This window comes from Pseudomonas sp. WS 5532, from assembly GCF_012985445.1.
Classification (GTDB): Bacteria; Pseudomonadota; Gammaproteobacteria; order Pseudomonadales; family Pseudomonadaceae; genus Aquipseudomonas; species Aquipseudomonas edaphica.
In genome coordinates this window covers 171,928-229,598 of the sequence record NZ_JAAQWK010000004.1, presented here as the reverse complement: position 1 = coordinate 229,598, position 57,671 = coordinate 171,928, and the positions used below count along the sequence as shown (strand labels likewise).

47 protein-coding genes, 4 tRNA genes and 1 riboswitch (2 of these 52 only partly in view) are annotated in these 57,671 nt (G+C 59.6%); of the genes, 16 read left to right on the top strand and 35 right to left on the bottom strand.

Going from position 1 to position 57,671, the window contains the following annotated elements; translation table 11 throughout:
* The 9 genes from HBO23_RS09795 to leuC all read right to left on the bottom strand — a co-directional run.
* Window positions 1-442 carry the 5' portion of a phosphoribosylanthranilate isomerase gene (locus HBO23_RS09795; protein ID WP_017138743.1) on the bottom strand. 191 nt of this gene lie to the left of the window's left edge, so the window shows 442 of its 633 coding nt (coding positions 1-442); the start codon lies at window positions 440-442; the stop codon falls past the left edge of the window.
* Between the two features lie 64 nt (window positions 443-506).
* Window positions 507-1,331, bottom strand: coding sequence for a tRNA pseudouridine(38-40) synthase TruA (gene truA / locus HBO23_RS09790; RefSeq protein ID WP_026013815.1), 825 nt, complete (start codon window positions 1,329-1,331; stop codon window positions 507-509).
* A 225-nt stretch (window positions 1,332-1,556) separates the two neighbouring features.
* Window positions 1,557-4,124 carry a FimV family protein gene (locus tag HBO23_RS09785; protein WP_170037948.1) on the bottom strand — a complete coding sequence of 856 codons (2,568 nt, stop codon included), beginning with the start codon at window positions 4,122-4,124 and terminating at the stop codon, window positions 1,557-1,559.
* 161 nt (window positions 4,125-4,285) lie between these two features.
* Entirely contained in the window at window positions 4,286-5,296 is a 1,011-nt protein-coding gene (locus HBO23_RS09780) for an aspartate-semialdehyde dehydrogenase (protein WP_170037946.1), read from the bottom strand.
* A gap of 239 nt (window positions 5,297-5,535) precedes the next feature.
* Window positions 5,536-6,648, bottom strand: coding sequence for an aspartate-semialdehyde dehydrogenase (asd, locus tag HBO23_RS09775; protein WP_017138739.1), 1,113 nt, complete (start codon window positions 6,646-6,648; stop codon window positions 5,536-5,538).
* 64 nt (window positions 6,649-6,712) lie between these two features.
* Window positions 6,713-7,795, bottom strand: coding sequence for a 3-isopropylmalate dehydrogenase (gene leuB, locus HBO23_RS09770; protein ID WP_021491199.1), 1,083 nt, complete (start codon window positions 7,793-7,795; stop codon window positions 6,713-6,715).
* A 53-nt stretch (window positions 7,796-7,848) separates the two neighbouring features.
* Window positions 7,849-8,613 (bottom strand): class I SAM-dependent methyltransferase, encoded by a 765-nt coding sequence (locus HBO23_RS09765; protein WP_017138737.1) that lies wholly within the window; start codon window positions 8,611-8,613, stop codon window positions 7,849-7,851.
* A 128-nt stretch (window positions 8,614-8,741) separates the two neighbouring features.
* Window positions 8,742-9,386, bottom strand: a complete 645-nt coding sequence (gene leuD, locus HBO23_RS09760; protein WP_003234333.1) for a 3-isopropylmalate dehydratase small subunit — start codon at window positions 9,384-9,386, stop codon at window positions 8,742-8,744.
* Window positions 9,387-9,396: 10 nt separating this feature from the next.
* Window positions 9,397-10,815, bottom strand: coding sequence for a 3-isopropylmalate dehydratase large subunit (gene leuC, locus HBO23_RS09755; RefSeq protein ID WP_170037944.1), 1,419 nt, complete (start codon window positions 10,813-10,815; stop codon window positions 9,397-9,399).
* 140 nt (window positions 10,816-10,955) lie between these two features.
* Here leuC and HBO23_RS09750 point away from each other — a divergent pair, with 140 nt between their 5' ends.
* Together HBO23_RS09750 and HBO23_RS09745 are read left to right on the top strand one after the other, a co-directional pair.
* Window positions 10,956-11,846, top strand: coding sequence for a LysR family transcriptional regulator (locus HBO23_RS09750; protein WP_017138736.1), 891 nt, complete (start codon window positions 10,956-10,958; stop codon window positions 11,844-11,846).
* 67 nt (window positions 11,847-11,913) lie between these two features.
* Window positions 11,914-15,222, top strand: a complete 3,309-nt coding sequence (locus HBO23_RS09745; protein WP_170037942.1) for an EAL domain-containing protein — start codon at window positions 11,914-11,916, stop codon at window positions 15,220-15,222.
* On the opposite strand, the gene HBO23_RS09740 is transcribed toward HBO23_RS09745, so the two are convergent.
* From HBO23_RS09740 to uvrB, 13 genes are all read right to left on the bottom strand, one after another.
* A complete protein-coding gene (locus HBO23_RS09740; protein WP_262378176.1) occupies window positions 15,208-17,121 on the bottom strand; it encodes a hypothetical protein in 1,914 nt (637 codons plus the stop codon). The genes HBO23_RS09745 and HBO23_RS09740 overlap by 15 nt on opposite strands.
* Window positions 17,122-17,298: 177 nt before the next feature.
* A complete protein-coding gene (locus tag HBO23_RS09735; protein WP_346274609.1) occupies window positions 17,299-18,333 on the bottom strand; it encodes a hypothetical protein in 1,035 nt (344 codons plus the stop codon).
* Window positions 18,334-18,411: 78 nt separating this feature from the next.
* Complete coding sequence (locus HBO23_RS09730; RefSeq protein WP_170037938.1) at window positions 18,412-19,389, bottom strand: hypothetical protein; 978 nt, start codon at window positions 19,387-19,389, stop codon at window positions 18,412-18,414.
* 572 nt (window positions 19,390-19,961) lie between these two features.
* Window positions 19,962-20,921 (bottom strand): tRNA-dihydrouridine synthase, encoded by a 960-nt coding sequence (locus HBO23_RS09725; protein WP_099548320.1) that lies wholly within the window; start codon window positions 20,919-20,921, stop codon window positions 19,962-19,964.
* Between the two features lie 55 nt (window positions 20,922-20,976).
* Window positions 20,977-21,411: a thioesterase family protein gene (locus tag HBO23_RS09720; protein ID WP_017138730.1), complete on the bottom strand. Its 435-nt coding sequence runs from the start codon at window positions 21,409-21,411 to the stop codon at window positions 20,977-20,979.
* A 37-nt stretch (window positions 21,412-21,448) separates the two neighbouring features.
* Window positions 21,449-22,282, bottom strand: coding sequence for an alpha/beta fold hydrolase (locus tag HBO23_RS09715; protein ID WP_017138729.1), 834 nt, complete (start codon window positions 22,280-22,282; stop codon window positions 21,449-21,451).
* Between the two features lie 14 nt (window positions 22,283-22,296).
* A complete protein-coding gene (locus HBO23_RS09710; protein WP_017138728.1) occupies window positions 22,297-22,836 on the bottom strand; it encodes a TetR/AcrR family transcriptional regulator in 540 nt (179 codons plus the stop codon).
* Between the two features lie 183 nt (window positions 22,837-23,019).
* Window positions 23,020-23,095: transfer RNA gene (locus HBO23_RS09705), tRNA-Glu, on the bottom strand.
* A 79-nt stretch (window positions 23,096-23,174) separates the two neighbouring features.
* Window positions 23,175-23,250: transfer RNA gene (locus tag HBO23_RS09700), tRNA-Ala, on the bottom strand.
* A gap of 50 nt (window positions 23,251-23,300) precedes the next feature.
* A tRNA-Glu gene (locus tag HBO23_RS09695) sits at window positions 23,301-23,376 on the bottom strand.
* A 78-nt stretch (window positions 23,377-23,454) separates the two neighbouring features.
* Window positions 23,455-23,530: transfer RNA gene (locus HBO23_RS09690), tRNA-Ala, on the bottom strand.
* A gap of 147 nt (window positions 23,531-23,677) precedes the next feature.
* Entirely contained in the window at window positions 23,678-25,159 is a 1,482-nt protein-coding gene (gene gltX, locus HBO23_RS09685; RefSeq protein WP_017138727.1) for a glutamate--tRNA ligase, read from the bottom strand.
* 190 nt (window positions 25,160-25,349) lie between these two features.
* Window positions 25,350-27,365, bottom strand: coding sequence for an excinuclease ABC subunit UvrB (gene uvrB, locus HBO23_RS09680; RefSeq protein ID WP_099548995.1), 2,016 nt, complete (start codon window positions 27,363-27,365; stop codon window positions 25,350-25,352).
* 343 nt (window positions 27,366-27,708) lie between these two features.
* Here uvrB and HBO23_RS09675 point away from each other — a divergent pair, with 343 nt between their 5' ends.
* Window positions 27,709-28,905, top strand: a complete 1,197-nt coding sequence (locus HBO23_RS09675; protein WP_017138725.1) for an amino acid aminotransferase — start codon at window positions 27,709-27,711, stop codon at window positions 28,903-28,905.
* Window positions 28,906-29,006: 101 nt separating this feature from the next.
* Window positions 29,007-29,216, top strand: a complete 210-nt coding sequence (locus HBO23_RS09670; RefSeq protein ID WP_017138724.1) for a hypothetical protein — start codon at window positions 29,007-29,009, stop codon at window positions 29,214-29,216.
* Between the two features lie 46 nt (window positions 29,217-29,262).
* On the opposite strand, the gene HBO23_RS09665 is transcribed toward HBO23_RS09670, so the two are convergent.
* Window positions 29,263-30,135 (bottom strand): LysR family transcriptional regulator, encoded by an 873-nt coding sequence (locus tag HBO23_RS09665; protein WP_017138723.1) that lies wholly within the window; start codon window positions 30,133-30,135, stop codon window positions 29,263-29,265.
* Window positions 30,136-30,325: 190 nt separating this feature from the next.
* On the opposite strand from HBO23_RS09665, the gene HBO23_RS09660 reads away from it, so the two are divergent.
* From HBO23_RS09660 to HBO23_RS09645, 4 genes are all read left to right on the top strand, one after another.
* Window positions 30,326-31,717, top strand: coding sequence for an aldehyde dehydrogenase family protein (locus HBO23_RS09660; protein WP_170037936.1), 1,392 nt, complete (start codon window positions 30,326-30,328; stop codon window positions 31,715-31,717).
* A 495-nt stretch (window positions 31,718-32,212) separates the two neighbouring features.
* Window positions 32,213-32,407, top strand: a riboswitch (cobalamin riboswitch).
* Between the two features lie 114 nt (window positions 32,408-32,521).
* Entirely contained in the window at window positions 32,522-33,532 is a 1,011-nt protein-coding gene (locus HBO23_RS09655; protein WP_017138721.1) for an ABC transporter substrate-binding protein, read from the top strand.
* Window positions 33,529-34,533, top strand: a complete 1,005-nt coding sequence (locus HBO23_RS09650) for an iron ABC transporter permease (protein WP_017138720.1) — start codon at window positions 33,529-33,531, stop codon at window positions 34,531-34,533. Before HBO23_RS09655 ends, HBO23_RS09650 begins: the two co-directional genes overlap by 4 nt.
* The gene (locus tag HBO23_RS09645) at window positions 34,530-35,294 is read left to right on the top strand and encodes an ABC transporter ATP-binding protein (protein ID WP_169988604.1); all 765 of its coding nucleotides are present in this window, start codon (window positions 34,530-34,532) and stop codon (window positions 35,292-35,294) included. Before HBO23_RS09650 ends, HBO23_RS09645 begins: the two co-directional genes overlap by 4 nt.
* 334 nt (window positions 35,295-35,628) lie before the next feature.
* Here the strand turns inward: HBO23_RS09645 and HBO23_RS09640 are convergent, their stop codons facing one another.
* The 4 genes from HBO23_RS09640 to HBO23_RS09625 form a co-directional block, all read right to left on the bottom strand.
* Window positions 35,629-36,126: a GNAT family N-acetyltransferase gene (locus HBO23_RS09640; RefSeq protein ID WP_170037934.1), complete on the bottom strand. Its 498-nt coding sequence runs from the start codon at window positions 36,124-36,126 to the stop codon at window positions 35,629-35,631.
* A gap of 20 nt (window positions 36,127-36,146) precedes the next feature.
* Entirely contained in the window at window positions 36,147-36,686 is a 540-nt protein-coding gene (locus HBO23_RS09635) for a hypothetical protein (RefSeq protein ID WP_169988606.1), read from the bottom strand.
* Between the two features lie 65 nt (window positions 36,687-36,751).
* The gene (locus tag HBO23_RS09630) at window positions 36,752-37,696 is read right to left on the bottom strand and encodes an alpha/beta hydrolase (protein ID WP_170037932.1); all 945 of its coding nucleotides are present in this window, start codon (window positions 37,694-37,696) and stop codon (window positions 36,752-36,754) included.
* A complete protein-coding gene (locus HBO23_RS09625; protein ID WP_170037930.1) occupies window positions 37,696-38,136 on the bottom strand; it encodes a TspO/MBR family protein in 441 nt (146 codons plus the stop codon). Before HBO23_RS09625 ends, HBO23_RS09630 begins: the two co-directional genes overlap by 1 nt.
* Before the next feature lie 195 nt (window positions 38,137-38,331).
* Here HBO23_RS09625 and chrA point away from each other — a divergent pair, with 195 nt between their 5' ends.
* Complete coding sequence (gene chrA, locus HBO23_RS09620; protein ID WP_170037928.1) at window positions 38,332-39,543, top strand: chromate efflux transporter; 1,212 nt, start codon at window positions 38,332-38,334, stop codon at window positions 39,541-39,543.
* On the opposite strand, the gene HBO23_RS09615 is transcribed toward chrA, so the two are convergent.
* A complete protein-coding gene (locus tag HBO23_RS09615) occupies window positions 39,524-40,105 on the bottom strand; it encodes a nucleotidyltransferase family protein (protein ID WP_169988612.1) in 582 nt (193 codons plus the stop codon). The two genes, chrA and HBO23_RS09615, sit on opposite strands and share 20 nt — an antisense overlap.
* A gap of 124 nt (window positions 40,106-40,229) precedes the next feature.
* Here HBO23_RS09615 and HBO23_RS09610 point away from each other — a divergent pair, with 124 nt between their 5' ends.
* Window positions 40,230-40,835 carry a hypothetical protein gene (locus tag HBO23_RS09610; protein WP_170037926.1) on the top strand — a complete coding sequence of 202 codons (606 nt, stop codon included), beginning with the start codon at window positions 40,230-40,232 and terminating at the stop codon, window positions 40,833-40,835.
* 510 nt (window positions 40,836-41,345) lie between these two features.
* Complete coding sequence (locus tag HBO23_RS09605; protein WP_170037924.1) at window positions 41,346-41,585, top strand: DUF6124 family protein; 240 nt, start codon at window positions 41,346-41,348, stop codon at window positions 41,583-41,585.
* A 37-nt stretch (window positions 41,586-41,622) separates the two neighbouring features.
* Here the strand turns inward: HBO23_RS09605 and HBO23_RS09600 are convergent, their stop codons facing one another.
* The 4 genes from HBO23_RS09600 to HBO23_RS09585 form a co-directional block, all read right to left on the bottom strand.
* Window positions 41,623-41,922 (bottom strand): hypothetical protein, encoded by a 300-nt coding sequence (locus HBO23_RS09600; protein WP_017136894.1) that lies wholly within the window; start codon window positions 41,920-41,922, stop codon window positions 41,623-41,625.
* Window positions 41,923-41,997: 75 nt separating this feature from the next.
* The gene (locus tag HBO23_RS09595) at window positions 41,998-42,231 is read right to left on the bottom strand and encodes a hypothetical protein (protein ID WP_170037922.1); all 234 of its coding nucleotides are present in this window, start codon (window positions 42,229-42,231) and stop codon (window positions 41,998-42,000) included.
* 412 nt (window positions 42,232-42,643) lie between these two features.
* Entirely contained in the window at window positions 42,644-44,533 is a 1,890-nt protein-coding gene (locus HBO23_RS09590; protein WP_170037920.1) for an AAA family ATPase, read from the bottom strand.
* A gap of 368 nt (window positions 44,534-44,901) precedes the next feature.
* Window positions 44,902-45,642 carry a BPL-N domain-containing protein gene (locus HBO23_RS09585; protein WP_169984705.1) on the bottom strand — a complete coding sequence of 247 codons (741 nt, stop codon included), beginning with the start codon at window positions 45,640-45,642 and terminating at the stop codon, window positions 44,902-44,904.
* 125 nt (window positions 45,643-45,767) lie between these two features.
* On the opposite strand from HBO23_RS09585, the gene HBO23_RS09580 reads away from it, so the two are divergent.
* The 5 genes from HBO23_RS09580 to solA all read left to right on the top strand — a co-directional run bounded on the left by HBO23_RS09580 (window position 45,768) and on the right by solA (window position 49,998).
* Window positions 45,768-46,223, top strand: coding sequence for a VOC family protein (locus tag HBO23_RS09580; RefSeq protein ID WP_099548977.1), 456 nt, complete (start codon window positions 45,768-45,770; stop codon window positions 46,221-46,223).
* 67 nt (window positions 46,224-46,290) lie between these two features.
* Window positions 46,291-46,917: a LysE family translocator gene (locus HBO23_RS09575; RefSeq protein ID WP_017136948.1), complete on the top strand. Its 627-nt coding sequence runs from the start codon at window positions 46,291-46,293 to the stop codon at window positions 46,915-46,917.
* 9 nt (window positions 46,918-46,926) lie between these two features.
* A complete protein-coding gene (locus tag HBO23_RS09570; protein ID WP_170037918.1) occupies window positions 46,927-47,337 on the top strand; it encodes a hypothetical protein in 411 nt (136 codons plus the stop codon).
* Between the two features lie 92 nt (window positions 47,338-47,429).
* Window positions 47,430-47,780, top strand: coding sequence for a hypothetical protein (locus tag HBO23_RS09565; RefSeq protein WP_170037916.1), 351 nt, complete (start codon window positions 47,430-47,432; stop codon window positions 47,778-47,780).
* Between the two features lie 1,048 nt (window positions 47,781-48,828).
* Complete coding sequence (solA, locus tag HBO23_RS09560; protein WP_099548973.1) at window positions 48,829-49,998, top strand: N-methyl-L-tryptophan oxidase; 1,170 nt, start codon at window positions 48,829-48,831, stop codon at window positions 49,996-49,998.
* 76 nt (window positions 49,999-50,074) lie between these two features.
* Here solA and HBO23_RS09555 read toward each other — a convergent pair whose 3' ends face one another.
* The 3 genes from HBO23_RS09555 to HBO23_RS09545 all read right to left on the bottom strand — a co-directional run.
* Window positions 50,075-50,701, bottom strand: a complete 627-nt coding sequence (locus HBO23_RS09555; protein ID WP_017136952.1) for a glutathione S-transferase — start codon at window positions 50,699-50,701, stop codon at window positions 50,075-50,077.
* A gap of 118 nt (window positions 50,702-50,819) precedes the next feature.
* Complete coding sequence (locus tag HBO23_RS09550; protein ID WP_170037914.1) at window positions 50,820-56,774, bottom strand: membrane-targeted effector domain-containing toxin; 5,955 nt, start codon at window positions 56,772-56,774, stop codon at window positions 50,820-50,822.
* Between the two features lie 90 nt (window positions 56,775-56,864).
* A protein-coding gene (locus HBO23_RS09545) for a methyl-accepting chemotaxis protein (protein ID WP_170037912.1) crosses the window boundary here: on the bottom strand, window positions 56,865-57,671 show its 3' end. The gene runs 1,251 nt beyond the window's last position; the window shows 807 of its 2,058 coding nt (coding positions 1,252-2,058); its start codon lies beyond the right edge, outside the window — the gene reads right to left on this strand; it ends in the stop codon at window positions 56,865-56,867.

Genomic DNA, 57,671 nt, shown 5'->3' with positions numbered 1-57,671 from the left:
GAATCAGCGTCCAGTCGAACGCCTCACCCGTGCCGCCGGGCACGCCTTCGACATAGGTATCCAGCAAAATGCCGCGAGCGCCAGTATAGGCGGCGCACGCAGCAGCAATGTCATCCCCGGCCTTGACGCGTAGCGCCTTGATGTACGGGCGCTGGTAGCTTTCGCATTCATCGGGGCTTTCGTCACCGTGAAATTGCAGCATATCCAACGGCACGGCATCCAGGGTTTCGTTGAGTTCGCAACGGCTGGCGTTGACGAACAGCCCCACGGTGGTCACGAATGGCGGCAGCGCAGCGATAATCGCCCGCGCCTGCAACACATTTACCGCGCGCGGGCTCTTGGCATAAAACACGAAACCGATGGCATCCGCCCCCGCTTCGACTGCCGCCAGCGCGTCTTCTATGCGGGTAATCCCGCAAATCTTGCTGCGAACGGCTGGCATGTCGTAGAAACCTCAGGGGTTGGGCCGAGAAAGTCCCGGATGGTAACAAAAGCGCTTGCAGGCGTCAGCCGTCAAGTTCGCTGAAACCTGTGAGGAAATGTGGACCGATAAAGCGCTGCGGCAATTCAAACTCGTCGCGGTACTCCACATCCACCAGGTACAAGCCGAACGGGTGCGCCGTGACACCGCCGGTGCGGCGAACGCGGCTCTCCAGCACTTCCCGCGCCCACTCCACCGGGCGCTCGCCAGTGCCGATGGTCATCAGCACACCGGCAATATTGCGCACCATGTGGTGCAGGAAAGCACCGGCGCGGATATCCAGCACGATCATCTTGCCGTGACGGGTCACGCGCAGGTGATGGACTTCCTTGATCGGCGATTTAGCCTGGCATTGGCCCGCACGGAAGGCGCTGAAATCATGTACGCCGACCAGATGCTGGGCGGCCTCGGCCATACGTTCGGCATCCAGCGGGCGGTGGTTCCAGGTGATTTCTTGATTCAGGTGCGCCGGGCGGATCTGATCGTTGTAGATCACATAGCGGTAGCGCCGGGCAATGGCCTTGAAGCGCGCATGAAAATGCGCAGGCATGACCTTGGCCCAGGTCACGCTGACGTCATGGGGCAAATTGATATTAGCGCCCATCACCCAGGCTTTCAGCGTGCGCTCGGCCTGGGTGTCAAAGTGCACCACCTGGCCACAGGCATGCACACCGGCATCGGTACGCCCGGCACACATCAGCGAGACCGGCGAATCCGCCACCTTCGACAACGCGTTTTCGAGGGTTTCCTGCACAGTCAGCACACCTGAAGCCTGGCGCTGCCAGCCGCGATAGCGCGAACCTTTGTATTCCACGCCCAAGGCGATGCGGTTAAAGCCTGCGGCCGCCATTTCGGCAGCCGCGTTATCTATATTTGCCAAGAACTGAGAGCCCGATGAGTTGCGCGAAGGCGGGCATTATAAAGGCGCTGGAGCTATGCGGGGCGCTTTTGTTGTGTGGGAGCTGGCTTGCCTGCGATACAGGCACCTCGGTCTACAGTTGAGACCCGGTTGACGCCATCGCAGGCAAGCCAGCTCCCACACAAACCAGCTCCCACAGGGGGTTTGTATCAACTGTTAGATTTTGCCGAGCATTTCCTTGGCTTCACCGCGCTGCTCTTCACTGCCCTCGGTCAGCACTTCATTGAGGATGTCCTTTGCGCCATCCGCATCGCCCATGTCGATGTAAGCCTGGGCCAAGTCCAGCTTGGTGGCGACCTCGTCGGTGCCGGAAAGGAAGTCAAACTCCGGCTCATCAGCGCCCAACGCCGCGTCTTCAGCGGTGAAGGAAGGCTCGATCGGCGGATGCTCGAGGCTCGAAGACAGGCGATCGAGTTCTGCGTTGACGTCATCGAGCTGCGAGGCGAATGCATCAGGCTTGGCAACGGCCGGGGCTTGCGGCTCGTCCGCCAGGGACAGATCGAAGTCCTCCGGCAGGTCAAAATCGTCCAGCGCAGCCGGCTTGAGGGTCGGCGGCTCAACAGCCGGCACGTCCTTCATTTGATCTTCCAGGCCCGACAGGAAGTCGTCATCGGCCTGCGAAGACGGAGCCTCAAGCTGCAAGTCCAGGTCGAAGTCCGACAGGTCATCAGGGCTGGCCTTGGCTTCGGTCTGCTGTTGCAGCACCGACTCAAAGCTCGGCGCGTCTTTCGGGCTGACTACGGTGGGTGACGCCGCTTCCAGGTCATCCAGACTCAGGTCGAAATCGGTGTCGAACGCCTCAGGCTCCGGGGCAGGCGCGGCGGGCTTGTCTTCGAGCAAGTCCTTGACGTATTGAGCATCCAGGGCCGCCGCTGCCACCGCAGCACTGACGCCCGCAGCCAACACGGCCATGGCCGGGAAGCGGTTTTTGAGCTGCTCGACCTGAGCATGGTTTTCACCATTGGCCACCAGTTGACGCTCCTGGGTGACGAAACCGTCCTTGTCGCCTTGCAGGCCATAGACTTCCATCAACTTCAGGCGCAGGTCGCTGCGCTTGGGTTCGCGCTTGATCGCCTGCTCCAGCACATCGGCGGCCTGGTTCAGGTGGCCACGGTCGATATGGGATTGCGCTTGCGCCAGTGCATCACTGGAGTTTTCCGGGGCGACGGCGACGGCCAATGGCGCCAGCACGGAGGCGACCGATGGCACCACCACAGGCTCAGCAACCGCCGCCGGCGCAGGAGCAGCAGCCAATTTAACGTTCGGCGCTGCCACCTCAAGGCCTTCGAAGCTGTCCGCAGGCAGATCGTGATCCACATTTGGCGTAAATGCCGGTTCTTCGGCCAGCGCGCGTGCCATGCGCAGGTGCTTTTCATCTTCGAGGCGCGCATTGCGATGGCGCGCCCACAGCAGCAGAAGCAACAACACCAGCAAGCCAGCCGCGCCACCGATTACACCAAGGACGATCGGATTGGTCAGCAGCTCGTTGAACTTGCCTTCGTTGGTGGCAGGCGTGTCCTGCGCCTTGATTGGCTCAGGCGCGGGTGCTGCGGCAACGGGCGCCGCCTCAGCCGGTGCTGGCGTGGCCGCAGGTTCAGCCGCCAATTGAGCCGGCATCGCCGCTGTCGCCTGTGCCGCTGGCTCAGGGTTGCCGGCCTGCAACCTGGCGAGTTGATCGTTTTTCAGTTGAATCAGTTTTTGCAGCTTGTCCAGCTGGCTTTGCAGGTCGGCCGCACGGCTTTTGAGCTCTTCATTGTCGCGACGGGTGGTGTCCAGCTGCTCCTGGGTCATCGCCAGTTTATCGCTCACCGCTCGGCTATCACCGGCCTTGCCCTTTGCGCCTTTTTTGGCCGACTCCGCCGAGACCAGGCTCAAGTTGTCCTTGGCCGTGGTGCTCGACGGCGCATTGCCCGCCTGGGTGCGCTTGGTCGCGTCCAGCTGTTGCTTGCCCGCCACCGGGTTACTGGCTGCGCGACGACCTGCGCGCCAGGCAGCATTTTGCGCAGTCACTTCGGCAATCGCCTCGGGCTGCGGCAAGCTGGTGGCTTGCTGGCGGTCCGGCAGGCGCAGGACCTGGCCGGTTTTCAGGCGATTGATGTTGCCGTCGACAAAGGCATCAGGATTAAGCGCCTGGATGGCCAGCATGGTTTGCTGCACCGACGCACCGTTGCGATTCTTTTCGGCAATTTCCCACAAAGTGTCGTGAGAGGTCGTGGTGTGTTGAGCGGATTTGCTGGCGGTCTTCGCCGGGCTGGCGGCCGCAGTGCTGGCCGGTGCGCTCAAGCGCGGCGCGGGCGCGTTGGCGGTCGGCGCCGGCTGCTCGAACTTGGCCGGGTCGAGCAACACACTGTAGTCGCGCATCAAGCGGCCATTGGGCCACTGCACCTGCAGCAGGAAACGTACGTAGGAATCGGGCAGCGGCTTGCTGGAGGTGACGCGCACCACACTGCGGCCGCTGGGGTTGACCACCGGGGTAAACGTCAGGTCATTGAGAAACGCCTGGCGGTCAACGCCTGCATCGACAAACGCCTGGTCGGAGGCCAGGCTCGGGGTGATCTCGGCAGCCGTGAGGCCGCCCACGTCGAGCAATTCGATTTCCACCGACAACGGCTGGTTCAGCTTCGATTTGAGGGTCATCTCCCCAAGTTGCAGCGCCTGCGCCATACCGGAGGACAGCGCCGAGGCGGCCGCTATTGCTAACACCAGTTTGCGAACTTGAACCATAGCCTCATCCTTTGTCTGAACACTCCCCGGCCTGCGAGAAGGTTGGTAACCGCTGCCATAAGGCATGGCGAGCCGATAGGTTACCGACGCGCTTCTTTACCGCTTGGGGCCAAGCATAGCGCCTGGCTAGAATCAATCTACAAATTGCCGCCAAGTATCTTTTACACAAGGCCTTTTATCAACAACTGCGCCAGCTGTACGGCGTTGAGTGCCGCGCCCTTGCGTACGTTATCTGACGTCAGCCACAGATTTAGTTCCGCCGGGTCATCCACACCTGCACGCACACGGCCGACGTAGACCACATCCTGGCCGACCGCATCGCCCACAGCCGTGGGGTAATCGCCCTCTTCAACCAGTTCGATGCCAGGCGCCGCTTCCAATGCACGGTTCACCGCTGCCAGATCGACCGGCGCGCCCAATTGCAACGACACCGTCAGGCTATCGCCAAAAAACACCGGGGCTTGAACGCAGGTTGCAGAAATCTTCAGCAATGGAGTTTCCAGCACCGCGCGCAGTTCGTGTACGAGACGTTTCTCCAGGGCTGTATGACCTTTCGCATCTGGCGTGCCGACTTGTGCCAAAAGGTTGAAGGCCATTTGCCGATCAAAGAACTTGGGCTCCAGCGGGCGCACGTTCAACAGTTCGGCGGTCTGTCGTGCCAGCTCGCTGACGGCTTCACGGCCCTGGGCGGATACCGCCAGGTTGGCGGTGACGCTGACACGCTGGATCTCCAACAATTCACGCAACGGCGCCAGCACCACGGCCAGGTTGGTCGCCGATGGGCTTGGGCTGCTCAGCTGGAAGGGCTTTTTCAAACTGTCCAGTACATGGGCATTGGCTTCTGGCACCACGTGAGGCGCCTGTTCAGCAGGCAAGGCGCCAGACAGGTCGATCACCGCGCAACCGGCAGCGGTGGCGCGCGGGGCAAAGCTCAAGGTAACGGCCGGGCCGGCCGCAAAGAAGGCAAGCTGCGCTTTTTTGAAATCGAACTCATCGACTTCCTTGACCCGCACGTTCTTGCCGCGAAACGGCACGGAGGCGCCGGCCGAATTGCTGCCGGCCAGCAGATAGAGGGTGCCCACCGGAAAATCCAGTTCTTCGAGAATCTGCACCAGGGTTTCACCGACGGTGCCAGTGGCGCCGATCACGGCGATTTCAAAGGTCTGGGTCATGGAGGCTGCCTCGGGCATTGCGGGGGGAGCGGCACTTTACCGGGTGGCTCGGGGTGAGGCAATTAAGCTGGCCTTTGTGGTGAGGCTGATGGCCTCATCGCAGGCAAGCCAGCTCCCACCCTTGAATGTGTTTACAAAACACAATGTGGGAGCTGGCTTGCCTGCGATGGCGGCCTCAAGGGCAACAAAAAACCCGCGCCTGTCACCAGTACGCGGGTTTCTCTTACGGCTTCAAGCGATCAACGCTCAAGCAAGATCCGCAGCATGCGACGCAGCGGCTCGGCAGCGCCCCACAGCAGTTGGTCGCCGACCGTGAACGCGCCGAGGAACTGGCTGCCCATGTTCAGCTTGCGCAGACGGCCCACCGGTACATTCAGGGTGCCGGTGACCTTGGTCGGGCTCAGCTCCTGCATGCTGATGTCGCGGTTGTTCGGCACCAGCTTGACCCACGGGTTGTGCTGGCTGATCAACCCTTCGATATCGGCGATCGGCACGTCTTTGTTCAGCTTGATGGTCAGCGCCTGGCTGTGGCAGCGCATGGCGCCGATGCGCACGCAGATGCCGTCGACCGGGATCGGGCTCTTGAAGCGACCCAAAATCTTGTTGGTCTCGGCCTGGGCCTTCCACTCTTCGCGGCTCTGGCCGTTTGGCAGTTCCTTGTCGATCCACGGGATCAGGCTGCCGGCCAATGGCACACCGAAGTTCTCGGTCGGGTAAGCGTCGCTGCGCATGGCTTCGGCCACGCGGCGGTCGATGTCGAGGATCGCGCTGGCAGGGTCGGCCAGTTGATCGGCGACAGCGGCGTGGGTCGCGCCCATCTGCTTGATCAGTTCACGCATGTTCTGCGCACCGGCGCCGGACGCCGCCTGATAAGTCATGGCGCTCATCCACTCAACCAGGCCGGCTTCGAACAAGCCGCCCAGGCCCATCAGCATCAGGCTGACGGTGCAATTGCCGCCGACGTAGTTCTTGGTGCCGGCATCCAGTTGCTGGTCGATGACCTTGCGGTTCACCGGGTCGAGGATGATCACCGCGTCGTCCTGCATGCGCAGGCTGGAGGCGGCGTCGATCCAGTAACCCTGCCAGCCGGCTTCGCGCAGCTTGGGGAAGACTTCGCTGGTGTAGTCGCCACCCTGGCAGGTCAGGATCACATCGAGGGTTTTCAGCTCTTCAATGCTGTAGGCGTCCTTGAGCGGGGCGATATCCTTGCCCACGGACGGCCCTTGGCCACCTACGTTCGAAGTGGTGAAAAACACCGGCTCAATAAGATCGAAATCCTGCTCTTCCAGCATCCGCTGCATGAGCACGGAACCGACCATACCGCGCCAACCGATCAGACCTACACGTTTCATCGCAACTACACCTTGTTAAAAAGTGGGCCGCCTTGCAGCAACAACTGCAAGCGGGCCGGAGAGATTACAGATTCCGCAGCGCGGCGACTACTGCGTCGCCCATTTCTTGCGTGCCGACTTTGGTGCAACCCTGTGACCAAATGTCACCGGTGCGCAAACCTTGATCCAGCACCAGGCTTACGGCCTTCTCGATGGCATCCGCCGCTTCGCTCAGGTTGAAGCTGTAACGCAGCATCATCGAGACCGACAAAATCGTCGCCAACGGGTTGGCAATGCCCTGGCCCGCGATGTCCGGCGCCGAACCGTGGCAAGGCTCGTACATGCCCTTGTTGTTGGTGTCCAGGGACGCCGATGGCAGCATGCCGATGGAGCCGGTGAGCATCGAGGCCTGGTCCGACAGGATGTCGCCAAACAGGTTATCGGTGACAATCACGTCAAACTGCTTGGGCGCACGCACCAGTTGCATGGCAGCGTTGTCGACGTACATGTGGCTCAGCTCGACGTCCGGGTAGTCCTTGGCGACTTCCTCGACGATTTCGCGCCACAGTTGGCTGGAGGCCAGTACGTTGGCTTTATCGACCGAGCAGACCTTTTTGCCGCGCACACGGGCCATGTCGAAACCGACACGGGCGATACGGCGGATTTCACTCTCGCTGTACGGCAGCGTGTCGTAGGCCTGGCGTTCGCCATTCTCCAACTCGCGCACGCCGCGTGGCGAGCCAAAATAGATACCGCCGGTCAGTTCACGCACGATCAGGATATCCAGGCCCGCGACCACTTCCGGTTTGAGGCTCGACGCGTCGGCCAACTGCGGGTAGAGGATGGCCGGGCGCAGGTTGCCGAACAGGCCCAGTTGCGCGCGGATTTTCAGCAGGCCGCGCTCAGGGCGGATGTCACGCTCGATCTTGTCCCATTTCGGGCCACCCACGGCGCCGAGCAGCACGGCATCGGCCGCACGGGCGCGGTCCAGGGTTTCGTCAGCCAGCGGCACGCCGTGCTTGTCGATGGCCGCGCCGCCGATCACGTCGTGGCTCAGCTCAAAGCCCAGGCTGTACTTGCTGTTGGCGAGTTCCAGGACCTTGACCGCTTCGGCCATGATTTCCGGACCAATACCGTCGCCAGGGAGAATCAGAATCTGCTTGCTCATGCGTTCCTCATTTCATCAAGCGACCCGCCCGTGGGCAGGTCGGGAAAAATCAATCAGCGTTCAGCGAAAACCACCAGCACGTCGGTGCTGAAGGTGCCGTCGGCTTGAATCTCGTAGTAATCGCGCACTTCCTGGCCCATTGCCTGTTGCAGCGCAAGGATCGCCGCGCGCAATACCTCTGGCGTGCGCATGCGCTCGACCCACGAGGTGTATTCCAGGCGCAGGCGTTGACGGCTGCTGGTGCGCACATGCAAGCCGGATTCGCTGAGCTGTTGCATCCATTCGGCGGCGCAATAATCGCGTACGTGGCTGGTGTCACGCAGCACTTCGACGGTTTGCAGGTAAGTGTCCAACAGTGGGCTGCCCGGTGACAAGACGTCGACGAAGGCTGCCACGCCACCGGGCTTGAGCACCCGGCGCACTTCGCGCAGCGCCAGGCCCAGGTCGCTCCAGTGGTGGGCCGAGTAGCGGCTGAACACGAAGTCGAACTCGCCGTCGGCGAATGGCAGGCGCTCGGCGGCGCCGTGTACGGTGCGGATGTTGGCCAGGTTGCGGTCTATAGCAGCTGCGGCAACCACGTCGAGCATCTGTTGGGACAGGTCGTAGGCCACGACCTCGTTGACCAGTGGCGCCACCTGGAAACTCACATGCCCCGCACCGCAGCCCAAATCCAGCAGGCGCGCAGCGCCCTGCCCGGCCAATTCGGCCTGGAGCAGCGCGAATTCGGTGCCTTGGGCGTGCACGGCACTGCTCAGGTAGGCGGAGGCTTGCTCGCCGAATTGTTTTTGCACGACTTGGGTGTGGGCGGTGGTGGTCATGGTGGCTTTCCTTGGGTGTTGGGGTGGTTGTACGGGCGCTATCGCAGGCAAGCCAGCTCCCACAGTGGAATGCATTCCAGGGTGGGAGTCGGGCTTGCCCGCGATGGGGCCCGCACGGTTACCGCCAATCAGGCATCGCGAAACAGCCAGGGCTGGCTCGCCCGGTGTTTGGCTTCAAACGCGGCAATCGCATCGCCGTCCTGCAGGGTCAGGCCGATGTCGTCCAGGCCATTGATCAGGCAATGCTTGCGGAACGCATCCACCTCGAAGTGATACACCTTGCCGTCCGGACGGGTCACGGTCTGCGCGGCCAGGTCAACGGTCAGTTGGTAGCCCACATCAGCTTCCACCTGCTTGAACAGCTCATCCACTTCAGCGTCGCTCAAGATGATCGGCAGCAAGCCGTTCTTGAAGCTGTTGTTGAAGAAGATGTCGGCGTAGCTCGGCGCGATGATGCTGCGAAAGCCATATTCTTCCAGCGCCCACGGCGCGTGTTCACGGCTGGAGCCGCAACCGAAGTTTTCCCGCGCCAGTAATACGCTGGCGCCCTGGTAGCGCTCGGCGTTGAGTACGAAGTCTTTGTTCAGCGGGCGCTTGGAGTTGTCCTGGTAGGCGTAGCCCACGTCCAGGTAGCGCCACTCGTCGAACAGGTTAGGGCCGAAACCGGTGCGCTTGATCGACTTCAAGAACTGCTTGGGGATGATCTGGTCGGTGTCGACGTTGGCGCGATCCAAAGGGGCGACAAGGCCGGTGTGTTGGGTAAAAGCTCTCATCGGGTATTCCTCAGATCAATTCGCGAACGTCGATGAAACGACCGTTGACGGCAGCCGCAGCGGCCATGGCCGGGCTGACCAGGTGAGTACGCCCGCCGGCGCCCTGACGCCCTTCGAAGTTTCGGTTGGAAGTGGACGCGCAATGCTCGCCCGATTCCAAACGGTCCGGGTTCATCGCCAGGCACATCGAGCAGCCCGGCTCACGCCATTCAAAACCGGCTTCGAGGAAGATCTTGTCCAGGCCTTCGGCTTCAGCTTGAGCCTTCACCAGGCCCGAACCCGGCACCACGATGGCTTGCTTGATGGTCGAAGCCACTTTGCGGCCCTTGGCGATCACCGCCGCAGCGCGCAGGTCTTCGATCCGCGAGTTGGTGCAGGAACCGATAAACACGCGATCCAACTGAATGTCGGTAATCGCCTGGTTGGCTTTCAAACCCATGTATTTCAGGGCGCGCTCGATGGAACCGCGCTTGACCAAGTCGGTTTCTTTAGCCGGGTCCGGCACGTTCTGGTCAACCGCCAGGACCATTTCCGGCGAGGTACCCCAGCTCACTTGCGGCTTGATCTGGGCAGCGTCGAGCTCGACCACGGTGTCGAACACCGCGTCGGCGTCGGAGACCAGGTCTTTCCAGGCTTCAACGGCGGCATCCCAATCGGCGCCCGCCGGTGCGAATGGGCGACCTTTGACGTATTCAACGGTTTTTTCGTCCGCCGCCACCATGCCCACGCGGGCACCGGCTTCGATGGACATGTTGCAGATGGTCATGCGGCCTTCGATGGACAGGTCGCGAATCGCGCTGCCGGCGAATTCGATGGCGTGGCCGTTACCGCCGGCGGTGCCAATCTTGCCGATCACGGCCAGCACGATGTCTTTGGCGGTCACGCCGAACGGCAATTTGCCTTCGACTTTCACCAACATATTTTTCATCTTCTTGGCGACCAGGCACTGGGTCGCGAACACATGTTCCACCTCGGAGGTGCCGATGCCGTGCGCCAGGGCGCCGAACGCGCCGTGGGTGGACGTGTGGGAGTCGCCGCAGACCACGGTCATGCCCGGCAAGGTGGCGCCCTGCTCCGGGCCGATCACGTGGACGATGCCTTGACGCACATCATTCATCTTGAATTCGGTGATGCCATATTCGTCGCAGTAGTCGTCGAGGGTCTGCACCTGAAGGCGCGACACGGTGTCGACGATGGCGTCGATCCCGCCCTTGCGTTCCGGGGTGGTCGGCACGTTGTGGTCCGGGGTGGCGATGATCGAGTCGACGCGCCAAGGCTTGCGCCCGGCCAGTCGCAGGCCTTCGAACGCTTGGGGCGAGGTCACTTCATGGATGATGTGACGGTCGATATAGATCAGCGACGAGCCATCGTCGCGCCGTTTCACTTCATGGGAATCCCAAAGCTTGTCGTAAAGCGTTTTGCCGGCCATCAGTCGGTCCTCATCACAGGTGCATCTATACGCCGGGCTTTTCAATAACCCTTTGGCTTGTGAGGCTGATGGTATGGCGCTACATTAAATAACTCAAATTCATATTTTTTATGCTTTGGATTACCAACTGGAATACCACCATGGACCTGGCCAACCTCAACGCCTTTATCGCTATCGCCGAGACCGGCAGCTTTTCCGGCGCCGGTGATCGCCTGCACCTGACCCAGCCTGCGATCAGCAAACGCATCGCCGGGCTGGAACAGCAATTAAAGGTGCGCCTGTTCGATCGCCTGGGCCGTGAAGTCGGCCTGACCGAAGCCGGGCGCGCCCTGCTGCCACGCGCTTATCAGATTTTGAATGTGCTGGACGATACACGCCGGGCGCTCACCAACCTGACCGGCGAAGTCAGCGGCCGGCTGACATTGGCCACCAGCCATCACATCGGCCTGCACCGCCTGCCGCCCATTCTGCGCACCTTTACCCGGCAATATCCCAATGTGGCACTGGATATTCAGTTCCTTGATTCGGAAGTGGCCTACGAAGAAATCCTCCATGGCCGTGCCGAAGTGGCGGTCATCACCCTGGCACCTGAACCGCACAACCTGGTACGCGCCACGCCGGTGTGGGACGACCCGCTGGACTTCGTGGTGGCACCGGAACACAGCTTGACCGGCAACGGTATGGTCAGCCTCGCCGACATTGCCAAACACCCGGCGGTCTTTCCCGGCGGCAACACCTTTACCCACCATATCGTCAGACGGCTGTTCGAGGCCCAGGGCCTCACGCCCAACATCGCCATGAGCACCAACTACCTGGAAACCATCAAGATGATGGTCTCCATCGGCCTGGCCTGGAGCGTTTTGCCGCGCACCATGCTCGATGATCAGGTGGCAAGTATCGCTTTGCCGGGCATACAGCTCAGTCGCCAGCTAGGCTATATCGTGCACACCGAAAGGACGCTGTCGAACGCTGCGCGGGCTTTCATGAGCCTATTGGATGCACAGGTCGATCTGCCAGGGATACCGGCATGAAGCTGTGCGGCCCATAAAGCCTGAATAATCCCGCGCCGAACGCCCATTGAGCCAAGGCCCATTGATAATGCGCAACCCCGTCGATTCCGTGCCGCCCCTGCCGCGCATTTACGCCTTGGACCCTCAAGAGGCGGAACAAAGCTGGGAAAGTGCTCCACAATTGCTGGCGGCCCTCAATGCTGCCCGCCTTGGCGCGTGGTGCTGGGAAATCGATACGGGCAGGATCAGCTGGTCACGCGGCACCCAGGCGTTGTTTGGCTACGACCCTCGGCAACCCTTGCCCAAAGACCTCGACTACCTGGACCTGCTGGCGCCGCAGGACCGCGCCCGGGTGGTGCGCGCGTTTCATGCGGTGCTGGCGGGCGAGCCGTTCGAGCAGGCCATGCACCACCACATCCAATGGCCGGATGGCAGCCATCACTGGCTGGAAATCAACGGCAGCCTGGCGCCGGACAAAACCGGCCGGCGCCGCATGATCGGGGTAATTCGCGAAACCACCCGCCAGCGCGAGCGCGAACACGCCCTCATGCAATCGGAAAAACGCTTCGCCACGCTGTTTCACCTGTGCCCCAACATGGTGTTGCTCACCCGCCAGTCCGACGGCCGCATCAGCGAAGCCAACCAGTACTTCGAGATTCACTTTGGCTGGCCCGTTGCCGAGGCCATCGGCCGCACCACCCTGGAGCTGGGCCTGTGGCGCCACCCCGAGGAGCGCGCGCTGCTGGTCAAGGCCACCCAGCGCAAGGGCGAGCCGATCACCATGGACGTGCAGTTCTGCGCCAGCAACGGCCAGATTCACGACGGCACCCTCAGCGCGCAAAAGGTCGAGCTTGAGGGCGAGGCTTACCTGATCAGCACCTTTCTTGACACCACCGACCGCAAGAACGCCGAGCAGGCCCTCAAGGACAGCCAGGAGCGCCTCGACCTGGCCCTGGATTCGGCGCAACTGGGCACCTGGGACTGGCATATCCCCACCGGCATGCTCTACGGCTCGGCCCGCGCCGCCCAATTGCACGGCCTGCCGCCCGAGCCTTTCCACGAATCCTTCGACGCGTTTTTTGAAGGCATGTCCGATGCCGACCGCGAGGGCATGCGCAACGCCTACCGCAGCCTGCGCGAAGGCCCGGACGGCAACTATCAGTTGACCTACCGCGTAGAAATGGAAGATGGCAGCCCGCGCTACCTGGAAAGCCGTGCACGCCTGTATCGCGATGACGCCGGCAAGCCGCTGCGCATGGCCGGCACCTTGCTCGATATCACCGACCAGGTTGAACGCGAACAACGCCTGACCGCCTCCGAAGAAAAATTCGCCAGCCTGTTCCAGGCCAGCCCCGACCCGATCTGCGTAACCTGCCTGGACAGTGGCGTGTTTATCGAGATCAACCCGGCCTTTACCCAGACCTTCGGCTGGACCGCTGCCGACGTCATCGGCAACAGCGCCGAGCAGATCGGCCTGTGGGACGATTCGAGCCAGCGCCTGCAACGCATTGAGCAGGTGATTCGCGAACAATCGTTGAGCAATGTGGCCCTGGTGGTGCATCACCAGAACGGCCAAAGTCTGACCTGCGTAATTTCCAGCCGGTTGATCAAGGTCGGTGACCAACCCTGCATTGTCACGACGTTGCGCGATATCACCCAGCAACAGCGCTCGGAAGCCGCGCTCAAGGCCAGTGAAGAGAAATTCGCCAAGGCTTTTCACTCCAGCCCTGACGCGATTTCCATTACCGAGCGCGACACCGGCCGTTACGTCGAGGTCAACGACGGCTTCTGCCGCCTGACCGGCTACCGCGCCGAAGAAGCCATCGGCCTCACGCTCTACCAGATCGGCATCTGGGCCGATGAAAACCAGCGCGCGGCATTGTTGGCCGAACTGCAGATCAAGGGCCGCATTCATCACCTGGAAATGCTCTGGCACAACAAGCGCGGTGAAGTGTTGGCGGTGGAAGTCTCGGTCGAACCCATCACCCTCAATGAAACCCCGTGCCTGCTGTTGACTGCACGGGATGTGAGCCTGTTGAAAAACGCCCAGGCGCAGATTCGTCACCTGGCCTACCACGACCCTCTGACCAACCTGCCCAACCGCGCGCTGCTGATGGACCGTCTCAGTCAGCAGATCGCCCTGCTCAAACGCCATAACCTGCGCGGCGCGTTATTGTTCCTCGACCTTGACCACTTCAAGCACATCAATGATTCCCTCGGTCACCCGGTGGGCGACACCGTGCTGAAAATAGTCACTGCACGGCTGGAAGCCAGCGTGCGCCTGGAAGACACCGTGGCGCGCCTGGGCGGTGATGAATTCGTGGTGTTGCTCAGTGGCCTGGAAGGCACACGTACAGCGGTCAGCGGCCAAGTACAAGTATTGGCCGACACGCTGCGCGAACTGCTGTCGGAGCCGATGTTCCTGGATGGCCACCGCTTGCAGGTCACACCGAGCATCGGCGTGGCGCTTATACCCGACCATGGCTCCACACCGGCCGACCTGCTCAAGCGCGCCGATATTGCGCTGTATCGCGCCAAGGACTCGGGGCGCAACACCACGCAAATGTTCCACAACAGCATGCAGAAAACCGCCAGTGAGCGTCTGCGCATGGAGACCGACCTGCGCCTGGCGCTGTCACGCGGTGAGTTCAGCGTGCATTACCAACCCCAGGTGGATGCACGCGGCAACAAAATTGTCGGCGCCGAGGCGCTGGTGCGCTGGCAGCACCCACAATTGGGCGCGCAGTCACCCACCGAATTTATCAAGGTACTGGAAGACAGCGGCCTGATCCTGGAGGTCGGCACCTGGATTCTCGATGAGGCCTGCGGCGCCTTTGCGCAGCTGATTGCCGAGGGCCTGGTAGACCCGCTTAATTTCAGCCTGTGCGTGAATATCAGCCCCCGGCAGTTTCGCCAGAACGACTTTGTGGAGCGGGTAGAACACAGCCTCAAACAGCATCATCTGCCCTGCAGCCTGTTAAAGCTGGAGATCACCGAAGGCATCGTCATCCAGAACCTGGACGACACCGTGGCCAAGATGCGCCGCCTGAAAAAGCTCGGCGTGAGCTTTGCCATGGATGACTTCGGCACCGGCTATTCGTCGCTGACTTATCTCAAACGCCTGCCGGTGGATGCGCTGAAGATCGACCAGTCCTTCGTGCGCGATGCCACCCATGACCCCAACGACGCGGAAATCATCCGCGCCATCGTGGCCATGGCCCGCAGCCTCAACCTTGATGTAATTGCCGAGGGCGTGGAAACGCCGGAGCAACTGGCGTTCCTGCAAAAGCTGGGGTGCCATTTGTTCCAAGGGTATTTGCACAGCCGGCCGTTGCCGATCAAGGCGTTCAGGCAGTTACTGGTCCAACCGCCCTCACCCGGTCTACACCAGTTTTAACGCGTGAGCGCCTTTCTCCCAGTCCGAACCGGCCAATTTTATTGTTGACCCATAAAAATCGATAATTCCGTCAAAAACGCCTACGGAGTGGCCATGATTGGCAAGAGTGCCCGCAACGCCACTGGCCAATTCCTCGGCAGTGCTGCTACGCGTGAAGGCATACAAGCCAAGGCGCCGAAGTGCTTCGCCAGGGGTTTCTCTATCATTGAGCGTCCCCATGGCGGCCTCAAAACTCGCTTCAGCCCGAAACTCGTGATTTTCCATTTGCGCGCGCTTTGCGCTCACCGCGAACATGAAAATCGCGTCGTGCAAAAGACCTTTATCTTCACCGAAGAAGTGCGAACCTTTTTGCGCTTTTTTCAACTCATCGTGGGTCAGGTGTACCGTGCATGAGTCACGCATGGTCACGGTATAACCCTCGGGTGTCTCAATAATGCGTTTATAAATGCCCTGGGGATTTTGACCGTACTTCATCATCGCGGCCTTGATCGCAGAGACGGTGACGCAGTTGAGTTCTGAACCTTGATAGAACCCACTCCAGATATTGTCAGGCTTGACGCCCACCTGACGACTGGAGAGGTTTGAAATGTTCCCGCCCGGTGGCGCCGACGAAGTGTTCGACGGCTGCATGGCGAGCATATAGCCATAGTCTTTGACAACAGGCTGTTGTTTTCCCGACGAGTATTTGATGCCATCCAGTACAAACTCACCAGCGTAATTATCCAAGACGGCAACGGCGCCTTTTTTCAACATTTTTTCGGGTTCGACAATGCGCAGAAAACCGATCATCCCCATCCCTTTTAATGCCCGGTACACCGTATCATTAAGCATGACCGCGGATAACGCGCGCTCGAAGCTCCCCTGTTTATCAGGGTCCGTACTGGACAGTTGCACACGTTTTACATAGGCCGCCAAGATGAAATTGGCATCCATCACAATACCGCCGTCACCGCCGGTAAACCGCGAGACCCCAGCAGTGCGACTCCATTCTTCTTTGGACAGATGTAAAGAAAAACCGTCCTTCATGGTGATGTCATAGCCCTCTGCGGCCGCCACGACCTTGTCGAACACATCCTGCGGACTTTGACCAAACCTCATCATCATCATTTTGATCACTGACGCATGCCGACGGGTATCGCCCTCACCGAACCGTCGTTCAGCGACGTCAAAACTTCTTACTCTATCGACAGGTTTCTGCCCCTTTGCTCGAACAGGGATGTCGGAAGACAAATCGCTCATTGGCGGCACGCCGGGGTCGGAGGGGCTCTGAGGCTGAGCGCTGGCACTCAAACCAGAGGCATTACCCTGCACCTCAACGGACGTATTGTGATTAACCAGCACGTAGACATAGGGACGCTCGACAGGTCGCTGGCCCCCATATTCATGGCTCACGCCCCCATAGACCAGGGCACCGCCAAATGTATGGGTTTGCATGACGCCGACCCCGCTGCCTGCCAACTGCGCCGACGGTACTTGGCGTAAAAAACCGGCCATGCCCAGGCCCTTGAGCACATTATAAGTCGTCTCACCACGCAACGAATTTGATAATGCAGTCTTAAACCCCTGACTATTACCTGCCTGAACGCCCATTAGTTGTTTACGTTTAACAAACACAGCCAATGCAAAGTTCGCATCACTGATCGCCGCCGGGTCATGTCCAACAATTCTTGAGCCGGCGGCTGTTTGCCGTAACTCGAGATCGGACACTTGAACTTTGTTGCCATCTCTAAGCGTGACCTCATACCCCTGCTCGGCACGTTTGACCTGCGTAAACAAGTCCGAAGGGCGTTGACCAAAAGTAACCATCATCATTTTGATAACCGCTAAGTGAGCACTGGCGTCATAGTCCTCACCAAAGCGTCTTTGAGGGGCATTGAATGCGTTGACAACGTCCAGCAATTTAACGTCTGTGGAGTGTGAGATCGGCCCTGTAAAAGGCAGGGAATGTACGGGTGTTGAACGAGTAGAGAGGTTAAGCCTGGCTACGTCCACAAAAATGACTCCTGCAGTCTGTCAATCAATACACGTTGAGAAGAAGAGTTAAATCAATGAGTTGCGATAAGTAGAAAGTTACGGTCAACGCTTATCTTTTATTACCTGATCATTCGCGCCCAGCGAGGCCAGGCCTTGACAGCAAGGAGTGCGCTTGAGTGCCACAGCCTCCCCTCGCCGAGGCTCAGCCCCGGGCCGCCCCCAAATCTCTTCAAGGCCATTGATGACTGCTACCGAGTGCCCCCGCCGATTACTCACGCCCACGTGACCTTCGGCAAGCTCACGCACGCTGACGTTTTTCATATAGTGAATTAGCCCTAACCGCAGGAAGCCCTCGCCAGGCTTTTCCTCATCCTCACCATCATTCAAACTCTCCACACCCGCGTCAAAGCTCTCACCCGCCGTTGTGTCGTTGTTCTCCTCATGTGCACGCTTGGCACTGACGGCAAACAAAAAGTGCGCATCCTTGAGCATGCCTTTATCGGGGCCGATGAACTGCGAAGCGCGCGAGGCGACTGCCAACTCTCGGTCGGTCAATGTGAGCGTGTAATTGTCGCGCATCGTTACCCGATAACCACCGTCCAGCCGCCTGACTTCGCGGTAGATGTCTGTCGGGCTTTGACCGAATGTGTGCATGGCAGCCTTGATCGTCGCTACCGTGGCACAGTTACCGCCTGGCCCCTGACGGAACCCACTCCAAATATTCAATGGCTTTGCGCCATTACGCTTATCGGACAAACCCGGGATATCGCCTCCATGCGCCTGCGCAGGCACGCAAGTCAGCACGGGCGCCGAGTCAGCTGGCGCGGCACGCCTCACCGCCTGGGGATTCACTTGGGGTTGTGGGGGCACATCGGGAAAGACCTTAGCCTTTGGCTGCGAGGGACCACTGGCCACTTGCGCTAAAAATGCGGCAACCCTGTCCACCAGGCTTTGAGCCCTTTGTTGCCCAGGCCTATCACTGGGCACCGGCACCGAGTTCCACCGCGAACCGGCATGTCTTGGCGCGTAAAAGGACGCGCGCTCATTGGGTGCGCCATGCAAATCCATGCTTGGCAGCTGACGCACATCTGGGTAAGCGATGTTATCAATTCGGTAATACACCATGACTTGCTCCACGTTTTTCAAACGGTTCCCCGAACCTTGGGCCCGGGGAAACGCGGCGTTATCGGCGAAGTAAAAACACCCTGGCGGGTGTCAGTTCCTCAGCCGGGAGCGGCTGGAGAAGCCCTGGTCCCAACGATCATTCTCATTTTCAGCAGGGCCTGGGCTCGTGACGCCAACCTTGGGCTTAGTGAGTACCTCCAAGTCTTCCTGCGGGGTCTTCCTGGGCGAGCCTGGCACCTCACTATGGATGTGGCGCGGTTTGCTATGGCTGTCGTGGTCGTGGTCGTGGTCGTCAATCGGTGCCGGCGCTACAGGCGTGATAGGCGAAACCGTCTTGAGCGTCTCGCCAACAGTGGGGTGCGGCTCGGCAGGGCTGTCAGGCTTAAGGTTTATCCGCGTCCGAGGGCGGTGATCAACCGGTACACTTACACCGGTTGTTATTCCATCGCGCTCAACCAAGGTCTCGGGACAGTGGCAATGGTTGATATTGACCTCCACCTTGACCTGCGGTTTTGCCTGATTGGTTACGCTCACACCGGATTCGCGCATCGGATGTGAAACACGGCTCCCGAAGACTGGTATCGCTGCTGGATGCGAATCCTCATCCGACTTCTCTTTTAGTTGATCCGCAACGTCCGAAATAACCTTGGACAGCGAGCCTGTTTGCAGCTTGCCTTTCAATTGAGACGCGGCAGCCGCAGCGTCCTTCAGCAGAGGTTGGGTGTGCACAGCCACGTCGTTCTGAGGGTATATACCTTGCGTGGTATTGGCTGTTGTATCGGTGTGAGGCATTAGGGCAACTGTTTCGGCCTTGCCCGAAAACATCTCACGCAGGGCGCTGACAAGTTGTTCAAACATATCAAACAGTTTCGTGAGCATGTTGGCATTATTCAACCCGTCACGCTGCAGAGCCGTGGAAAACTCAGTTCGGGGGGCGGGTGGAGTGTGCACCAAACCAGCCCCGTGCAGGCCAACAGGCTTACCGACATTGGGTTCTTTCGAGACTGTCAGGTCAAGGGGCAACGTATCAGAGTTGATAGAGGGCGAATGGTTGATCGAAAAAGACATTAGCAATTTCCTAATTAAGCGCAGCCTGGGCAATTAAAACCCAGAACAGCGACAGTCATTATAAGTGCTGCAAGCAACAGCGCTGCTTCACAGACCCTACTTTTGTGAAGCGCGAGATTATTGAGTTCCAGAAATCGCGCTTCATATAAGGAAACCAAATCAACCTTTAGGACTTTTCCCCGTTGTTATTCACGAAAAACCGAGACGTCGCTCACCCCTACCCGCATAACAGCGGACACATGCACTTATAAACTGCCAAGGCTGCAATTAAGCGACATGATTAACTAACCAACAAAACGACAACGTGTGATACTCCGCACTCAATGAAACACCTGTCGCAACATTTATTACTTGATTAGAAAACGACTGACTATTTAGAACAACTCTGTATCAATTTCCAAACCCGGGTTGGCAGCGACTGTTGCTTTCCAGCACTAAAAAAGCTTCCGACAGCGAAAAAACGCCACCTCTCAAGCTTGGCGAGCCTCCCCGGCAATACCTTTAAATGCAAAAATGCTCCGTATCTTTCAATACGGAGCATTTTTGAAACAAAGGCGGCTGTGATCGCTTCACTACGCCGGGTCGGGATGCTTCATACCCAGCAAGCGGCTGACCTGCTCCAACCCGGTTTCGCGGCGCAGCGCGGTAAACAACTCGACTGCCTCGGGGTAGTTGCGCGTGAGCATCGCCAGCCACTGCTTCAAACGGCCCGGCGCCTGCTTTTCGGTCAGTTGCGCCACCGATTGGCGCCAGAACTCCTGGAGCATCGGCTGCATGTCTGCCCACGTCATCTCTACCACCTCTTCGCCTGCCTTCGCCGCCACAATCTGCCGCGCCAGGTCCGGGCGGGCCACCAGGCCACGGCCAAGCATGATGTCTTCGGCGCCGCTGACTTCGCGGCAACGCTTCCAGTCTTCGACGCTCCAGATATCGCCATTGGCAAACACCGGCACCTTGACCACGTCTTGCACCCGCGGAATCCACTCCCAATGGGCCGGCGGCTTGTAGCCATCGGTCTTGGTGCGCGCATGCACCACGATGTGCGCCGCGCCGCCTTCAGCCAGGGCCGTGGCGCACACCAACGCACCGTCGGGGCTGTCGAAGCCCAGGCGCATTTTCGCGGTGACCGGGATATGCGCCGGCACGGCGCGGCGCACGTGCTCGACGATCTGGTTGAGCAGCTCGGGCTCCTTGAGCAGTACCGCACCGCCACGGGATTTGTTGACGGTCTTGGCCGGGCAGCCGAAGTTCAGGTCGATCACCTCGGAACCCAATTCGCACGCCAACGCAGCGTTTTCCGCCAGGCACACCGGGTCCGAGCCCAACAACTGCACGCGCAACGGCACGCCCGCTGCGGTGTGGGCACCGTGCAGCAGTTCGGGGGCGAGCTTGTGGAAATAGGCCGGGGTGAGCAGGCGGTCGTTGACGCGAATGAACTCGGTCACGCACCAGTCAATACCGCCCACGCGGGTCAACACGTCCCGCAGGATGTTGTCGACCAACCCCTCCATGGGCGCCAAAGCAATTTGCATGGGAAACACTCAACAAAAATCGTGGCGCAGTTTACTGGGTTTCCCACAGCAACCGTTAACCCCCTGTCAGGGCCGGGCCATAGCCATCGAGAAACTCGGCGGGCATGCGCTTGGGTTTGCCGCTGGACAGCTCGATGCAAACAAAGGTGGTTTGCGCACGCAGCAGGGTCGCACCATCGCTGGGGCGTACCAACTGGAAGCGCCGAGTCATCTTCAGCCGCTGGTCCCAGTCAACGATCCAGGTAGCCAGTTGCAACTCGTCACCTTCGTAGCCGGCCGCCAGATAGTCGATCTCATGGCGCACCACGGCCATGGCGCGGTCCAGCCGGCGATACTCGGCGAGGTCCAGCCCCAGACGCTGGGAGTGACGCCACGCACAACGCTCCAGCCAGGACACGTACACCGCATTATTGGCGTGCCCAAGGCCATCGATGTCTTCAGCGGCGACCTGCAGGTCGATGATAAACGGCGCTGCCAGATCCCAGCCCATGCCTTGCTCCAGTCGATGAATGTCGCCGGGCAGTGTATCAGGCGGTTTGCCGCTCCTGTAAACGACTGCCGGCCAACAGGGCCAACACACCCTCGATCACCCGTGGATCGGCCAGCACCCGCTGATGACCGCCCTGCTCAAGGCGCAGCAGGCGGCTGTCGAACCAAGCCTCATGAATGGCTTGCGAGGCTTTGACCGGGACGAACGTGTCGTCTTCAGCGTGCACGATCAACCCCGGCAGGTTCATCTGGTAGTGGGCCACATCCAGGTGCTTGAGCGGCATTCCGAAAGTCTGTTCGACCTCCTGGATAAACGCCGAGCGCGCACGCGGCGGCAAGCCCACCATGCGGGTAAAGCCACGCAGCACATCCAGGAAGCGCGAGGGCGCGGCAATGCTCACCAGCGCTTCAGTGCGCAACCCCAATTGCACCGCCAGCATCGCACTGGCGCCGCCCATGGAATGCCCGACCACCGCATGCAGCGGCGGCAACTCAGCGGCAGCATCGAGCATGGCGCGGGCAAACAGCAACACATGCGCTTCACGCCCCGGCGAGCGACCATGGGCCGGGCCATCCAGGGCTATTACCGAATAACCATTGTCCACCAACGCGGTGATCAAGCTGGCGAACTGCGTGGGGCGCCCTTCCCAACCGTGCATCAGCAATACTGCTGGGCCTTGGCCCCAGCACAACGCTGACAAGCCGAAACGCAAGGTGATGCGCTCCGATTGCGCCAGCAGCGGCAGCTCCCAATCTCGCGGCGGCAAGTTGCGCGGTGTCATGAAGGTGCGGCGCAATTTGCTGGCCACCGTTCGCGGCGCCAAACGGCCAACGGTGCCATGGAAACCACGAATCCAGGTTAATGCGCCCATCATGCGACTCCTTTTTAACGCACTGCCGACTTGGCGGCGCGCAACACGCGGTCGGACAATTCACCCGGGCCAAGCGCGCGGGCCAGCGCCAGGCCGCCGATCATCAAGGCCATGTCGGCCAAGGCCTTGTCGGTGTCTTCGGGACTGGCGGCCAGTTGGGCGGCCATCAATTCGGTGTGCTCGTTGAGCGCCAGGCGGAACTCGTCCGGCAGGCGGCTCATCTCGCCCACGGTGGCGGGGATCGGGCAGGCGTGGTCGGTGGAGTCGCGGTGCTTGCGCGACAGGTAGAACGCCGCCACCAGGCTTCTGCGCTCCTCACCGGTCAGTTGCGCGTCCATGTCGTCGATCGACGCACGCCGCCGAGCCAGCAACTGGGTGAAGGCCTCCAGCATCAGCGCGTCCTTGCTTTCAAAGTGCGCGTAGAAACCGCCGACCGTGAGCCCGGCTGCGCCCATGACTTCGCCGACACTCGGCTCAGCCGGGCCGCGCTGGATCAACGCCGCGCTGGCAGCCTGCAAAATGCGTTCGCGGGTTTGCGCTTTTTTATCGCTCATCAGTGCCTCCGTCTCTCATGGGTTGAATATTATTACCATAATAATATTTAGCAAGCGACAGGCATGACCGCTGGTCAGGACAGAATAAGGGGCACTGAGGAGAGAATTGGCCAAACGCCAGACAAACAAAAGGGCCATTCAATAATTGAATGACCCTTAAAAATCCCGCAGAGCGGGTAATCGTGGCGTCCCCTAGGGGACTCGAACCCCTGTTACCGCCGTGAAAGGGCGGTGTCCTAGGCCACTAGACGAAGGGGACACAAACCTTCTATACACTGATCAGCGCTGAGAACTGATCGATTCAAGGACGGTGTGGCCGGAACCTTGAACCTGTAAATTGGTGGAGCTAAACGGGATCGAACCGTTGACCTCTTGCATGCCATGCAAGCGCTCTCCCAGCTGAGCTATAGCCCCGGATTTTTCGTCTCGCGACGCAGCAGACCTTTCGAGCTGCTTGTTTAAACTGGCGTCCCCTAGGGGACTCGAACCCCTGTTACCGCCGTGAAAGGGCGGTGTCCTAGGCCACTAGACGAAGGGGACAAAACCTTCTGTACAACCGATCAGAGCTGAGTTCTGATCAATTCAAGGACGGTGTGGCCAGACCTTGAACCTGTAAATTGGTGGAGCTAAACGGGATCGAACCGTTGACCTCTTGCATGCCATGCAAGCGCTCTCCCAGCTGAGCTATAGCCCCTCATCGGTGAGGACGGGGCGAATCTTAATGGCGGTTTGGAAGTGTGTCAAATTTATTTTCAACAATTTCCAAACTTTTTTGCCGGGATAACAATCACTTACCGGCGAAACCCCGGAAAACCGGGGTTTCGTCGTAACAACAGCTTGCTTAAGCGATAGCGCCCAGCAGCTTTTCCCACTCTTTGTTTTCTTTCTTCGAAACACCCCCAAGCAAATCAAGGGCTTGGCGCAGACGGAAACGCGTAAGGTCCGGGCCGAGAATTTCCATCGCATCGAGCACCGACACCGAACTGGCCTGCCCGGTGATCGCGGCAAACATCAGCGGCATGGCATCGCGCAATTTCAATTCCAACGATTCCACCACTGCCTGGATTGTCGCGGTGATGGCATCTTTCTCCCACTGGCGCAGGCTTTCGAGCTTCCACAGGATCAACTGCATCAACTGGCGAACCTGATCACCGGAGAGCTTCTTGGACTCAAACAGCTTGGCGTCCGGGTTCACGCCACCGGCGAAGAAGAAGCTGGCCAATGGTGCGACCTGACTGAACGTCTCTACCCTGCCCTGCACCAGCGGCGCGATCTTCATCATGTACTCGGGGTTCAGCGCCCACTGCTGCACACGGCTGGCAAACTCTTCCACCGGCAAATCACGCAGCCACTGGCCGTTGAGCCACGACAGCTTCTCGATATCGAAGATCGGCCCGCCGAGGGAAACGCGCGACAGGTCGAAGTGGTCGACCATTTCCTGCAGCGAGAACTTCTCGCGCTCGTCCGGCATCGACCAGCCCATACGGCCCAGGTAGTTGAGCATCGCCTCAGGCATAAAGCCCATGCGCTCGTAGAACGTCACCGACGTCGGGTTCTTGCGCTTGGACAGCTTGCTCTTGTCCGGGTTACGCAGCAGCGGCATGTAGCACAGCTGCGGTTGCTCCCAGCCGAAATACTCGTACAGCAGAATCAGTTTAGGCGCCGACGGCAGCCATTCTTCGCCGCGCAGCACGTGGGTGATGCCCATCAGGTGGTCGTCGACCACGTTGGCCAGGAAGTACGTCGGCAGGCCGTCGGTCTTCATCAGCACCTGCATGTCCATGCGGTCCCACGGGATCTCGACATCACCGCGCAGCATGTCCGGCACCACGCACACGCCTTCGCTCGGCACTTTCATGCGGATCACGTGCGGCTCGCCGGCGGCCAGGCGCCGGGCCACTTCTTCCTTGGACAGCAGCAACGCGCGGCCGTCGTAACGCGGGGTTTCACCACGGGCCTGTTGCTCGGCACGCATCTGGTCGAGTTCTTCGGCGGTGCAGAAGCACGGGAAGGCGTGGCCCATGTCGACCAGTTGCTGGGTGTACTGCTTGTAGATGTCGCTGCGCTCGCTCTGACGATACGGGCCGTGCGGGCCGCCGACGTCCGGGCCTTCGGCCCAGGTAATCCCCAACCAGCGCAAGGCATCGAAAATCTGCTGCTCCGACTCACGGGTGGAGCGCACCTGGTCGGTGTCTTCGATCCGCAGGATGAATTCACCGCCGTGCTGCTTGGCAAAGCAGTAGTTGAACAGGGCGATGTAGGCAGTACCGACGTGGGGATCCCCAGTAGGCGATGGCGCAATGCGCGTGCGGACGGTGGTCATGGCAGGTCTCGAATGGGCGATAAAACTGAAAATTGAAACAAGGGGCGAATGGTAACACCAGCGCGGGGGGTTCTGGCAGACCGCGGTGTCGCTATCGCAGGCAAGCCAGCTCCCACATTTTGACTGTGCTCACACATCAACTGTGGGAGCCGGGCTTGCCCGCGATGAGGCCAGACCGGCCAGCGAAAAATCAAACAGCCAACAGGCGCTCACGCAACTTGCCAATCTCATCGCGCGTCTGCGCCGCCGCCTCAAACTCAAGATCGCGCGCCAACTGGTACATCTTCTCTTCCAACTGCCGAATCCGCTTGGTGATCTCACTCGGCGAGCGCAGTTCGTTCTCGTACTTGGCGCTCTCCTCGGCCGCCTTGGCCATGCCCTTGCGCTTCTTGCTGCGCGAACCCGGCACAGTGGCGCCTTCCATGATGTCGGCGACGTCCTTGAACACCCCTTTGGGGGTGATGCCATGCTCCAGGTTAAACGCAATCTGCTTGTCACGACGGCGCTCGGTTTCGCCAATCGCCCGCTCCATGGAGCCGGTGATGCGGTCGGCATACAGAATCGCGCGACCATTGAGGTTACGCGCGGCACGGCCAATGGTCTGGATCAACGAGCGCTCGGAACGCAGGAAGCCTTCCTTGTCCGCATCCAGAATCGCCACCAGCGAAACCTCCGGCATGTCCAGGCCTTCGCGCAGCAAGTTAATGCCCACCAGCACGTCAAACACACCCAGGCGCAAGTCGCGGATGATCTCCACGCGCTCCACGGTGTCGATGTCCGAGTGCAAATAACGCACACGCACGCCGTGGTCGGCCAGGTAATCGGTCAAGTCTTCGGACATGCGTTTGGTCAGCGTGGTGACCAGTACGCGCTCTTCCAGGGCCACGCGCTTGGTGATTTCCGAGAGCAAATCATCGACCTGGGTCAGCGCCGGGCGGATTTCAATCTGCGGGTCCACCAGCCCGGTCGGCCGCACCAACTGCTCAATCACACGGCCGGCATGTTCGGCTTCATAGTTGCCTGGGGTTGCAGACACGAAGATGGTCTGCGGGCTGATGGCCTCCCACTCGTCAAAACGCATCGGCCGGTTATCCAGTGCCGATGGCAGACGGAAGCCGTATTCCACCAACGTCTCTTTACGCGAACGGTCGCCCTTATACATGGCGCCGACCTGCGGCACGCTGACGTGGGATTCGTCGATCACCAGCAGCGCGTCGTCGGGCAAATAATCATAGAGCGTCGGCGGCGCGGCGCCGGCTTCGCGCCCCGACAGGTAGCGCGAGTAGTTTTCGATGCCGTTGCAGTAGCCCAGCTCCAGGATCATCTCCAAATCGAAGCGGGTGCGCTGCTCCAGGCGCTGGGCTTCCACCAGCTTGTTATTGGCGCGCAGGTATTCCAGACGCTCTACCAGTTCGGCCTTGATGCCTTCGATCGCCCCCATCAGGGTTTCCCGCGGCGTCACGTAGTGGCTTTTCGGATAGAAGGTGAAGCGCGGCAGTTTGCGGATCACCTCGCCGGTCAACGGGTCGAAGGCCGACAGGCTCTCGACTTCATCGTCGAACAGCTCAATGCGGATCGCTTCCAGGTCGGATTCGGCCGGGTAAATGTCGATCACATCGCCACGCACACGGAAGGTGGCACGGGCAAAATCCATGTCGTTGCGGGTGTACTGAAGGCTTGTCAGGCGGCGCAGCAGTTCGCGCTGGTCGAGTTTGTCGCCGCGATCGACGTGCAGCACCATTTTCAAATAGGTTTCCGGGCTGCCCAGGCCGTAGATGCACGACACCGTGGTGACGATGATTGCGTCCTTGCGCTCCAGCAACGCCTTGGTCGCCGACAACCGCATCTGCTCGATATGGTCGTTGATCGACGCATCCTTCTCGATAAAGGTGTCGGACGACGGCACATAGGCTTCGGGCTGGTAGTAGTCGTAGTAGGAGACGAAGTACTCCACCGCGTTGTTCGGAAAGAACGCCTTGAACTCACCGTACAACTGCGCGGCCAGGGTTTTGTTCGGCGCCAGCACCAGAGTCGGGCGGTTGATCTGCGCGATCACGTTGGCGATGCTGAAGGTCTTGCCTGAACCGGTCACCCCGAGCAGCGTCTGGTGCGCAAGGCCGGCTTCGATGCCTTCGACCATCTGGCGAATGGCTTCGGGCTGGTCGCCGGCGGGTTCAAAACGGGTGACGAGCTGGAAATCCGACATAACGTACCTCGTGAAGTCACCCCAGACTCGAAACCGCCAGGGACGAAATAGCTCAGCAACCCGCGAATAGTCTTCGCAGGTTGCAGGAAAAAACCATGATAGCTGTAGAAGTGGTGGCGAATGTGACGGGTTTCAAGGCAATCGTCCTACCTGCCGTCGCTGATCAATATTGCAATAAGACTAACGGTGGGCAAATAAACCGAAAAACTTGGCTTAAAAGCCGTTTCGGTTGTCGCCCTGAGCCTGGATGGCCTCTATACTAGCTCCCCGTTTGTGCACCGCTCTAGTGCATTCGGCTGGAGCGCGACACGTCCCTCCATTCCCCCATAGAGCTGCCGCAAAAATGAGCCTGTTCTCCGCTGTCGAAATGGCACCACGCGATCCAATCCTGGGCCTCAACGAAGCATTTAACGCCGATACACGAACCACCAAGGTCAACCTTGGCGTGGGCGTTTACTGCAACGAGGAGGGGAAGATTCCACTCTTGCGTGCCGTTGCCGAAGCGGAAGCCATTCGCGTGGCGCAACACGCCGCCCGTGGCTACCTGCCGATCGACGGTATCGTGGCGTACGACCAGGCCGTGCAAAAGCTGCTGTTCGGCGCTGAGTCGCCACTGCTGAGCGCCGGCCGCGTGATCACCGCCCAAGCGGTCGGCGGCACCGGCGCGCTTAAAATCGGCGCGGACTTCCTTAAGCAACTGCTGCCCAACGCCGTCGTCGCTATCAGCGACCCGAGCTGGGAAAACCACCAGGCCCTGTTCGAAAAAGCCGGCTTCCCGGTGCAGACCTACCGCTACTACGACGCCGCCACCCACGACGTCAACCGTGCCGGCCTGCTCGAAGACCTCAACGCCCTGCCGCCACAGTCCATCGTGGTGCTGCACGCCTGCTGCCACAACCCGACCGGCGTTGACCTGAGCCCGGCCGACTGGCAAAACGTGCTGGACGTAATCAAGGCCAAGAACCTGGTGCCGTTCCTCGACATGGCCTACCAGGGCTTTGGCGACGGCATCCACGAAGACGCCGCTGCTGTGCGCCTGTTTGCTGAATCGGGCCTGACCTTCTTTGTCTCCAGCTCGTTCTCCAAGTCGTTCTCGCTGTACGGCGAACGCGTGGGCGCGCTGTCGATCGTCAGCGAATCCAAGGAAGAAAGCGCGCGCATCCTGTCCCAGGTCAAACGCGTTATCCGCACCAACTACTCCAACCCGCCGACCCACGGCGCGGCGATCGTGGCGGCCGTGCTGAACAACCCTGAGCTGCGCGCCCAATGGGAAGCGGAACTGGCCGAAATGCGCCTGCGCATCCGCGGCATGCGTGAGCAGATGGTCGCCGAACTGGCCAAGGCTGCACCGGGCCACGACTTCAGCTTCGTCGGTCGCCAGCGTGGGATGTTCTCCTACTCCGGCCTGACCGTTGAGCAAGTCACCCGCCTGCGCACCGAGTTTGGCATCTACGCGCTCGACACCGGCCGTATCTGCGTGGCCGCGTTGAACCAGTCGAACATTGGTGCGGTAACAAAAGCGATTGTTCAGGTTCTATAAACCTGCCAGCGTCGTACGAAGGGGGAAGCCGATGGCTTCCCCCTTTTTATTGGCGAACCCACTAGACTGAACCCTGATCGCCCCTTTGCTGTGAGAGCCCTATGAGAAACGACGACCTGGACCTGCGCGCCGACCGCGACGAACTGCATGACTACACCCCGCGCGCGCCGCAAGCCAAGCGCCAGAAAAGTCTGGTGCTGCAAGTGGCGCTGGGCGTGTTCCTGGGTGGGTTGGCCTTGTGGCTGGTGCAGTTGGGCGCCACGGCGATAATGGCCAAGCTGGCCATGGGCACCCTGCAATTTGGCGGCTGACACAGATCAACAGGTGGGAGCTGGCTTGCCAGCTCCCACATGAGATCTAAGTGGCTACCAGGCCGCGTTCCTCCAGCAACTTCACAAAGCTGTTCAAACTCTGCGACACCGTGCCTCGGCGCCAGATCAGCCAGGTATTGAGCAGGCGAAACGCGTCGGTCAACGGCCACACACTCACCGTCGTAAACCCCGGCATGCTCTCCAGCATACTGCGCGGCATCAGCGCCAGGCCGGCCCCGGCGCTGACGCAGGCGAGCATGCCGTGATAGGACTCCATTTCGAAGATCTTGCCCGGCACCGCGCCATCCTGTGAAAACCAGCGTTCGAAGTGATGGCGATACGAGCAGTTCGAACGAAAGGTGTAGATGCTCTCCCCCGCCACATCCTGGCCCCGCGTGATCGGCGCATGGTGCAGCGGCGCAATCACCACCATCTCCTCCTCAAACACCGCCACGCCCTCCAGCGTGGCATGCAGCACCGGCCCATCGACAAACGCCGCCGCCAGGCGCCCCGACAACACGCCCTCGATCATCGTGCCCGACGGCCCGGTGCTCAGGTCCAGCTCGACCTTGGTGTGTTTCTGGTTATACGCCGCCAATAGCGCCGGAATGCGTACAGCCGCCGTACTCTCCAGCGAGCCAAGCGCAAACGCGCCCTGAGGCTCCTCCCCGGCCACGGTTGCGCGGGCCTCCTGCACCAAATCAAGAATGCGCCGCGCATAACCGAGGAAATTCCAGCCGGCTGGCGACAGGCGCAGGCGGCTTTTCTCACGGATAAACAACTCCACGCCCAAATCCTGCTCCAGTTGCTTGATGCGTGTGGTCAAGTTCGACGGCACGCGATGAATCAACTGCGCGGCGGCGCTGATGCTGCCTTGCTCGGCAACGGCCTTGAAGATTTCCAGCTGCACCAGATCCAAGTCATTCTCCAATCGTGAACGTATGTGATCGTTCCCACGCTCTGCGCGGGAATGCCGCCAAGGACGCTCCGCGTCCAAAATCAAACATCCATTCTCAATTCGAGAACGTATCACTTAATATTATTCAGTTTCCAGAAAACATGCATCCCCGTAGGCTGACCCCATTCCACTCATTCAGCCGGACGCTGCCATGAACGCTATTACTCACCAGACCCACGCCTTGTCGATCAACCCCGCCAATGGCGAAACGGTCGCCAGCTACCCCTACGAAACCGCGGCGCAACTGGACGCCGCCCTAGACCGCGCCACTGACGCTTTCCGCAGCTGGCGCCGCCAGCCGGTGAGCCAACGCGCTGAACTGCTGCTGGCCCTGGCCGGTGCATTGCGCGAGCAAGCCGAAGACATGGCCCAGATGATCACCCTGGAAATGGGCAAACCCATCGCCCAGGCCCGCGCCGAAATCGAAAAATGTGCACAGCTCAGCGAGTGGTACGCCGCCCAAGGCCCAGCCATGCTCGCACCGGAACCGACCCTGGTGGACAACGGCAGCGCGCAGATCGAATATCGTCCGCTGGGCCTGATCTTCGCCGTCATGCCGTGGAACTTCCCGGTGTGGCAAGTACTGCGCGGCGCCGTGCCGACCTTGCTGGCCGGTAACACCTACGTGCTCAAACACGCGCCGAATGTGATGGGCAGCGCCTACCTGATCCAGCAGGCGTTCCAGAAAGCCGGTTTTGCCGAAGGTATTTTTGAAGTGGTCAACGTGACCAACGACGGCGTATCCAAGGCCATCGCCGACCCACGCATCGCCGCCGTCACCCTCACTGGCAGCGTGCGCGCCGGTATCGCCATCGGCTCCCAAGCCGGTGCAGCGCTGAAAAAATGCGTGCTGGAATTGGGCGGCTCCGACCCGTTTATCGTGCTTAACGACGCCGACCTTGATGCCGCCGTGCAGGCCGCCGTGATCGGGCGCTTCCAGAACAGCGGCCAGGTCTGCGCCGCCGCCAAGCGCCTGATCATCGAAGCAGGTGTGGTGGAAGCTTTCACAGCCAAATTCCTTCAGGCCAGCCGCGCGCTGGTAATGGGCGACCCGACCTCGACCCACACTTACGTCGGCCCGATGGCCCGTTTCGACCTGCGCGACGAGCTGCATGGCCAAGTCCAAGCCACCCTGGAAGAAGGCGCGACCCTGCTGCTGGGCGGCAATAAAGTGCCCGGCGCCGGCAACTACTATGAGCCGACCGTACTGGCCAACGTCACCGACCAGATGACCTCGTTCAAACAGGAACTGTTCGGCCCCGTGGCCTCGATCATCACCGCCCGCGATGCTGACCACGCCGTGGCCCTGGCCAACGACAGCGAGTTCGGCTTGACCGCCAGTATCTTCACCACCGACTCGGCGAAGGCACGGGATATCACCAACCAACTGGAAACCGGCGCAGTATTCGTCAACTCGTTCAGCGTGTCAGACCCACGCGTGGCGTTTGGCGGCGTGAAAAAGAGTGGGTTTGGCCGCGAACTGTCGCACTTTGGCGTACGCGAATTCTGCAACGCGCAGACCGTGTGGCTGGATCGCAAATAAAACCGGCAACACCCTTCAACTGTGGGAGCTGGCTTGCCTGCGATAGCCATAGGTATCTACACAACCGGTTAGTGGCCAGTGGGCTGTTGTGGCGAGCAGGCTTGTCCTGCGTTGGGCCGCGAAGCGGCCCCAAACCCAGACACCACAGGAGAAATAGGCTGCTTTAAAAAGTTGTGTAGATACCTATGCTGCGATAGCGGTGCATCAGTGACAACTCCTTGGCTGACCCACTGCCATCGCAGGCAAGCCAGCTCCCACCTTTGATCTGCGGTGCTTATCGATTAGTCGACCGTCACGTTCCCCACTGCTTTTGCAGCTTGCCTTTACTCGCTTCCAGCACTTGCTCGCGCGTTACTCGGTTGGTAGGCATGGTCACCTTCTCCAGGCCTTCAAAAGCGCAGGCGTCCCCAACTGAACCGGCGAGCAGTAGGCAGGCCCAAGGCATAGCTCTTATTCTTCGCAGGAATGGCGCCAATTCCCCCCGCACCCCGCAATCGACTACCATACTGCGCCGGTTCCCAAACGGGACTAATAGGGAATTCGAAGCGCGGCCCATCGCGCCAATCGAAACTGCCCCCGCAACTGTAGGTGCCGAGCCTGCTCCCCATTGCCACTGGACCACGTCCGGGAAGGCCGGAGCGAGGCGACGACGCATCAGTCAGGAGACCTGCCGGCCCAGCGTTATCACTCACCGGCGGGGTGTCCGGGAAGGACATCCGCGCCCTGCAAACCTGCAGCGTTCAAAGGTGTGTTTCCGAGCCGTACCTGCCCTGTTTCCCGTACGGTTCACTCGGAGATTGCCCCATGCTGCTACGCGTTTGCGCCCTGATCACCGGCCTGGGCTTTTGTGCCCTGGCCCACGCCACGCCGACTCACTACCCGCTCACGGTGGAAAACTGCGGCAGCAGCGTCACCTTCCAACAAGCCCCGGCACGCAGCGTGACCATCGGCCAGGCCGCCACCGAGATGCTTTACGCTCTGGGCGTAGCGGACAAAGTGGTCGGCACTTCGCTGTGGTTCAACAGCGTATTACCGCAGTTCAAAGCGCAAAACGACAAGATCGAGCGCCTGGCCGACAACGAGCCGAGCTTCGAAGCTGTGATCGCCAAACGCCCACAACTGGTGGCCGCCGAGCTGGAATGGGTGGTCGGCCCGCAAGGCGTGGTCGGTACCCGCGAGCAATTCCACGAACTGAAGATTCCCACCTACGTGCTGCCCTCCGACTGCGAAGGCAAGGACAACCTGGTGGGCGCCGATGGCACGCGGCTGGAGCCGTTTCGCATCGACACGATCTATAAAAGCATCAGCCAGTTGGCTGAGATTTTCGACGTGCAAGCGCGTGGCCAACAGTTGAATGACGAACTCAAGGCCCGCCTGGCCAAGTCGGTCGCCACCGCGCAAGGCAAAGGCCTCAAGCACGCCAGTGCACTGGTGTGGTTTTCCAGCAGCGAGATGGCCGCCGACCCGTATGTAGCTGGCCACAAGGGCATTCCCGAATTGATGCTGCAAACCCTCGGCCTGCACAACGTGGTGCAGTCCGACGAAGAATGGCCCGCCGTCGGTTGGGAGACCATCGCCAAGGCCAACCCGACCTTCCTGGTGATCGCGCGCATGGACCGCCGTCGCTACCCGGCCGACGACCATGAAAAGAAACTCGCCTTCCTGCGCAGCGACCCGGTGACCCGCAACATGGACGCGGTGAAAAACAACCGCATCCTCATTATTGATGCCCTGGCGTTGCAGGCAAGCCTGCGCATGTTCGATGGCCTGGAACAACTGGCCGGTGCCATCGACGGCTACGACCTGTCGAAATGATGCGCACCCTACTCGCCCTCGCCGTGTTGCTGATGGCCGTGCTCGCCGGCACCGCCATCGGCGAAACCGCCATCGAACCGCAAGTGGTCTTGCAGGTGCTGGCCAACAAACTCTGGGCGGCCGGTTACGTGCTCGACCCGATCGATGAAGGCGTGGTGTGGAACTACCGCCTGACACGGGCGCTGGTTGCCGCCGCGTGTGGCGCCGGGCTGGCCACCTGCGGGGTGATCCTGCAGTCGCTGCTGCGCAACCCGTTGGCCGATCCGTACCTGCTGGGCATCAGCGCGGGCGCCTCGACCGGTGCAGTGTTGGTGGCATTGATGGGTGTGGGCGGTGGGCTGATTTCGCTGTCGGCGGGCGCGTTTGTCGGCGCGATGGCGGCGTTTGCGTTGGTGATATTGCTGGCACGGGCCAGCGGCTCAGTCAGCGGCACCGGCCAGATCATCCTCGCCGGCATCGCCGGTTCGCAGCTGTTCAATGCCCTCACCGCGTTCCTAATCACCAAGTCCGCCAGTTCCGAACAGGCGCGCGGCATCATGTTCTGGCTGCTGGGCAACCTCAGCGGCGTGCGCTGGCCGTCGGTGTGGCTGGCGGTGCCGGTGGCGGTCGCAGGCCTGGCGGTGTGCTTGTGGCATCGGCGTGCGCTGGATGCGTTTACCTTTGGCACCGACTCGGCGGCTTCGTTGGGTATTCCAGTGCGCCGTGTGCAATTTGTGCTTGTCGGTTGCGCGGCGCTGGTGACGGCGGTGATGGTGTCGATTGTCGGCTCCATCGGTTTTGTCGGGCTGGTGATTCCCCACGCCGTGCGCCTGCTGCTGGGCACCGGGCATTCGCGGTTGCTGCCCGCCAGTGCGCTGGGTGGCGCGTTGTTTCTGATCGCTGCTGATGTGCTGTCGCGCACCTTGATCAAAGGCCAGGTGATTCCCGTCGGTGTGGTCACTGCCTTGGTCGGCGCGCCAGTCTTTGCATTGATCCTGATTGGCCGGAGGAATGCGCGATGACGGTACTCAGTTGCACCGGCCTGGGCTTCAAGGTGCGTGAAGCGCATTTGCTGCGCGACATTGATCTTGAAGTTCAGCCAGGTGAAACCTTGGGCATTGTCGGGCCGAACGGCTCGGGCAAATCCACCCTGCTTAAATTGCTCGCCGGTTTGCGTGTGCCTGCGTCCGGCGAGGTGTTACTGGGCGGCCAGCGCCTGACCAAACTGCCCCGTCGCCTTGTTGCGCAACACCTGGCGGTGGTGGAGCAGCAGGCTGATACCGACGATGCCATCCGCGTGTTCGATGCCGTGGCGCTGGGCCGCACGCCCTGGCTGTCGGCGCTGAGCCCGTGGTCTGCCGAAGACGATGCCATCGTGCGCCAGGCGCTGCACGACGTCGATGCCACCCACCTGAGCCAACGCGCCTGGCGCAGCCTCTCTGGCGGCGAGCGCCAACGCGTGCACATCGCCCGCGCATTGGCGCAACGACCGCAGATCTTGTTGCTGGATGAGCCGACCAATCACCTGGATATCCAACATCAACTGGCGATTTTGAAAGGTGTGCAGGCGCTGCCGGTGACCACGCTGATTGCGCTGCATGACCTGAACCAGGCGCTGACCTGTGATCGCTTGGCGGTACTGGATCGCGGCTGCCTGGTGGCATTGGGCACGCCGCTGGAGGTGCTGACGCCGCAGCGGCTACAGGAAACATTCGGGGTGCAGGCGCATTACCTCACGGACCCGTTCGACGGCGCGCAAATCCTGCGGTTACGCCCCATTTAATGGACTGCACACCGCGCAAAGGTGGGAGCTGGCTTGCCTGCGATGCCGGCGGATCAGTGCCATAGCTGGGGCTGACACACCGCTATCGCAGCATAGGTATCTACACAACTTTTAGAGGCATCCCATTTCTCCTGTGGCGAGCAGGCTTGTCCTGCGTTGGGCTGCGAAGCAGCCCCAGTAAAGGCACTGCAATTTTCCTGAAAGTACTCAGCGTCTGGGTTTGGGGCCGCTTCGCAGCCCAACGCAGGGCAAGCCTGCTCGCCACAACAGCCCACTTGCGACAGACTTCTAACCGTTCTATGGCTATCGCAGGCAAGCCAGCTCCCACCTTGATCTATAGAGCCCGCTGCATATGCGTGGTCTGCCACACCGGGTCGGCTTCGACGTCGATCACCTCAAACCCCTGCCGCCGCCAAAAATCAATCGCACCCGGCAAAAACGGATGGGTGTGCAGGTAAACCACCTCCACCCCATCCGCCTGTGCCTTCATCTCCAATGCGCGATACAACTCCCCTGCCAAACCAAAACGGCGAAACGCCGGCAGCACAAACAGGCGCACCACCTCGACGACTTTGCGGCCCTGGTAATTCAACTGCGGGAAGCGCCCGTCATACGGCAGATAGCCGACGGCAGCCACGATTTGATCTTCAACACAGGCCAGCAGAAACTGGCCGTCACCCTTTAGGTAAACGGCCTCAAATCGCGCCAAGTCATCCGGCAGGCCCGTGGCGCTGAGTTTGGGGAAAAGCTCGGCGCGGGCCTGCAGAACAAAGGCCAGCACCTGCGGAAGGTCGGCGGCCGTCACCGTCCGAATGGTCGGGCTTTGTGCCATACAATCTCGATCGCTCAGTGTCACTTGGTATGCACGTAGCACAAAGCAGAGCCCTTCACGCCCGACGCATGGACGCTGACATGCCGCGTGGAAAAACCTGGCTTCTCGACGAACTGCTTCTCTTGCCAACTCGCGTAGATGCCGTACTGATAACCGATGGCGCCATTGGCATACCACGACACGGCCATCTTATACACGCCCTTCTCATCCGGGGCCTCCCACAGCGTCTTGTCGAGGACCGGCTTCGCCTGGTTGAACGTGCGCAGGTGGAACGTGCGCGGCCCGCCGTTGGGCTCGGTCGAACTGGACAGAAACAGCGTGTCGTCTTCGGCATCGTCTTCGGCAGCCGCCAGAATCACTGCCGGCACCCACTTCTCGCCCCGGTACTCTTTTTCGATGAACACCGTGCAGCTCAACGTGCCGTCACCTGGGGTCTTCATTTTGAATTGCCGCTCGTACTGCCCGTAGGGCACATCAAACGAGAAGTTGTATTCGGCGGCTTGAACACCTGCCACCAGCAAAAATGCCGATAGCCCTGCAACTGCATGGGAAATGGTCACGTGTGCGTCCTTGCGAGAATCTGGAAACCAGGGTGTCAGAGGTTACGCGGGGTGCAGGTGAATGGCTAACCACTACAAGCGAGTACCGACTGGATTCTCGCCGATATCCACCGCCGACTGTAAGCAAGAACGTCATCCGCCATCGCCACCGGAAAATGAATAAACCCATGGGCAGATTCCGGCAACAGGTGCGCCTCAACCTGCGCGGCCATGCCCCAGCGCTCGGCCATCTGCAGCGTGTCGTCCAGCAACGGGTCAAGTTCGCCCACAAACATCAACGCCGGCGGCAAGCCGGTCAGGTCGCCATACAACGGTGACAACGGCGGCTGCCGACGTTGCTCATCACTCAAGCCCGGCGTGAGCAGGCGCAGCGCGTCGACCATGCCCGGTCCGTCCAACAACAACGTCTCGGGCCCCGCCGTGCGCACGCTCGGTGTGCCGGTCAAGTCGTATACGCCGTAGTACAGCACCGCACCGCTCACCCGCTTGAGCAGTTCAGGCCATTGCTTAAGCGCCAGCAAGGTTGCCGCCGCCAAATGCCCACCGGCAGACTCACCCACGACGAACACCGGCAAGTCGGCAAACTCATCACTGCTGAGCAACCAGCGCGCGGCATTCAGGCAGTCCTCCATCACCCCCTCAACCGGCGTGTCCACCGCCAGCCGGTAATCCACCGACACCACCGCCACACCACACGCCTGCACCATGCCCAGGTTGAGGTCGTCATCCATCTGTGCATTGCCGATCACCCAACCGCCGCCGTGGATATCCAGCACCACGCCGTTGGTTTTCCCCTCGGGCCGCAGGATACGCACGGGCACACCGGCCACTCGGCGGGTTTCAGCCGCAGGCGCTTTCTTGACCTTTTGACTGACTCGCAGCAACGCCTGGATCAAACGCGGCGTGACGCGATTGCGGATTTTAAAACGCGGCAGCCAGGCCAGCTTTTTATTGAACTGGCGCATCTGGACTAATTCAGCCTCGCTCGCGGGCCAGCGTTTATGAGCCATCAGCGGTTATTACGCAAAATCGAGAAATTCAACGCCGCCGCTACGCTCAGCCACGCCAGGTAAGGGAACAGGATCAAGCCGGTGATCAAGTCCAACCGCAACGCCATCACCACCAACGCGGCCACCACCAGCCACAGCAGCAGAATCACCACCATCCCGGCCACGATGTTATGCGCGCCGAAAAACACCGGCGTCCACAGCGTGTTCAGCGCAATCTGCGCCGCCCACAGGCCCAGGGCCAATTGGCTGCCGGGAATCATCGTCAGGCGATAACCCGCCCAGGCGAGCAGCAGGTAGATGACCGTCCAGGCCACCGGAAACAGCCAATTGGGTGGAGTGAAGCCGGGCTTGACCAGGGTTTCGTACCACTGGCCGGGCTTGAAAATGATGCCGGTACTGGCGGCGGCGCCGCAGGCGATGAGGAAAATAAGGAAGATCATGGGCTGTCCTGGGCTGAAATCAGCGGTGATGGGTGGGAGGCCTTGTTCCCTGCCATTTCAATGACTCAAACACACGGGCATAAATTCCATCCAGCGCGGCAATTTGCACAAACCAGCGCCTCTTCTTCGCGTCATCAAAATCGACTAGGGTGCCTCTACGCCTTAATCCGTTTGCCGTCATTGGGATGCTGCGCCTTGAACCTCTCCACTGTTGACCACCGCGCCAGCCCCTGGACGGTATTCCTGATTTTCCTGCGCCTTGGGCTCACGTCATTCGGTGGTCCGGTGGCGCATCTGGGTTACTTTCGCAACGAGTTCGTCACCCGGCGGCGCTGGCTGAGTGAGCGCACTTATGCGGACCTTGTAGCACTGTGCCAATTCCTCCCCGGCCCGGCCAGCAGCCAGGTGGGCATTGCGCTGGGTCTGTCACGGGCGGGCTACGGCGGCGCGCTGGCGGCGTGGCTGGGGTTTACCCTGCCGTCGGCCGTGGTGCTGATCCTGTTTGCAATGGGTATTGCCCAACACAGCGCGGCCATCCCGTCCGGCGTGCTGCACGGCCTTAAAGTCGTGGCGGTCGCCGTCGTCGCGCAAGCCGTGTGGGGCATGGCGCGCAACCTGTGCACCGACGCAACGCGCATCACTGTGATGCTGATCGCCGCCTGCATAGCCCTGCTGCAAACCTCGGCCTGGGGCCAGGTGGGTGTTATAGCCGCAGCGGCACTGGCCGGCCCGCTCTGGCTAAAAGCCCCGTCGCCGACCACCCTCGACGCGCTGCCCATCACCCTCAGCCGTCGAACCGGGGCAATGTGGCTGGCGTTGTTCCTGGTATTACTGGCGGGCCTGCCGCTGCTGGCGCAGTTCACAACCCGCCAAGACGTGGCCGTGATCGACGCGTTCTACCGCACCGGTGCACTCGTGTTCGGTGGCGGCCACGTGGTGCTGCCGCTATTGCAAGCGGAGGTCGTGCCGACACTCTGGGTGAGCAACGACGTATTCCTGGCCGGCTACGCTGCGGCGCAAGCCATGCCCGGTCCCCTGTTCACCTTCGCCGCATTCCTTGGCGCGTCGATGCAACAGCCCCCCACCGGTTGGCCTGGCGGTTTGCTCTGCCTGCTGGCAATCTTTGCGCCCTCGTTTTTGCTGGTGATGGGCGCAATGCCCTTCTGGGAAAGCCTGCGCCGCAGCCCGCGCACCCAAGCGGCTCTCGCGGGCGTGAATGCTGCAGTGGTTGGCCTGTTGCTGGCAGCGCTGTACCAACCGGTGTGGACCAGCGCTATCTTCAGCGCCCGGGACTTCGGTCTGGCCCTGATTGCCCTGGTGGCGTTGATGGTGTGGAAATTACCCCCGTGGCTGGTGGTGCTGGGCAGCGCCGGGCTCGGATGGCTGCTCAGCCTCGGCCCGGCATAACCTCAGGCGCCACGATCGTGAGCCAAGGCCAGCGCGCCTGATAACTGCGGGCCTTGGCGGCGAACAACTCAGGCTCGCGGTGCAGCGGGTTAATCCGCAACACGCCCTGCTCCACATCCGCTAACCCATAGGGCGCATACACCTCGCCCGTGTCGATCTCCAGCCCGATGCAGGTGCCGGCCACCAGGTAACGGTCCACGCCCTGTTTAGCCGAGTGCAGCTGTGGATAAGGCCGACCAAAGCGCTCGCTGTACCAAAGGTGCACCCGCGCCTGGTTCTTGACCTCGACGTTAACGCCCAAATCCTCAAACAACCGCGCGGCGGCGCGGATCACTTTGTCCTCCGCTTCGTAGGACAAGTCCGTGTCGAAGTAAAAGACGTCGTAGTCCTTTACGTTATGAGCCGCAGGCAAGTTTGACTGATGGTTCCAGACGGCCTGGAACAGGCAGCCCGCCGTGAGCATGCACTGCTCTACGCCGAGGTCGGGCAGGCGTGCGGTGATTTCGGCGTTGATGGGGTTGGCCATGGCCAGCTCGAGCAGGGTGTTGACGGTCAATGTCATGTTTAATCCTTGTGTGTTCAGGGTGGCTCAAGTCACCGAACCTACACGACGGCGGGGAGGGTTTCGTGACAGCAATGTTTCTATACACTTTGCCCGCCCGCCACCAATCGTCAAGGATAAAACGATGCGAATCAGAGAAATGGCCCTCATCACCGCCGCCGCTTTGCTGCTCACCGCCTGCAGCGACAGCCCGTCGGACACCGACATTCAAGCCGCGCTGCAACCCAGGCTCGAAGGCGCGTCCTGCGTGAAGGCGGCGATGTTCAACCGCTTCCCGGTGACCTTGGGTGACGGCGTCATGAGCGGCACCTCCAGCGCCAACCAGCCGGCCTTCGACGCCCTGACCGACGCCGGCCTGCTGACCAAAAGCGCCAACACCTACAGCCTCACCGACAACGGCCGCGCCGCCTATGTGCAGCAAGAGTCCGGGTTCTGCTACGCCCAGGGCTATGAAATCGCCAAGATCCAGAACATCGCCGCCAACCCCAACCCGATGGGCGCCGCCGTGGATAAATCCTGGGTGGTGACCGTAGACATTCGCCAGAAAACCATCGCCGACTGGGCCAACACCCCGGCGATTGAAAAACTGGCCCGCAACCCGGAAAACCTCTCCGAAGTGCCCAAGACCTACACCGTGGTGGTGGGCCGCTTGAAGGGTGAGCAAACGCTGAAGCTGATCGACCCACGGTTTTCGATCATGCGTGGGGTTGGGGTGAACCAGGCGTTCTAAGTGGTGAGCAGTACTGTTGTGGAAAGCGGGTTCGTTGTGGCGAGCAGGCTTGCCCTGCGCTGGAGTGCGCAGCGCTCCCAACCCAGCCACCGCGGTCCAAAAGAGAAACCCGTTCGCCGCTTTTGGGGCCGCTTCGCAGCCCAACGCAGGGCAAGCCTGCTCGCCACAAGGGAGTTTCCTAACCACAGGGAATGGTGAACAAGCCCGCACCACCTTGCTCCATTGCCTACGCGTGCGTCAGAATCCGCCGGCTTGTGTGCTGAGGTGGCCGTCTCTAAGGTGGCTCGGTCGCTGAATGTTCAGTGATCGGGTTTAGTAGCCCACGGTTTAACCTAACAGGTGCACAAGCTTCATCCGTCAGACATTGCGTCTGTGCTTGATGGTGGCTGTGCGTAGGGCGTCCTCGGACGCGCCGGTTTTGTTAGGTTCCACCGGTCTACTAACCTGCGTACAGCTACCGCCTTTTCGTTTAGTAGCGATGGGGTTGTAGCCCAAGCAAGGAACTTAACAATGGCTAATGACACAACAGACTCAACCACCCTCTTCACCGTCGTCCCCCACGCCAGCACCGAAACCCTCATCACCAACAGCTACGAAACCTTCACCAGCGTAAGCACACTGCTGCTCGACCTGTCCGAAGACCTGTGCGGCAAACACCGCGACATCGCCCTGGCCATCCACCAACTAAGCGAACTGGGCGTGCTGCTCACGGCCAAATTGCTCGACCGTGAAGCACCTTGCCCTGGCTGATAAACAGCCCAAGGCAGCGCCGCTGATGGCGCTGCCTTCAATTAACCCCTGGGAACGAATCAACGTACTGAATAGTGAAGTCTGGAAAGGAGTCAACAATCTGGATCTTGTAGTCGGGGAAGCTCTCGACTGTTTTCCACTTGCCGGCCGAGTCGGGAAAACTGCTCACCTGTTTTACCTTAAGGTCAGGGAAACTGTTTACCACCTTGACCTTATAGTCCGGGAAGCTACTGACGAACTTGATGTTGCCGTAAATCTTCGACACATCAACAGTCGTATCAGCTTGAGCGCCGAAGGCACACGCCAGCAGCAGTGACGCGAGAGCAACCTTGAACATGACAGCCTCATCCTGAGCAATAAAAGGCGCCCAGTCTAACGCCCTGCGCGCACAACTTCCTGTAGTGCCGGGTTCTTAACCCTTCAACTCACCCGCGCGGTTACTCGCCGCATCGTCGTAAGCCACATACAAGGATTCGGCGATCTGGCTTTTGATGGCTTTGGAGGATTCCAGCCCCAAGACAAAACCTTCGGCTTTGCCGCCAGCGCGGTTGAGTTCTTCGTGGGTCGCGGCGCCAGTGATGGCGTCGAGAAGCTTAGCGGCGTGAGGGCCGACACCTTTGGGGAGGGAGATTTGGTCGATGGACATGGCGATACCTTGAGAAAAATGATCGGGAGCGCATGGACCACTGCCGGGGGGTGCCATGGTAGACCGGTTGGCGGGGAAAGGGGCTGATTTCGGCCAAAAGCGGTCAGTTTGGTAATAGCTAATTTAGCAACTAGCTAGTCCGCTGACTTGAAATCTGCTTAGGAGCGCGATTTTCACCCTAACTCTGATACTCAAATTTTCTCTTGGAGTGTTTACATAATATCTCGACCTAAAGCGTAAGCCTATGCGAGACAACGAACGGAAAGACAAAAAAAGCCTCATCAGCAGATGCCTGCATATCTATTGAGATATGCGCTGCTAATGTGTTGGGAGCGGGCGAAGTGGAGATTGCTGGGACTAAACACTCATAATTTTTTTATAGAGTGTCAGCAGTAGTCTCCACGTACCAGATCTAGCTCAAGCTAACTGACGTCTTCGCAATTTCGTATTCTTCAACCTGAGAAATTCTTTCAAATATCGACCCAAAATTAGAGAAGTCAAAATTTTTGGCGAATTCCAAATCCCCCTCAACCAAATCCGCAAACCTTGCCTTTGAATGCGCTCCGGCCAACTCAGAAACATTACTGTCGAAAATTTTCTTTATAGACTCGTCGGCGGCGTCGGGCCTCTCTCTGAGCTGAGGCACAGGCTTGCCTCTATTGGCAGAAGCAGATTGAAAGTAGAATATTTCATTGTCGAAATGCAGGCGCTTTCCATCATGAGTTTTTTTAAGTTCATCATCCGTATAAAAAAACTCAATAGAAATATTCGAATATGTCTCTCGACCAGAAGGTACGGGCAAACAAACACCGTAAACATTGTTACCATAATTCTTGAACGTTCTGCCATCTGCTTCAATGCCAGCAACGATTTTTTCTACGTCTCTATCAAATACCCCAATAACTGTGCAGCGTTGCTTGAGTTTCGATAGTTGCTCTAAGAGTCTTTCGAGCTTCGAATCCCCCCAATCTGCGGGAACCTCGAAGTAATTTAGTGAGTCTCCACACCCTAGGGACTTAGCCGCCGCCCTCAAATGTTGGACGTCAGTTTTACCCTCCGTTACTATTAAAGTCTTCTCGCTTACCTCGCTCGTCGCTTTCAGATTTAGGAATTGCTCTCGAAAATCTAAGCTATCACCAATCATCATATCGTAAACTTCGGTATAAAGATCGCTATTATACGGGTCTCTTGTAATTCCGAAGTTATCCAAGTCGATAATTTTGGTGCGATTTATCGCTTCATCCGCCAACCCCATCGCCATAAATGGCGAGTGCGAGCTAGTTATAAACTGCAAGTTTGGAAAAAGCGAAAACAACTTTGGCATAACTTCTTTTTGAAGTCGAATATGGAGATGCTTGTCTGCCTCGTCAATTAGCACTATACCGGAGACGCTCGATATTGGATTTTCACCGATAATAACATCCGCCTGCCGTATGATCTCCCCGGCCAAGCACAACGCTGAAGCCTCGCCTGCGGAAATGTGAAATATCGACGGATAAAGGCATGTGTCGGAATCAGAGTTTATTATTTGAATTCTCGTATTACCAAATCCACGGGGGCCAACACCGAAACGAAACTTAGCTGCAATTTTTCCTTGCAAGATTAATGTTATTACCTGATCAAGCAACAATTTTATGTTTACTACTCCGGATTGTTGGTACTGCATATCCAGCACAATATCCATCAACCAGTTTGAAAAAGTTTTTAAGCCAGAAACCACCTCCAATGGATTGGGGAGTGTCCCCTTAAAAATATTGTCCTTTCGGAAGGATAAATTCACCTCGTAGGGTTGGTTGATATAGCCAGGCGTTTCGTATCTGTATGAAGGGAAGTATGTGATAAGGTTCGATTCAAAGATCGATAGCGCCAGAGTTTTTTCGATCTTCCAGTGCTTGATTTGATTGTTCTCGCTAAGGCCATTAGATAACTCGCCGAAGCTTATTTTGTTCTCGATCATTATTTCTTGATATTCGGCTTCGCTTACAGCCCCAACAATATCTACATAGTCAACTGTTTTGCCACTCATATTTAAGCGCATATAAAATATGGAGGGGCGACTCTGATCTAGATTATTCAACCCCGATGTGACTCGATAGAATTTATTTTGCTTTCCTTCAAAAGAACCAGGAAACCAATTTTTTGCCAATTCGTGAAAAGCGTCTGCTATGTGAGAAAGTATAGTGGTTTTACCACGACCATTTGCTGCGGTCAGTACCGCAATTTCGTTTTCTGACAAATTAATATCTAGATAGTCAAACGGCGATCTGTTTTGAAATAATAGCTTTTCAATAAATACTTTCATCGGCCTACTCCTTTAGTAAGTTCATATTGTTTTTAGTTTTTCTTTACGGCCATCTGCTTGAACTCTCCAAGAAATTCCCTATGCCCCAACTCCGAAATGGCGCCTCGGAAACAAGTAGTAGGACAGTGCTCAGGCTCTCCTCGGATACCAATGGAAAACTACTAGATCGAGCGGCAATTGGCCATCCCCTGTATCAAAAGTCGCACACATCCATTGCAGAGTTCGAGCTGGTTCGCAGTGACTCTCGAAGGCTGGAAACGAACGTGAATGGCTGAACGGATAAAAGGTAGGAAGCTCGTGAGTGTCCGCTTCTGGCCGAAAGCAGCCCTCCCCAACAACCCGCTACCAAACAAACGCAGACACATACATCATTCCCCAACCCGCCCCACCAACACCCCAAACAACTCCCCCCGCGGCATCTCACTCACCGCAATCCCCGCATTCTCAAACCACTCCTTCCCCGCCTCCGGATGCGGCCCGCTCAGCACCACCACGCCCTTCTCATACCGATACCGCGCCGCCGCCACATCGCCATTGCGATAAGTCGCAATCACCGTATACGGCGCGTGCCCCTTAACCTTGGGAAAGTACGGGCCATCCTGATAGAACACACTGTCCGGCTTGCCATCCCACACCACTCGTACCGCCGCGTCTTCAATCCCGCGCACTTCAAACCCCGGTCGCCCGGCTTCGGAGTCGAGGTCCTGGGGTATCAACCCGAAGTTGCTGTTATCGGCAAGATAAGCGCCCATGCATAACCCCAGGTAGCGCCCGCCCTTGGCCACGTAGTCTCGAATGGCGCCCACGCGTGCATCACCGAAGCTGTCGAGCGCAGCCGGAATATCCTGCCCGCCGCCCGGCTGAACATAGAGGTCATAGCGTGCAAGGTTTTGCGGGGTGATGTCGATGGCTTCATCCGCGCCTACAAAGTCGATCTGGTAGTTGGGGCTGAGCCGCAGCAAGGCGTTTTTGACGTTCTCGGAACAGTCATCACAGCCCGCCGGGCCTCGGTAGATGGCGACGTGGGTGATGGGCGTTGCGGCCTGTGCCCAGGGTGATTGCAGGGTGGCGAGTACAAAAAATGCGGCAGCGATGGCGGGCAATTTCATGGTTGAGGGCTCGGCGAACAGGGGTTAGGACTGTTCGAAGCCTATATCGAACGCGACTTTCAATTCGTTAACAGTTGTAAATCGGCTACTGTCGCCTGAATCCACACCCGCCAAGAGGGCCTGTAATGGAGCTGAAGTTCAGCCACGTCGACGTACTGGTCGAGAACCTTGAAGAAACCTGCGCTTATTACGCCAAGATCCTCAAGGCCAAAATCTCCAACACCCAGGTGTGGGAACGCGGCGGGCTGCATGTGCGATATGCGGTGGCGTTGATGGGCCTGGAGCGTTTTATGCTGGTGCAGCCGGTGGCGGGCAACTTGCGCGAGCTGTTGGACGCGCACGGTGAGGGCATGATTTATCGGCATTGCTACACCACGCCGGATATTGAGGTGGCCTATGCCGAGTTGATGGCCGAGGGTGTGCAGCCGCAGGATGAAAACGGCCGGCCCTTGAGCCTGGCGGATCTACAATCGCCGTCCGGCACACGGATCATTTGGTTGCCTAAGCGCTTCGGGCATTTCTCTATCGAGATTCTGGAGGAGAAAGGCTTGGAGGCGTTTATGGTCGCCGCGTTTGCTTGATCGGCGTTGCATTGGCTGCCTACATGAGGATTACTGTAGGCCGCGCCCATCTGCGAGATAACCCGTCATGTTTGAATTCACTGCCCTCGTCACCTACATCGCCGTGGTGCTCGGCCTTTTCCTGATCCCCGGCCCTTCCGTGCTGTTGGTGCTCACGCGCACGATTCAAGGCGGTCGCAAGGTCGGTGTTGCGACCGGGCTGGGTGTGGCGTGCGGCGACTTGATTCATACACTGTGCGCAGCACTGGGGCTGTCGGCGATTTTGATGACTTCGGCGGCGGCGTTTAATGCGGTGAAGTGGGCCGGCGCGGCGTATTTGATCTACCTGGGCGTGCGGGCGTTCATGGCCAAAACCGGCACGCATGCGCGATTGGAGCTACCGGCGGTGACGCCGCGCCAGGCGTTTTTCCAGGCGATTGGGGCTGAGGTGTTGAACCCGAAAACGGCGATCTTCTTCCTGGCGTTCCTGCCGCAATTTGTACACCCGGAATCGGGTTCGTCGTTGGTGCAGTTTGCCGTGCTGGGCTTGATTTTTTCGGGGCTCAGCGCGGTTTATACGAGTTTGCTGGCACTCTCGATTCGCCCGTTAAGTCGCGGGCTCAAGGGGCTATCCAAGCTGCGTCGGTGGGAAGGCAAGATCATCGGCACGCTGTTTATGGGGCTGGGGCTGAAAGTAGCGTTTCAGCAGCGATAGGCAGGCGCGATGAAATTCCATGGTTTTGCACTCGGGCATATAGAGGTTGAGGTCGAAGGACGCGCCTGTGACCTGCACAATTTCTATGTCGCCAGCGACATCCATTACGCGCTGTCTGAGCGCACGCTGTCGCTCAGGTTTACACGGCGGACCGAGGACTGGGTGCCGCCCGAAGAGCCTCGGGAGATCACCGTCACGTTCCATGGCGTGAGTTTTTTTTCGGCCGAAGGGCGCCATGACAGCCCGATTGAAGACGACACGGTGCTTCACGCCATCGGCATTGTGGCGGCCGATGCCGAGACAGAAACGTTCTACCTCTGCGATACCTTCCCCGCCGACCATCACGTGGTGGTGTGCTTCGCATCGGGTCTGACTTTGCGGCTGCACGCTGTTGAGGCGCGGTGTGACATTCAGGTCTAAGGAGTTTCACTTCGAACCGATGGGAACAACTGGCTAATCCGTGAATACGAGCCGGATGATGTGATGACTTTTATTGAATCTCAGGACCTTTGATGCCCCCAACCAAACGCGACACCGCCCGCCTCGAACGCCGCCTGGTCGCCACGTTGACCGAAGCCTGCGAAACCGCCAAGGCTGAAATCCCGGGCTTCGAGTGGCTGACTCACACGGTTGATTACGCTGCGTTCCCGCAAAGCCTGCGGGTGATTTGGGTGTTCGATACGCGGGCCAATAAGGAGCTGGCCCTGGCAAACGGCGCGGACCAACGTATGCGCGAACTGACGGCTGTTGCGCTGCACGACGCCGAAGTGGCCCCCGTGAAAATCGAGCGCTGCGTGCGCTTTGATTGCGAAGAAGCCTGCAACCTCCAGCATGGCGGTGATTGGCGGGCACGCCTGGCCTGACGCGGCGCTAATGTGGGAGCTGGCTTGCCTGCGATAGCTATGGATATCTACACAACGTTTGAAGGCAGCCAATTTCTCCTGTGGCGAGCAGGCTTGTCCTGCGTTGGGCTGCGAAGCGGCCCCAAATCCAGACGCTGAGTTCTTTCAGGAAAATTGCAGTGCCTTTACTGGGGCTGCTTCGCAGCCCAACGCAGGGCAAGCCTGCTCGCCACAACAGCCCACCTGCCTACGCTGCGTTCCTGCAAAGCCTGCGGGTGATTTGGGTGTTCGATACGCGGGCCAATAAGGAGCTGGCCCTTGCAAACGGCGCGAACTGACGGCTGCGGCGCTACAAGACGCCGAGGTGGCCTCGGCGACTAGCGGGCACGCCTGGCCTGACGCGGCGCTAATGTGGGAGCTGGCTTGCCTGCGATAGCTATGGGTATCTACACAACGTTTGAAGGCAGCCAATTTCTCCTGTGGCGAGCAGGCTTGTCCTGCGTTGGGCTGCGAAGCGGCCCCAAATCCAGACGCTGAGTTCTTTCAGGAAAATTGCAGTGCCTTTACTGGGGCTGCTTCGCAGCCCAACGCAGGGCAAGCCTGCTCGCCACAACAGCCCACCTGCCTACGCTGCGTTCCTGCAAAGCCTGCGGGTGATTTGGGTGTTCGATACGCGGGCCAATAAGGAGCTGGCCCTGGCAAACGGCGCGAACTGACGGCTGCGGCGCTACAAGACGCCGAGGTGGCCTCGGCGACTAGCGGGCACGCCTGGCCTGACGCGGCGCTAATGTGGGAGCTGGCTTGCCTGCGATAGCTATGGGTATCTACACAACGTTTGAAGGCAGCCAATTTCTCCTGTAGCAAGCCTGCTCGCCACAACAGCCCACCTGCCACAGACTTCGTGTTAACCGGCTATCGCAGTTCAAGCCAGCTCCCACAGGGGATTGCGGGGCGACGAAGATCAACTGTGGGTTTCCTGAACGGGGTACAGGCTACCTTCTTATCCCCCATTGTTTTTTCCCACGCCTTAGCCTCAACTACGCCCTCACCTCACACACGAGTACCAACCTTGGAACGCTATGAATCGCTGGTCATCGGCCTGGGCGCCATGGGTGCCGCCACGGTGTATCAACTGGCAAAAGCCGGTGTGAAAGTCGCCGGCATCGACCGCCACCACCCGCCCCACAGTTTTGGCTCCAGCCATGGCGATACGCGTATTACGCGGCTGTCGGTGGGCGAAGGCGCGCAGTACGTGCCCATTGTGCGGCGTTCGCACGCTATCTGGCGCGAGCTTGAGGCGTTGTCGGGGCAGGCGCTGTTTGAGCAGTCGGGGTTGCTGGTGCTCACCTCTCGAGATGACTTTGATCCCAGCGATGCAACCGATTTCACCCTGCGCACCATCGGCCTGGCGCAAACCTACGGCATTGAACATGAGCGGCTGGACGCTGCGCAGATTCGCCAGCGTTTCCCGCAATTTGCCCAAGTGGCGGACAGCGCCATCGGCTATTACGAGCCTGGCGGCGGCTTTGTGCGCCCTGAGCGCTGCATTGATGTGCAACTCACCTTGGCCGAGCAACACGGCGCCACGCTGTACAAGGGCGAGACGGTGACTCACATCAGTTCGGATGTTCACGGCGTGACGGTGACCACCGACCAGCGCACGCTACAGGCCGACAAGCTGGTGGTGAGTGCGGGCAACTGGGCCGGCGAATTACTCGGCGCGCCGTTTGACCGGTTGCTGAGTGTTTATCGGCAACAGCTGTTCTGGTTCGCGCTGGAGCCTGGGGCCGACCTGGTGGGCAAATCCCCCACCTATATCCTCACGCACGAACAAGGTCAGACCCACTATGGGTTCCCGGCGTTGCCCGGCGAAGGCAGCATGAAGCTGGCTACGGCGCAGTACCACACCACGGCCACGCCTGAAACGCTGGACCGCACGGTCTCGGCGGCGCAAGCCCAGGAGATGTACGAACAGCAGGTAAAGGGCCGTATAACCGGCGTGTCGGCCAAAGTGCTCAAGGCGGCGGTGTGTGCCTACACCGTGACGCCGGACCACGATTTCATTATCGACGAACACCCCACGTTGCAGCACACCCTGGTGGTGTCGCCGTGCTCGGGGCATGGCTTCAAGCATTCGGCGGCGCTGGGTGAGGCATTTGCGCAGTGGTGCATGCGAGGGTCGAGTGACCTGGACCTGTCGGCGTTTTCGTTAAAGCGTTTCGAGGGCAATAGCGTTTAAGAATGGGGGACACAGCCCCGTGGCGAGCGGGCTGGCCCCCCTCGCCACAAGGGGCAATTGTGCCTTCTGGCCTGACCTATTTGGCGAACGCGTATTCCCCGCCCTGCTCCACCGCCTTGCGGTACGCAGGTCGCGCCTGGAAGCGTTGCACCCAGGCCGCCAGGTTTGGATAGGCCTGCAACTTGCCCTGGGCCTTGGCGATTTCACCGATAAAGCTCATCTGAATGTCCGCGCCGCTCAGTTCGTCACCGACCAGATACGGCGTATCCGCCAGCACGTCATTCAGATAGCCCAGGTAGTTGGCCACTTCCGACTCGATACGCGGGTGCAACGGCGCACCGGCTTCACCCAGACGACCGACGTAGAGGTTGAGCATCAGCGGCAGCATGGCCGAGCCTTCGGCAAAATGCAGCCATTGCACATATTTGTCGTAGGTCGCAGAGGCAGGATCAGGTTGCAGGCGGCCTTGACCATGGCGGCGGATCAGGTAGTCGATGATGGCGGCGGATTCGATCAACACCAGGCTGCCATCTTCGATAACCGGGGATTTCCCCAGTGGGTTGATGGCCTTGAGCTCCGGGGGCGCCAGGTTGGTTTTCGGGTCGCGCTGGTAGCGCTTGATCTCGTAAGGCAGGCCGAGCTCCTCAAGTAGCCAGAGGATGCGCTGTGAGCGCGAGTTGTTGAGGTGGTGGACGATGATCATGGGAAGCTCCGCAGGATAAGCGTGGGTGTCTGGCCATGAGACTACGCCAGCCCAGTGGAGTGCCCACGATTTATTGTGGCAGCCCCTTCACGAGAGGCTGCCCCTCAAGAGGCGGTGATCAGGCGACGGCGGTCAAACGCACTTCTTTTTTGAGCGCATCCACCAAGCCTTCTATCGTTGCGTACCGCTTGCCTTGCAACAGCGGCCAGCGCTCGATAGACAACTGCCCCAGCTCGTCACTTTTTATTGGGGTGGTAATAATCTCTCCAGTCCTGGAACGGTGAAGCAGACTGGCTTGTGTGGATGAAGCGTACTCGACCAGGAAGTCACCGATGTTTTTCAGGCGCACGCTCGGCAGGGTCGAAGCGGAAACGGCCGTCAACTGCACATCCGTCTTGAGTGCATGAATCAAAAAATCCAGACTTGGGTAACGCTTTGCTTGCAACTGTGGCCACCGCTCAATAAAGAACTGCCCCTTATCGTCAATTTGAACAGGCGTGGAAATGATATCTCCAGTGTTAGAACGATGGAGCACATTGGCTTGGGTCATTGAAGGCCGCTCGATCAGGAAATCGCCGACACTTCTGATCCATGTACGATCCGCTGCAACCATCGGGGGCGGCGCCGGCGTACCGGCCACACCGACATGCACCTTGAAGTCACTGCGCATGGCCGTGCCCGCGGGCGTCTTGACCCCGCGCTCGAGGATTTCCCAGCCTCCACGGTGCAGAGGCAGCGCATGGTCGGGCGCGACATCGCGTACCGTCAAGCTGACCGCATCCTGCAATTGCGCAATGCCTGGCACGCCCTGATAGATGTCGGCGTGGGAGGTGCCCATGAGTGCGACCCACTTATGCGGCCCCAGTGCCGCCTGATCAGCCTTGATCACCTCATTGGCAAAGTAACTGAACACGCTCTGGCGGGCGTTCAAGTCGTGCATGCCTTTGACGTGGTAACTGGCGGTGCAGTCGAGAGCCCGCACGCGGATGCCCGCCTTGTTCGCCGCTTTGACGACCTTGGTGTAGGTGTTTTTTCCCGTGTAACCGCTCCCCATATGGCCGAGGTCCTGCGCCCTCAGATAGCGCTTGAGATTTTCCGGCATTTTCAGCGTGTTATAAAAAACGTCCAGTTCAAGCTGGTGCAGATCGGTAAGCAGGTGTTCCAGATACAAGGTTTTTACACCCTGCTCTTTCAATAGCTTCATGTATTTAATCAGGAACTGTTTACTCGCCTTATCCGCATGCGCTTCAGCAACAATCAGTCCGCGCTTGAGTTTGTACAGTAGCTTGACGAACGCCTCTTCGCTGGCAACCGTACCCAGCTCGACGAAGGTGGACCGTGCCGGGGGCGTGTAAGTGGCAAAGGCGGCTTTGGCGGCCTTCTCCAAACGACTACGGGTGTTCTTGAACCCCTTGAACGCCGCCTCATACAGGTGCCCAATCCCAAAGCCGTAGCGAGTATCCAAGTCACGATGCGAGTGCACCATTTCATCCAGGTGCGCTTTAAACGACGCGGGCAGATCGAACTCACTGTAATGGGACGGTGCAGCGGGCGCCGGCACCGCCCTTGAAGGACCCGCCGTCGGCAGCGCTTGTGATGCCGGCGCCATGGTCATCCGGTAATCACCCCGGGACAACGCGGCGGAGGCAGTATCAGGCGAGATGCCCACCGCCTGGCCCGGGGTAACATCCTCCACACGCAGGGCGATGACATTCTGCAAATCGGCCAGCCCCGGCACTTCGTCCGTGCTCCCTATGCGGGTGTGATCAACCAGGGCGATCCAACCATCATCGGGGTCGTTTTGTGAAAGGGCTTTGTGGGAATAGAAGTTCCTGAGTTTGCTGTTGCGAGGGATAAACCGCTCTTGCTCAGACAGCGCCAGCACATGCTCCATATGATAAGAACTCGAGGCGTCCACGCCGTCGATCGCGACCTTGTGCTTGTGGGCTTCAAGCATCAGTTTACGGTAGGTAAAAGGCGCGTCCGCGTCCCAGCCCAAGCCTGAGTCTACCCGCGCCAGATGGTCCTCGACCTGTTTCAAGGCATACGCCACGTCACCCTGGGTTTCGCCGTTGATAATTTTGAGTTTGGTCCGGAAAACATCGGCCGGCAGGTTTTCAACGTACACGCGCTTGAGCCCTTGCGCTTTCAAGGCTTGCAGGTTTTCGATGAGTAATTGCTTACTGGCAACGCTGGTATTGGATGCGCCAATGATCAGCCGCTTCTTGAGTGGAAACAGGGTGGCAAGCGCAGTAGATGGGCTGGAATCCGGTGCCAGCACCGGCAAGCCGCTACGGTCCGGGCGCGCTGGAGGCGAGGCATAAAACGCGTCCGCGTCTTGAGTCAGGTGTTTCATCTGATCGAGATAGCTGTCGCGTAGAGGCTTCAACTGAAGATAGGCCCCGTCACTTATGCCCTGTGCAATGGCGTCGTCCGGAGGGCTGGTAACGATGCGCACATATTCAAGGTCGAGCGCGCGCCTGAAGTACTTCCCTTGCTCGGGTGCAATCTCGTAGGGCACCAGTAACTCGTCGACCTCTTCGCGCAGTAGCGTATGGCGCCCGCCTCCCGGAGTCGTGAAGCGCACCCAATGGCCATCGCTGTTCTGGTTGACCACACGTGTGGTTGACTGCATTTGCCCGGTGACTGGGTCACGGCGAAACAGCAGATGCCGCCCCAGGGAGTCCGGTGTGTTTTTGATCCAGAACTGCTCGGAATTGAACATCACAGGTTTCATTCCGGCAGCAATGCCTGGGTCTATATCGTTGATCAGCGTGGCCTGCTTCAGCGCCTTGGTCACCGGCCGCACGCGCAGTGCTTTAAGGGCCGGGCGAAAGTCAAACAGCACAGCGCCGCCCACATTGGCCAGGTAGCCAATGTAGTGTTTCAAGGCTTCGCCCGTGTCACCCTGTTGGTAGGCACTGATAGCGAGCATCGCGTCCTTGAACGCCAGCAAACCACCCAGGCCCAGGCTCAATACGGGAAAAGGGATAGTGGCGATGGCAGTGACCAATTCGACGCACGTCCAAAGAATCCCCGTGATCATCTCCGTGCGATTGACCGTGGTGGCAACTACATCGTCTATTTTGCGCTGCAACACCATGTTGTAAAAATCATTGCGCGGGTCGCTCACGGTGGTGTCCGGGGTTATCCGGTCATAGCGCGCCGGGCTTGGGGTCGTACGGTCAATCGTTTCGGGTAAGCCATTGCGGGCAGTCTTCAGAAACGCTCCGATCCGTACCTGAGATGGGACCGGCACCCGACCCTGCAGGTAGTCCGACACACCGTCGACCTTTTTCAGCCAGTAGTTGAATAGCTTCGCTTCACGAAAACCGATGCCATCGGGTGCGTTGGGGGTGTAGAGCAAAACCGGGTTGCTTGCATGGCTGAACAGGTAGCTGCCTATCACCCAATCGCCGTCAATGCTCAGGCGATGTACCTGATAAGTCGAGCGGGTCGCCGCCGCTGTGTCGCCAAGGCTGTCGATCGCACGCTCCAACCAGGTCAAGTCGACTCGGGCGATATGACCGCGCAGGCAGCCATCGAGTGCGGCGTACTTCATCTGCAGTTGTGTGATCGTCAAGGTGGCGTCGCGCCGTTTGGCGTAACCGGGACTGCTCGCGCTTTGCAAGTTGGCGCGCACTTCGTCGGTGTAGCGTTGCCCGATCCATACACCCGTCACCGCCCTTGATACGTTCTGCGGGGTCAAACGGCTCAGGTCCACGCCCACCGGCCCGCTGAACGTGGCCGAAGTGGAGAATTTCGGGTCGATGAACCCGACGTTATCCGTGTAACCGTCCCTGTACAGCCGGGTATAGGAAATGGGCTTCGGCGCACCGCCCAGCAACGGCCAGGGCGCCGACACAAACACGCTATCCGGGTCGATATCATTCTGACGGCGACCAAGCAGCGTGTTCAGGCTGAGTTTGGCTTTATCGTGCAGATAGGCATTGAAGGTAATGAAGTTCGCTTCTGAATCGGGCATGGCGTTATAGACGCGCAAGGCACCTGCGGCATCTTCGGCAAGGCTGGTCAACCGGGTTCGGTCCGCCGCCTGGGCTGAGCGATACCACAGCGGGGTGCTGTATTCGTAGTCGTCCTGCGCTGCGCTTTGCCCATGCATGACCATGGCGTCCAGGCATATCGTGTGGGAGCACACAGGGCCAAATGTCGCTTCCTCATGTTCCTTTGCGTCGGGCCTGAAGCCCAAGCCTTTGAGGAACGTGTGCATCTTCGGCCGAAAACGCAGCGGGCATTGCTCCAACAGGTAGTCGCTCATGGTGCGACCCTTTAACCGGGTGTTGTCATCGGCCCAACCGATGATATGCGCCTGGCATTCGAGCTCGGTGGTGAACGCCAGGAACTGTCGCTCACGTGGCGAATCGGGGGTGCACAACAGCAAGCGTCGGATTTGGCCGTTGGCATCTTCCTCGCGCAATAACCACAGGTCTTTGAGTTGCGCGCCATGCAGCAGCACGGTGCGTGCGCACAGGAGCGGGTTCGTACCGGCCCGCAACGCTTCGAACAACCTGTGGTCTGCCGGGCTCAGGTCGCCTCGCAACCGGGCGACAAAGGCAAGCAACACCAGGCGATGATCAAACAGGTCGCGAGTAGCCTGCTTGTAGCCAGTTTCGGCCTGCATTTTTTTTTGCAGCGCGGCATAGTCCAGGCGCGGTTGCAGGCCAGGTTCGCGGAGGATGTGGAGCAGGCTTTGCGCACTCAGAACGGCATGGTCACCTTGCAGTGGCGCGTCGGCATAGGTCAGGGCGGTCGTGGTCAAAAAATCAGAGCCGGGCAACTCGTCGTCGGTATGCAGCCCGTCATAGCTTAATTGCACCAGATTGCGGGTCTGCTCATAGGTGCCGACATTGGCGACGTTGCGTCGGGTGGTGATGTTCAGGTGACGCGGGTCCAGGTCGTAGATTTCCAGCGCTTCGTCCAGATACTCGGTCAACTGGAAACTTGCCAGGGCTTGAGGCGACGCAACAGGCCCCAGCAGCTCGATATAGGTAGCCCGGGCCTGATTGTAATCCTGCATGCAACGACTCAGGGTTTGCTGGTCCGTCGCAGCCGCGTTGCGATACCAATCCGGCAGGCTGTTATAGACGCTGCGCTCGAGTAGCTGTTGGCGCCTGAACGCCAAGCGTGACGACAAGTCTGGCAGCGCTGCTGTCACCGCGTTGTCCAATGCTGACTTGAGCTGCGTTGCCTCGTGCAATGGGTTGTCCAGCAGGCTCAATGCCAGTTCGATGTCCTGGCTGCGCTTGTCGATCATCGCGTTGTAGGTGTGTTCGAACAGTGGCTCGCCGTCAATGGGCAGCAATTGCAAGGGCCAGATATCGACGACATCCAGCGTTTGATAACGTACAGGCAAGTGTCGGCAGAACTCCGCTCGCCCCGCCGGTAGCGCCAAAGTCGCCTTGAGGCTCTGGTCGAGCTGCACCAGAGAGTCGAAGGCCTCCAGCCCCCTGTTTGGCGTGAACAACAAGACCTGGCCGAGGTTTTCTACCGACGTCAGGTTGTCCACGACTGGGCTGGACTTTCTCGTAAGAACGAAGGCCCCGGCAAATTCCACAGTTTTGTCCTGGTAGCTGAAATGAAGCGAGTACATGCCAGGACGAAAGGTCGGGCCTCGGGAGCAGTCTTCAACCATGCGTTGTTCGGCAGGGCTTAGCAGGTAATCACGCACATCCAGTTTGGCTTGCTGCTCCAACGCGCCAAGACCGGCCGCCTGGGTGAGGTAGCTCTTGCGGCCTTGAATGCCTACCGTGCTGACTTCGTCAAGGCCCAGCAGGTGCTTGTCCAAGTCGGTTTTGAGTTGGGCAAGCAACGTCTTGCCGGCCGCTTGGGTGAGATCTGCCTCCGTCAATGCCTCGAACAAGCTGCGTGACCTCGCCAACAGGACGTTGTTGGCGCTGATCAGGGTGGTGTTCAGTTGTTCCAGCGCATGCAGTTCGGCAGGTAATACGACAGGCTCCTGGGTTTGCGTGCGCAGGCCCGGGTCGATCTCAAGCAGGTGTGTACGAATTTCCTGAAACGTCGGTGACGCGGATGTAGGGCTCGGCGTGCTCATGGGCACGGTCCTCATACTGATGGAATGAACCCTCAGCATGAGACGCAGCCCGAGCGTATCTGCGGTAGATATTGTTGACCTGCCCGCGCCTCAGCCCAATCGAAAGCGCGCCGTGTTATCACTCAGCGCCAGGCTGCCCTTGCGCAAGGTATCGGCCGCCTGATTCACCGCCCGTGCGCCGTCCAGCAAGCGCCCCGCCGCCTGGTCGACCTGCTGGATATTGCCGCTGACCTCATCGGCCGTTGCAGCCTGTTCTTCCACCGCAGCCGCGATCTGCGCCAGGGTGTCGGTGACGTGTTGCACCGCACCGGCAATTTCGCCCAGGCGGGTGCCCAGGCCGGTGACGGATTCGGCGTCGGTCAGTGCCTGGTCGCACGCCGCGCCCATCAGGCTGACCGCCTGGCTGACAGTCGCGCGCAAACTGTCCACGGTGCCGGCGATCTGTGCGGTGGACGCCTGGGTGCGTTGCGACAGGCTGCGCACTTCATCGGCCACCACGGCAAACCCACGGCCCTGCTCGCCCGCACGCGCAGCCTCGATGGCCGCGTTGAGCGCCAGCAAGTTGGTCTGTTCGGCGATGCCGCGAATGGTGTCGACCACCGATTGAATCTGCTGGCCCTGCTGGCTGACCTGTTCCAGGGCGTTGGCGGTGTCGGTCAGGCGCTGGTTGAGCTGTTGGATGCTTGCCGTGGTGCGCAGGCTGTCGCGGCTGCTGTCTTCGGCGATGCGCCTTGTGTGCTGCGCGCTGCCCGAGGCCTGTTCGCAACTCTTGGCCACGCCCATGGAGGTGGCGGCCAATTGGGTCGCGGCGGCCGCAATCTGGCTGATTTGGTGTTGCTGGTCTTCCACCTCGGTGAGGGTGCTGCCTGACTGCGCGTTAAGTGTGAGTACGGCAGA

Bases quoted from the DNA above. Each gene is read 5' to 3' on its own strand.
- HBO23_RS09645 (WP_169988604.1), top strand. From the start codon at position 34,530: ATGACGGTACTCAGTTGCACCGGCCTGGGCTTCAAGGTGCGTGAAGCG.
- HBO23_RS09580 (WP_099548977.1), top strand. From the start codon at position 45,768: ATGGAGCTGAAGTTCAGCCACGTCGACGTACTGGTCGAGAACCTTGAA.
- HBO23_RS09625 (WP_170037930.1), bottom strand. From the start codon at position 38,136: ATGATCTTCCTTATTTTCCTCATCGCCTGCGGCGCCGCCGCCAGTACC.
- HBO23_RS09710 (WP_017138728.1), bottom strand. From the start codon at position 22,836: ATGAGCGATAAAAAAGCGCAAACCCGCGAACGCATTTTGCAGGCTGCC.
- leuB (WP_021491199.1), bottom strand. From the start codon at position 7,795: ATGAGCAAGCAGATTCTGATTCTCCCTGGCGACGGTATTGGTCCGGAA.
- HBO23_RS09785 (WP_170037948.1), bottom strand. From the start codon at position 4,124: ATGGTTCAAGTTCGCAAACTGGTGTTAGCAATAGCGGCCGCCTCGGCG.
- HBO23_RS09660 (WP_170037936.1), top strand. From the start codon at position 30,326: ATGAACGCTATTACTCACCAGACCCACGCCTTGTCGATCAACCCCGCC.
- asd (WP_017138739.1), bottom strand. From the start codon at position 6,648: ATGAAACGTGTAGGTCTGATCGGTTGGCGCGGTATGGTCGGTTCCGTG.
- HBO23_RS09640 (WP_170037934.1), bottom strand. From the start codon at position 36,126: ATGGCACAAAGCCCGACCATTCGGACGGTGACGGCCGCCGACCTTCCG.
- HBO23_RS09600 (WP_017136894.1), bottom strand. From the start codon at position 41,922: ATGTTCAAGGTTGCTCTCGCGTCACTGCTGCTGGCGTGTGCCTTCGGC.
- HBO23_RS09595 (WP_170037922.1), bottom strand. From the start codon at position 42,231: ATGTCCATCGACCAAATCTCCCTCCCCAAAGGTGTCGGCCCTCACGCC.
- HBO23_RS09750 (WP_017138736.1), top strand. From the start codon at position 10,956: ATGGACCTGGCCAACCTCAACGCCTTTATCGCTATCGCCGAGACCGGC.
- HBO23_RS09655 (WP_017138721.1), top strand. From the start codon at position 32,522: ATGCTGCTACGCGTTTGCGCCCTGATCACCGGCCTGGGCTTTTGTGCC.
- HBO23_RS09650 (WP_017138720.1), top strand. From the start codon at position 33,529: ATGATGCGCACCCTACTCGCCCTCGCCGTGTTGCTGATGGCCGTGCTC.
- uvrB (WP_099548995.1), bottom strand. From the start codon at position 27,365: ATGTCGGATTTCCAGCTCGTCACCCGTTTTGAACCCGCCGGCGACCAG.
- HBO23_RS09715 (WP_017138729.1), bottom strand. From the start codon at position 22,282: ATGGGCGCATTAACCTGGATTCGTGGTTTCCATGGCACCGTTGGCCGT.
- HBO23_RS09615 (WP_169988612.1), bottom strand. From the start codon at position 40,105: ATGACATTGACCGTCAACACCCTGCTCGAGCTGGCCATGGCCAACCCC.
- HBO23_RS09590 (WP_170037920.1), bottom strand. From the start codon at position 44,533: ATGAAAGTATTTATTGAAAAGCTATTATTTCAAAACAGATCGCCGTTT.
- HBO23_RS09555 (WP_017136952.1), bottom strand. From the start codon at position 50,701: ATGATCATCGTCCACCACCTCAACAACTCGCGCTCACAGCGCATCCTC.
- HBO23_RS09745 (WP_170037942.1), top strand. From the start codon at position 11,914: ATGCGCAACCCCGTCGATTCCGTGCCGCCCCTGCCGCGCATTTACGCC.
- HBO23_RS09720 (WP_017138730.1), bottom strand. From the start codon at position 21,411: ATGGGCTGGGATCTGGCAGCGCCGTTTATCATCGACCTGCAGGTCGCC.
- HBO23_RS09570 (WP_170037918.1), top strand. From the start codon at position 46,927: ATGAAATTCCATGGTTTTGCACTCGGGCATATAGAGGTTGAGGTCGAA.
- HBO23_RS09670 (WP_017138724.1), top strand. From the start codon at position 29,007: ATGAGAAACGACGACCTGGACCTGCGCGCCGACCGCGACGAACTGCAT.
- HBO23_RS09675 (WP_017138725.1), top strand. From the start codon at position 27,709: ATGAGCCTGTTCTCCGCTGTCGAAATGGCACCACGCGATCCAATCCTG.
- leuD (WP_003234333.1), bottom strand. From the start codon at position 9,386: ATGAGAGCTTTTACCCAACACACCGGCCTTGTCGCCCCTTTGGATCGC.
- HBO23_RS09565 (WP_170037916.1), top strand. From the start codon at position 47,430: ATGCCCCCAACCAAACGCGACACCGCCCGCCTCGAACGCCGCCTGGTC.
- HBO23_RS09725 (WP_099548320.1), bottom strand. From the start codon at position 20,921: ATGCAAATTGCTTTGGCGCCCATGGAGGGGTTGGTCGACAACATCCTG.
- HBO23_RS09585 (WP_169984705.1), bottom strand. From the start codon at position 45,642: ATGAAATTGCCCGCCATCGCTGCCGCATTTTTTGTACTCGCCACCCTG.
- HBO23_RS09610 (WP_170037926.1), top strand. From the start codon at position 40,230: ATGCGAATCAGAGAAATGGCCCTCATCACCGCCGCCGCTTTGCTGCTC.
- HBO23_RS09605 (WP_170037924.1), top strand. From the start codon at position 41,346: ATGGCTAATGACACAACAGACTCAACCACCCTCTTCACCGTCGTCCCC.
- leuC (WP_170037944.1), bottom strand. From the start codon at position 10,815: ATGGCCGGCAAAACGCTTTACGACAAGCTTTGGGATTCCCATGAAGTG.
- HBO23_RS09550 (WP_170037914.1), bottom strand. From the start codon at position 56,774: ATGAGCACGCCGAGCCCTACATCCGCGTCACCGACGTTTCAGGAAATT.
- HBO23_RS09630 (WP_170037932.1), bottom strand. From the start codon at position 37,696: ATGGCTCATAAACGCTGGCCCGCGAGCGAGGCTGAATTAGTCCAGATG.
- truA (WP_026013815.1), bottom strand. From the start codon at position 1,331: ATGGCGGCCGCAGGCTTTAACCGCATCGCCTTGGGCGTGGAATACAAA.
- HBO23_RS09780 (WP_170037946.1), bottom strand. From the start codon at position 5,296: ATGACCCAGACCTTTGAAATCGCCGTGATCGGCGCCACTGGCACCGTC.
- HBO23_RS09765 (WP_017138737.1), bottom strand. From the start codon at position 8,613: ATGACCACCACCGCCCACACCCAAGTCGTGCAAAAACAATTCGGCGAG.
- HBO23_RS09575 (WP_017136948.1), top strand. From the start codon at position 46,291: ATGTTTGAATTCACTGCCCTCGTCACCTACATCGCCGTGGTGCTCGGC.
- HBO23_RS09730 (WP_170037938.1), bottom strand. From the start codon at position 19,389: ATGTCTTTTTCGATCAACCATTCGCCCTCTATCAACTCTGATACGTTG.
- gltX (WP_017138727.1), bottom strand. From the start codon at position 25,159: ATGACCACCGTCCGCACGCGCATTGCGCCATCGCCTACTGGGGATCCC.